38 protein-coding genes and 1 tRNA gene are annotated in these 42,942 nt (G+C 36.9%); 29 read left to right on the top strand and 10 right to left on the bottom strand.

The annotated features are described in order from the left end of the window. Positions 1–180, top strand: a 180-nt coding sequence (locus C8D70_RS19810) for a transposase (RefSeq protein ID WP_146212872.1), incomplete at its 5' end; no start/stop codon positions are given. Between the two features lie 162 nt (positions 181–342). Here the strand turns inward: C8D70_RS19810 and C8D70_RS19805 are convergent. The 3 genes from C8D70_RS19805 to C8D70_RS19795 all read right to left on the bottom strand — a co-directional run bounded on the left by C8D70_RS19805 (position 343) and on the right by C8D70_RS19795 (position 2,534). Further along, positions 343–416 (bottom strand) — tRNA-Asn (locus tag C8D70_RS19805). 80 nt (positions 417–496) lie between these two features. Continuing rightward, a complete protein-coding gene (gene rseP, locus C8D70_RS19800; RefSeq protein ID WP_110368425.1) occupies positions 497–1,987 on the bottom strand; it encodes an RIP metalloprotease RseP in 1,491 nt (496 codons plus the stop codon). A gap of 106 nt (positions 1,988–2,093) precedes the next feature. Continuing rightward, the gene (locus tag C8D70_RS19795; RefSeq protein WP_110368424.1) at positions 2,094–2,534 is read right to left on the bottom strand and encodes a DUF6646 family protein; all 441 of its coding nucleotides are present in this window, start codon (positions 2,532–2,534) and stop codon (positions 2,094–2,096) included. Between the two features lie 220 nt (positions 2,535–2,754). Here C8D70_RS19795 and C8D70_RS19790 point away from each other — a divergent pair, with 220 nt between their 5' ends. After that, entirely contained in the window at positions 2,755–3,507 is a 753-nt protein-coding gene (locus tag C8D70_RS19790; protein ID WP_110368423.1) for a nitrilase family protein, read from the top strand. A 133-nt stretch (positions 3,508–3,640) separates the two neighbouring features. Here the strand turns inward: C8D70_RS19790 and C8D70_RS19785 are convergent, their stop codons facing one another. From C8D70_RS19785 to C8D70_RS19775, 3 genes are read right to left on the bottom strand one after another with little or no spacing between them, the layout of a single operon-like run. Beyond that, complete coding sequence (locus tag C8D70_RS19785) at positions 3,641–3,940, bottom strand: thioredoxin family protein (RefSeq protein ID WP_076595323.1); 300 nt, start codon at positions 3,938–3,940, stop codon at positions 3,641–3,643. Between the two features lie 13 nt (positions 3,941–3,953). Next, positions 3,954–4,331: a rhodanese-like domain-containing protein gene (locus C8D70_RS19780; RefSeq protein WP_076595324.1), complete on the bottom strand. Its 378-nt coding sequence runs from the start codon at positions 4,329–4,331 to the stop codon at positions 3,954–3,956. A 4-nt stretch (positions 4,332–4,335) separates the two neighbouring features. Beyond that, entirely contained in the window at positions 4,336–5,745 is a 1,410-nt protein-coding gene (locus tag C8D70_RS19775) for an MBL fold metallo-hydrolase (RefSeq protein ID WP_076595325.1), read from the bottom strand. A gap of 346 nt (positions 5,746–6,091) precedes the next feature. Here C8D70_RS19775 and C8D70_RS19770 point away from each other — a divergent pair, with 346 nt between their 5' ends. The 12 genes from C8D70_RS19770 (at position 6,092) to C8D70_RS19715 (ending at position 20,561) form a co-directional block, all read left to right on the top strand. After that, positions 6,092–7,618, top strand: coding sequence for a helicase HerA-like domain-containing protein (locus C8D70_RS19770; protein WP_110368422.1), 1,527 nt, complete (start codon positions 6,092–6,094; stop codon positions 7,616–7,618). Between the two features lie 148 nt (positions 7,619–7,766). Next, a complete protein-coding gene (locus C8D70_RS19765) occupies positions 7,767–8,990 on the top strand; it encodes a PolC-type DNA polymerase III (RefSeq protein WP_076595327.1) in 1,224 nt (407 codons plus the stop codon). Between the two features lie 260 nt (positions 8,991–9,250). Continuing rightward, on the top strand, positions 9,251–10,453 hold the full coding sequence (gene lysA / locus C8D70_RS19760) for a diaminopimelate decarboxylase (protein WP_170872057.1): 1,203 nt from the start codon (positions 9,251–9,253) through the stop codon (positions 10,451–10,453). A gap of 251 nt (positions 10,454–10,704) precedes the next feature. Beyond that, entirely contained in the window at positions 10,705–12,438 is a 1,734-nt protein-coding gene (locus C8D70_RS19755) for a thiamine pyrophosphate-dependent enzyme (protein ID WP_110368421.1), read from the top strand. Between the two features lie 139 nt (positions 12,439–12,577). After that, positions 12,578–13,060 (top strand): energy transducer TonB, encoded by a 483-nt coding sequence (locus C8D70_RS19750; RefSeq protein WP_228408068.1) that lies wholly within the window; start codon positions 12,578–12,580, stop codon positions 13,058–13,060. 178 nt (positions 13,061–13,238) lie between these two features. Then, entirely contained in the window at positions 13,239–14,675 is a 1,437-nt protein-coding gene (gene miaB, locus C8D70_RS19745; protein WP_110368420.1) for a tRNA (N6-isopentenyl adenosine(37)-C2)-methylthiotransferase MiaB, read from the top strand. A gap of 10 nt (positions 14,676–14,685) precedes the next feature. Beyond that, the gene (locus tag C8D70_RS19740; protein ID WP_076595332.1) at positions 14,686–15,198 is read left to right on the top strand and encodes a hypothetical protein; all 513 of its coding nucleotides are present in this window, start codon (positions 14,686–14,688) and stop codon (positions 15,196–15,198) included. Then, the gene (locus tag C8D70_RS19735; protein ID WP_076595333.1) at positions 15,170–15,973 is read left to right on the top strand and encodes a tetratricopeptide repeat protein; all 804 of its coding nucleotides are present in this window, start codon (positions 15,170–15,172) and stop codon (positions 15,971–15,973) included. The genes C8D70_RS19740 and C8D70_RS19735 overlap by 29 nt, the downstream gene beginning before the upstream one ends. A gap of 25 nt (positions 15,974–15,998) precedes the next feature. Beyond that, positions 15,999–17,285 carry a sigma-54 interaction domain-containing protein gene (locus tag C8D70_RS19730; RefSeq protein ID WP_076595334.1) on the top strand — a complete coding sequence of 429 codons (1,287 nt, stop codon included), beginning with the start codon at positions 15,999–16,001 and terminating at the stop codon, positions 17,283–17,285. A 13-nt stretch (positions 17,286–17,298) separates the two neighbouring features. Continuing rightward, complete coding sequence (locus C8D70_RS19725) at positions 17,299–18,003, top strand: hypothetical protein (protein WP_110368419.1); 705 nt, start codon at positions 17,299–17,301, stop codon at positions 18,001–18,003. Further along, positions 17,993–18,544 (top strand): LptE family protein, encoded by a 552-nt coding sequence (locus tag C8D70_RS19720; RefSeq protein ID WP_076595518.1) that lies wholly within the window; start codon positions 17,993–17,995, stop codon positions 18,542–18,544. Before C8D70_RS19725 ends, C8D70_RS19720 begins: the two co-directional genes overlap by 11 nt. Before the next feature lies 1 nt (position 18,545). Beyond that, on the top strand, positions 18,546–20,561 hold the full coding sequence (locus C8D70_RS19715) for a hypothetical protein (RefSeq protein ID WP_110368418.1): 2,016 nt from the start codon (positions 18,546–18,548) through the stop codon (positions 20,559–20,561). Between the two features lie 37 nt (positions 20,562–20,598). Here the strand turns inward: C8D70_RS19715 and C8D70_RS19710 are convergent, their stop codons facing one another. From C8D70_RS19710 to C8D70_RS19695, 4 genes are all read right to left on the bottom strand, one after another. Next, on the bottom strand, positions 20,599–21,207 hold the full coding sequence (locus C8D70_RS19710; protein ID WP_110368417.1) for a DUF4126 domain-containing protein: 609 nt from the start codon (positions 21,205–21,207) through the stop codon (positions 20,599–20,601). Positions 21,208–21,455: 248 nt separating this feature from the next. Continuing rightward, a complete protein-coding gene (rnpA, locus tag C8D70_RS19705; protein ID WP_110368416.1) occupies positions 21,456–21,827 on the bottom strand; it encodes a ribonuclease P protein component in 372 nt (123 codons plus the stop codon). Beyond that, a complete protein-coding gene (locus C8D70_RS19700; RefSeq protein ID WP_076595343.1) occupies positions 21,827–22,558 on the bottom strand; it encodes a ThiF family adenylyltransferase in 732 nt (243 codons plus the stop codon). The genes rnpA and C8D70_RS19700 overlap by 1 nt, the downstream gene beginning before the upstream one ends. Then, positions 22,551–23,177, bottom strand: coding sequence for a TatD family hydrolase (locus tag C8D70_RS19695; protein ID WP_110368415.1), 627 nt, complete (start codon positions 23,175–23,177; stop codon positions 22,551–22,553). The genes C8D70_RS19700 and C8D70_RS19695 overlap by 8 nt, the downstream gene beginning before the upstream one ends. 97 nt (positions 23,178–23,274) lie before the next feature. Between C8D70_RS19695 and C8D70_RS19690 the strand changes: the two genes are divergently transcribed. The 15 genes from C8D70_RS19690 (at position 23,275) to C8D70_RS19620 (ending at position 42,543) form a co-directional block, all read left to right on the top strand. After that, positions 23,275–23,904: a TetR/AcrR family transcriptional regulator gene (locus C8D70_RS19690; RefSeq protein ID WP_110368414.1), complete on the top strand. Its 630-nt coding sequence runs from the start codon at positions 23,275–23,277 to the stop codon at positions 23,902–23,904. 103 nt (positions 23,905–24,007) lie between these two features. Then, on the top strand, positions 24,008–25,003 hold the full coding sequence (locus C8D70_RS19685) for an outer membrane protein assembly factor BamD (protein WP_076595346.1): 996 nt from the start codon (positions 24,008–24,010) through the stop codon (positions 25,001–25,003). 42 nt (positions 25,004–25,045) lie between these two features. Beyond that, the gene (locus C8D70_RS19680; RefSeq protein ID WP_002983982.1) at positions 25,046–25,369 is read left to right on the top strand and encodes a DNA-directed RNA polymerase subunit omega; all 324 of its coding nucleotides are present in this window, start codon (positions 25,046–25,048) and stop codon (positions 25,367–25,369) included. 124 nt (positions 25,370–25,493) lie between these two features. Continuing rightward, on the top strand, positions 25,494–26,699 hold the full coding sequence (gene coaBC / locus C8D70_RS19675; RefSeq protein ID WP_110368413.1) for a bifunctional phosphopantothenoylcysteine decarboxylase/phosphopantothenate--cysteine ligase CoaBC: 1,206 nt from the start codon (positions 25,494–25,496) through the stop codon (positions 26,697–26,699). Positions 26,700–26,735: 36 nt separating this feature from the next. Beyond that, complete coding sequence (locus C8D70_RS19670; protein ID WP_076595348.1) at positions 26,736–27,641, top strand: DUF4835 family protein; 906 nt, start codon at positions 26,736–26,738, stop codon at positions 27,639–27,641. A gap of 129 nt (positions 27,642–27,770) precedes the next feature. Then, positions 27,771–29,420: a DNA repair protein RecN gene (locus tag C8D70_RS19665; protein WP_110368412.1), complete on the top strand. Its 1,650-nt coding sequence runs from the start codon at positions 27,771–27,773 to the stop codon at positions 29,418–29,420. Positions 29,421–30,025: 605 nt separating this feature from the next. Then, positions 30,026–31,636 carry a T9SS type A sorting domain-containing protein gene (locus tag C8D70_RS19660; RefSeq protein ID WP_110368411.1) on the top strand — a complete coding sequence of 537 codons (1,611 nt, stop codon included), beginning with the start codon at positions 30,026–30,028 and terminating at the stop codon, positions 31,634–31,636. A 12-nt stretch (positions 31,637–31,648) separates the two neighbouring features. Then, a complete protein-coding gene (locus C8D70_RS19655) occupies positions 31,649–34,393 on the top strand; it encodes a hypothetical protein (RefSeq protein WP_110368410.1) in 2,745 nt (914 codons plus the stop codon). Between the two features lie 70 nt (positions 34,394–34,463). Continuing rightward, a complete protein-coding gene (locus C8D70_RS19650; RefSeq protein WP_110368409.1) occupies positions 34,464–38,105 on the top strand; it encodes a DUF6443 domain-containing protein in 3,642 nt (1,213 codons plus the stop codon). Positions 38,106–38,200: 95 nt separating this feature from the next. After that, on the top strand, positions 38,201–38,740 hold the full coding sequence (locus C8D70_RS19645) for a hypothetical protein (RefSeq protein ID WP_110368408.1): 540 nt from the start codon (positions 38,201–38,203) through the stop codon (positions 38,738–38,740). Between the two features lie 40 nt (positions 38,741–38,780). Next, positions 38,781–39,767 carry a hypothetical protein gene (locus tag C8D70_RS19640; RefSeq protein ID WP_110368407.1) on the top strand — a complete coding sequence of 329 codons (987 nt, stop codon included), beginning with the start codon at positions 38,781–38,783 and terminating at the stop codon, positions 39,765–39,767. A 10-nt stretch (positions 39,768–39,777) separates the two neighbouring features. Further along, positions 39,778–40,239, top strand: a complete 462-nt coding sequence (locus tag C8D70_RS19635) for a hypothetical protein (RefSeq protein ID WP_110368406.1) — start codon at positions 39,778–39,780, stop codon at positions 40,237–40,239. A gap of 74 nt (positions 40,240–40,313) precedes the next feature. Then, positions 40,314–41,420: an RHS repeat-associated core domain-containing protein gene (locus tag C8D70_RS21280; RefSeq protein WP_110368405.1), complete on the top strand. Its 1,107-nt coding sequence runs from the start codon at positions 40,314–40,316 to the stop codon at positions 41,418–41,420. Positions 41,421–41,431: 11 nt separating this feature from the next. Beyond that, entirely contained in the window at positions 41,432–41,968 is a 537-nt protein-coding gene (locus tag C8D70_RS19625) for a hypothetical protein (RefSeq protein ID WP_110368404.1), read from the top strand. 224 nt (positions 41,969–42,192) lie between these two features. Next, positions 42,193–42,543, top strand: coding sequence for a hypothetical protein (locus C8D70_RS19620; protein WP_110368403.1), 351 nt, complete (start codon positions 42,193–42,195; stop codon positions 42,541–42,543). Positions 42,544–42,942 lie beyond the last annotated feature (399 nt).

Below are 42,942 nucleotides of genomic sequence, written 5' to 3'. Positions count from 1 at the left end.
TCTACCTTAAGAAAAACAATAATGAATCATTACAGGGATATTTTAAACTATTTTCATCAAAGAAGCACCAATGCTGCTGCTGAATCCTTCAATGCGAAAATAAAAAACTTCAGAATGCAGCTCAGAGGTGTAAAAGACAAAGCATTCTTCTTATTCAGATTAGCTAAACTTTTTGCCTAGCCCCCAAATTTTGCGCTTGATCCTAAAAATAAAGTATTAGCTACTAATCCTTTGCGTTATATTTAAATTACAAGTGTGTTATTTCTCAGATTTGGAGTCCTTGCCATGAAATAGTTCATAGTAAGACACAAAAAAAGACTTACATTTTTGTAAGTCTTTTTGCTCCTCCTGCTGGGCTCGAACCAGCGACCCTCTGATTAACAGTCAGATGCTCTAACCAACTGAGCTAAGGAGGAATGTCCTTTGTTTTAAGTGGTGCAAATATAGGACGAATATTTATACCCTACAAATATTTTTAAGAAAATTTTCAAAAAAATTATAATTTCCCTGTAAATACCTTGAAGATGTCGCTTCCGAAGATCAGTAACATCAATCCTAACAGGAAGATAACTCCAATCATCTGTGCGTTTTCCAACACTTTCTGTGGAACTGGTTTTCCTACAATAATTTCATATAAAGTAAACAAAACGTGTCCACCATCAAGCCCAGGAATAGGGATCAGGTTCAGGAATGCCAGCCATACGGAAAACATTGCTGTAAAGCTCCAGAAAGCAACCCAGTTGATTTTAAAGCTTCCGTCAGCATCTTTATCTACAGGCATATTCTTTACAATGGCAATAGGACCTCCAACGTTCTTATACCCCTGAACTTTAGAGTTGAACATGATTTTGAACTGTTTAACCTGAGTGGTTAATGCTTCAATCGTTCTTGTAAATCCTCTAGGGATAGCTTCCCCGAAAGAATATTTTTTATTCGTTACAATATCTTTCGCAATGCTTTTTGTATCAATTGCGATCCCTAGTTTTCCGTTTTTATCAACAGAAACTGCCGGTAATGTCTGTAAAGTTCCGTTTCTTTCGACGTCAACAGAAACTGTTTTTCCTTTATTTTCGCTTAAAAGAGTACTTACTTCATCAAAGAATGCTGCTTTTTTACCATTGATTCCTACAATTTTATCTCCTTTCGCAAGACCTGAAGCCTGAGAAGAAGGAGTTGCTAATGAATCAATAACCATAGAAACTCTTGGAGTGATATATAGTTTTGCTTCTCTCTGCTTAAGAACATCCGCAACACCGTCTGCATTCACCGGGAAAGTAACTTCCTGTCCGTTTCTGTTTACGGTAACATGATCTCCTAAAAGAATATTGATAGAAGTGTTTTCAAGTCTTTCCGCTGGTTTTCCGTCTACACTGATGATTTTGTCACCATTCTGGAATCCCATTTTCTTTCCTGCAGAAGTAGCTTCAATACCGTTGTTGAATTTTGTGATATCCGTATATGTTTCTCCGTTGAAAAAAGATAAACAGCTGTAGATGAGCCACGCCAGGAAAAAGTTAACCGTAACTCCTCCCAACATAATGATAAGTCTCTGCCAGGCAGGTTTGGATCTAAATTCCCATGATTCTGCCGGTTTTTTCATTTGGGCAGTATCCATACTTTCATCTACCATTCCTGCAATCTTCACATATCCTCCGAAAGGAAGCCATCCGATACCATATTTGGTTTGTTCAGGATGCTTTCTCCAGTCGTTGTCCGGAAGTTTTGATATATCGATAGGAACTTCTTCCTTCTTTCCGTTCACCTCTATTACTTCAGAATCCGGCAGGTTCTTGGAAAGAAATTTATACTGCCATTTTCCGTTGATTTTCTTCATAGAGAATATGGAGAAGTAAGGATCAAAAAACAGGAAAAATTTCTCTGCTCTGGTCTTGAACCATATTGCCGGTAAAAAATGCCCAAGCTCATGAAGAAGCACAAGTATAGAGATGCTCAGAATGAACTGAAAAAGTTTGATTGCTATTTCCATTAATAAATTTTAGATTTTAATTTGCAAAGGTAACAATTATCAAAACTATGCCAAATAAAAAAGCTCCCCGAAACGAGAAGCTTTGTCATATTTAAAGACGATTTGATTATAAATTGAAAGAAACCCCAAGGCTGCCATTATTACCTACCTCTGCAAATACTCCTATTTTCTCCGTAAAGAAATAACGGGCTCCTATGTGAGCTCCTACTCCAAAGTCTTTCCCAAGCACTCCAAGGTCTACTCCTGGATAAATATCCCATTTAGCGGGCAGATTTAAAGCATCCTGTAAGTGAAAATTCAGTCTTCCGAAAACAAAAACACGATTATCCTTATCGTTATTTTTGTAATTATCAAAGTAACCGTTAATTCCGGCCCCTACTGAAATAAGTTGATTAAGTCCATAGTCATAAGTTCCCGTTATTCCGGTTCCGTATCCCCACGCACTCAGCCCCAGTTGTATTTTCTGATCCCCTTTTCCTGTCCAGGCCTGAGCATTAGCCATGACACCAAAAAAGAAGATCGTCACCATAAAAAACAATTTCTTCATAAATTTCTAATTTTAAGGATAATTATAAAAAATATCTCTATCAAAAATGAAACCGAAAGAATATCTGTATTATAAAAATGGGAGACTTTAATAAATTATTAAGAAATATGGCTCTTTTTTCGGGGGAGAAACTAGCCTTTGAGCTATTTAATTCTCCTTTTGTAAAGATAAAAGCTGTATTTTTATCATCACATTTGGAATAATTTAAAAAAGAAAAAAGATGAAAGTTGTAGGGCTAAATTTAGATATCATCTGGAAAAATAAAACTGAGAATTTTAAACTCATAGAAAACGAACTGCAAAATGTAGAGGCAGATCTGTTTCTTCTCCCTGAAATGTTTTCAACAGGTTTCTGTATGGATGCTTCCGAAGTATCGGACAGGAATAATGAATCACTGGAATTTTTGAAAAAGATCTCAAAAGAGAAAAATGCAGCATTCTGCGGGAGTGCGCCGGTAGAACAAAACGGTAAGTTCTACAACAGAATGTTCTTTATAAGGCCGGATGGTGAAACAGCTTTCTACGATAAAAGACACTTGTTTTCCTTTTCAGGAGAAGATAAAGTGTATACACCTGGGAAAGAAAGGGTGATAGTTGAATATCAAGGGATAAGATTCCTGCTTCAGATCTGCTATGATCTGCGTTTTCCTGTTTTTGCAAGAAATAATGATGACTATGATGCTGTTTTATATGTTGCCAACTGGCCTGAGAAAAGGGTGGGAGCATGGGAGCATCTGTTGAAAGCCAGAGCTATTGAAAATTTATCTTTTGTATTTGGCTTAAACAGAATCGGGACAGATGGAAATAATCTTTTTTATCAGGAAAGTTCTCACTGTTTCTTTGCTGACGGAAAAGAAATTTCTCAAAAGCAAGGTAATCTCGTAACCGCAGAATTGAATATGGAGGAACTGAAAGATTTCAGAAACCATTTCCAGTTTCTGAATGATAGAGATTCTTTTTCTATTAAATTTTAGGATTTTCCCACAGATTTCGCAGATCTTCACAGATTTTTAATTTCTATATAAAGAAAATAAGTATAAACATCTCTGAAAATCCGTGCGATTTGTGGGACTTTTAAAAACAAAAAAACTGTGAAAAATCACAGTTTTAAGCATATTGTTGTAAAAGTTGTGTAAGGGTATTCACATCATGAACACCACTTTCCTTCCATAGCATTTCTCCTTTTTTGAAAATTGCCAGTGTAGGTACTCCACGCACTCCATATTGAGCTGCCAGTGCGGGATATTGATCTACATCTACCTTTATAATCCTGGCTCCTTCGCCTATATTTTCCTTTACCGTATTTAATACCGAAGACTGTACTTTACAAGGCTGGCACCATGTTGCGAAAAAATCTATCAGAACAGGTCTTTCGGAATCAATGATTTCCTGAAATTTTTGTGACATAATTTGGGGTTTATTAGTTTGCTTTTTTGTTTGTTTCGTCCTGGATTGCCTTTACATTTTTCCAGGTTGTACCATCATAAGCTTCCACACCATTTTTCTTCAGAATTTCCATCACCTGATCTGCCTGAATTCCTTTATTGCAAAACACAACAACTTTTTTACCTTTTAGAGTTTCTATGTTGTTTTGAATCTCTGCCAATGGAATGTTAATGGCATTTTTCGCTGTTCCTGCTGCGTACTGCTCCGGAATCCTGACATCTACCAGTGTTACATCAGAACTGTTGACTAATTCTTTAATGCTGGTTGCAGGGATTGCTGTCGCAGGTGATGTCTTACAGCTGCTTAGCATAAAAGCTAATGCTAAAAGTAATCCGGAAAACTGAATTTTCATGATCTTACAGGGTCTTAGATTGGCATACAAAATCTGTAGTTGGGAGCTTTTCCGTTTTTTTGATTCCGTTAAAACCACCTTCTATTTCAGTGAAATTTCTGATTCCGTGTGAGTTAAGGATGCTTGCTGCAATCATGCTTCTGTATCCGCCGGCACAGTGAAGGAAGAAATGATCAGAATCATCAATGGTATGTGCCCAGTCACTGATAGTGTCCAGTGGCTTGTTATAAGCATTGTCAATATGCTCTGCAGAATATTCAGTCAGTTTTCTTACATCAATTATGGTAGCTTCTTCTGTAAATTGCTCCGCAAATTCAGCCGGAGTTATTCTTTTGATCTCATCCGTCTCCTTTCCAGCGTTTTTCCATGCCTCAAAACTTCCCTTCAGGTATCCAATCACATTGTCAAAGCCTACTCTGCTTAGCCGGGTGATAACTTCCTCTTCGGTGCCCTCATCAGTAACTAATAATAAAGGGTGCTTTACATCTACGATAAGAGTTCCTACCCATGGTGCGAAATCTCCTTTCAATCCTATATTGATAGAGTTGGGAACAAATCCTTTGTGGAAGTCCGCTGGTCCTCTTGTATCTAAAATTAATGCCCCTGATTCTTCTGCCAGTGCTTCAAAGTCTTCCGGTGCAATGGGCTGTAAGCCTTTGTTCATTACAACATCAAGGCTTTCATAGCCGCCTTTGTTTAACGCAACATTCATTCCGAAATATTTTGGTGGAGCTGTTAAACCATCAAGAACTTCTCTGATGAAAGATTCTTTATCCGGTTGATTAAGAGCGTAATTGGTCTTCTTCTGGTTTCCCAGAATATCAACGGTTTCCTTCTGCATGTTTTTTCCACACGCAGATCCAGCTCCGTGAGCCGGATAAACAGTAATGCTGTCATCCAATGGCATGATTTTACTCTGAAGACTGTCATACAGAATCCCCGCAAGATCTTCCTGGGTAAGGTTGGTTGCCTTCTGTGCAAGATCCGGTCTTCCCACATCTCCAAGAAACAGTGTGTCACCTGTAAAAATAGCAGTTTCAACACCATTTTCGTCTATTAAAAGGTAAGTGCTGCTTTCCATGGTGTGTCCCGGAGTGTGCATTACCTTTATCTTCACTTTCCCGATCTCAAAAATCTGATTGTCTTCAGCGATAATGGCATCAAATTCCGGAGCAGCAGTAGGTCCGTATACAATGGGAGCACCTGTCTTCTTGCTTAAGTCCAAATGTCCTGATACGAAATCCGCATGGAAGTGAGTTTCAAAAATATATTTTAAAGTGACATTGTCTTTTTCGATACGATCCAGGTAAGGTTTTACTTCTCTTAAAGGATCAATGATTATTGCTTCATTCTCTGATACAATATAATAGGCACCCTGAGCCAGACAGCCCGTATATATTTGTTCAATTTTCATTGGAGTCTTTTTTTAATGAGTTAAAGATACGAAGTATTAGATAGATTCTAAATGAAATGTTAAATCCCATTGATAGTTTCTTTCAATACTTTGTTAAACGCATGTTTAGTGTGTTTTGTTTTTTTTGAGCAAAAAGAATGCCTTACATACAGATAATGGCAAATGCTGTTTTATATCATGTTAAGTTCTTATGATCTTCCTGATATTAAAAAACAGTAATCGTGGTTTAAAATTTGATGATCTAAGGACAAATTTATTATCAAAAGGAATAGAAAGAAGTTCTTCAGAAAATATCTTTACATATTTTACAAAAAATTTTATATTTATAAGTTAAAAAAGCGATCAAATGGCAGACAAAACACAATTTGTTGAAGAACTCAACGCTAGATACACTCCGAAAGGAGAACATATAATATTAGGAAAAGGAATGTTGGATGGTGAAGTGGTCACAGAAGTAAATGTAACCATTCCACTGAAAACAATTAACCGCCACGGTCTTATCGCCGGAGCTACCGGAACCGGTAAGACAAAAACATTACAGGTCTTTGCAGAACAGCTTTCTCATGCAGGAATTCCATCGTTGGTTCTGGATATTAAAGGAGACTTCTCCGGAATTGCAGAAGCTGGGCAAATAAATCCTATCATTGAGGAAAGATATAGCAAGACCCAGCTTCCTTATAATCCTCAAGGCTTTCCTGTAGAATTAATGAGCATTTCCGGAGGAAAAGGAGTGAAATTAAGAGCTACCGTTACAGAATTCGGACCAGTTTTATTAAGCAAAATCCTTGAATTGAATGATACGCAGCAAAGCATAATGTCTATTGTCTTCAAATACTGTGATGATAAAGGACTTCCCTTGATCGATCTTAACGATCTGAAAAAAGTGCTGCAATATGTAACGGATAATGCACAGGGAAAAGCAGAACTGGCAGCCAATTACGGATCCATTGCATCAGCATCTCTCGGTGCTATTTTAAGATCTATTGTTGCTCTGGAGCAGCAGGGAGCGGCAGGGTTTTTCGGAGAATTAAGCTTTGATGTTCATGATTTATTAGAAACAAGGGATGGAAAAGGAGTAGTGAATATTCTTAGAGTAGCAGATATTCAGAATAAGCCACAGCTTTTTTCGACGTTTATGCTTTCACTTTTTGCTGAAATTTATATGACTTTTCCGGAAGAAGGAGACAGTGGGAAACCAAAACTAGTCCTGTTTATAGACGAGGCTCATCTGATTTTCAATGAAGCTTCCAAAGCCCTTCTTTCACAGATCGAAACAATGGTAAAATTAATCCGTTCCAAAGGAGTAGGAATTTATTTTATTACTCAGATTCCTGGGGATGTTCCTGAAAATGTACTTTCTCAGTTAGGACTGAAGATACAGCATGCGCTGAGAGGCTTTACGGCAAAAGATAAAAAAGAGATTACCAAAGCGGTTGAAAATTATCCTACCACAGAATATTACGATGCTTCCAGCCTGATCCAGAATCTGGGAATTGGAGAAGCATTTGTGACGGCTTTGGATGAGAAAGGCATACCAACACCATTAGTACATACTTACCTGATCTCTCCGGAATCGAGAATGGATGTTCTGAGCGAAACGGAAATCTCTGATCTGACTTCAAAATCAGCACTTGTAGCAAAATATGAGCAGGCATTAGATAGAGAATCTGCATACGAAATGCTTACCAGCAGAATGGAACAGGCTGCGCAAAACCCGGCACCTACACAAAAGACAAGGCCGGTGAAGGAAGAACCTGGTATGTTTGAGCAGGTATTACAGAGTAAAGCAGGCCGTACTTTTACCTCCACATTAATGAGAGAAGGAGCAAAAGCCATTCTCGGCATGTTCGGTCTGGGAGGCAGAAGAAGATAATTTTGAAAGCTAACTTGCTGTATTTTGACATATTTTTTGTTATTTTAGCAGGTTATCTTTACATAACAGTAAAAATAGAACCGGATTTTATTGGGGAATAAGATCGGTTTTACATATAAATGACAAAACAGCAGTTAACACACATTCAATGTATTCAATTATAGATATAGAAAGTAATGGTGCAGGTTATAGAAATGAATGCATTATAGATATCGCCATCTACAGATATGACGGTCAGAAAATCACAGACCAGTTTATATCTCTGGTAAACCCTGAAGGTGATATTACCCCTTTTGTACAAAAGCTGACCAGTATTACCCCAAAAATGGTCAAAACTGCTCCGAAATTTCATGAAATTGCCAAAAGAGTGATCGAAATTACTCAAAATACGACCTTGGTAGGCCATAATATTGATTTTGATTACAGGATGCTTCGCCAGTCATTCAAAAGGCTTGGTTATGATTTTAAAATCAATACTTTAGATACAATTCCATTAGCAAAAAAGCTGATTCCTGATGAGGTAAGTTATTCGTTGGGAAAACTGGTGAAATCATTGGGTATTCCTTTGACTAACCATCACAGGGCAGAGGGTGATGCGAGAGCTACATTAGAACTTTTCAAACTTCTGATTTCAAAAGATACCGAAAATGAGATCATTCAGAAACAGCACGATGAGTCTAATGCAAAAACGTATATCAATAAGATCAAAGAACTTACCCAGGACCTTCCTAATGATAAAGGATTTGTGTACTTTCAGGATGAAGCCGGGCGTATCATGTTCTCTGATTATGTTCAGGATATCAATAAGTTTTCCAAAAAGGTTTTCAATTCCAAATCAAAAAAATGGGAACAGATTCAGAAAGATGTTGAGCAGATTAATTTTGAACTTACCGGAACAGACATTATTGCCAAGCTGATTCTGAATTCCAAGAATATTAAAAAGAAAGAGGTTTTGCCTTTTGGGCTGTATTTCCGAAACAAAAAATATCTGGTTGAGAAAAATACACTCAATAAAACTGAGAAGCCGGTCTTGAAATTCAGATCATTTACTCAGGGAACAAAAGCTGTTCAGTTCATAGGTTCTCAGGAAGAATTTAAAGATTTTTCTGTATTGAAACAGAAAATTGAATTCAGAAAAAGAAATGAGCTTTGGCTGGGACCAGGAAGGAAATTAGGAGAAAAGTTATTTTTAATCATAGAAAACGGGAAAGTGATTTCCTTTGGTTTCTATGAACTGTTTACGCAGATTCAGACGCTGAGTAAACTGGCTAAGTTGAAAATTGATCTTTCGCTATCTTCCACAGATTTGAATAACGAATTGCAGCTGGCTCTGCTTCGTGGGGATTTTGAAACATTGCCACTACCGAAGTAATAGAGTGTCTACACTTTACAGATTGTATTCTGAATAGGATGCATTCAAATCAAGTTTCTTGAAATAGAAAATAAATAGTATTTTTGCAAAAAATAAATAGAAGCAATGCAAAATTTTAAACAAAATAAAACTGGAAAAAAGGGAGCTGTGAAGTTCTCTAAGGTTTGGAATATTTAAAAGAGTTGTCTTGCATAAAAAATAATCAATGTGGCAGGCTCTTTTTTATAAGAATCTGCCTTTTTTTATGTTAAAATGAAATTATGAATTCAAAAGAATTATTAAAGATTGCCAATGAGTTTGGTACACCAGTGTATGTTTATGATGCTGAATCCATCAAAATTCAATACGAAAAACTGACTTCTTCATTTTTAAAACATACTAAGTTCTTCTACGCAGCGAAGGCTTTAACGAATATCAATATTCTTAAGTATGTAAAGAATCTGGGTGCCTCTTTGGATTGTGTATCTATTAACGAAGTTAAGCTGGGCTTAAAGGCAGGTTTTTCGAAAGAAAAGATATTATTTACCCCCAACTGTGTTGACCTTGCCGAAATAGAAGAAGCAATGACTTTCGGAGTTCATATTAACATTGATAACATTTCTATTCTTGAGCAATTCGGGAATAAGTACGGAAACACTTATCCGATTTTAGTAAGAATCAACCCGCATATTTTTGCCGGCGGTAACTATAAGATTTCAACAGGACATATCGATAGTAAATTCGGGATTTCCATTCACCAGGTTCGTCACATTGAAAGAGTGATGAAAAGTACCAACCTTAATGTTGAAGGGCTTCACATGCATACTGGTAGCGAAATAAAAGATCCTGATGTATTCCTTCAGGCTTTGGAGATCATGCTGGAACTTTCTGAGCATTTCCCAAATCTGAAATATCTGGATATGGGAAGCGGATTCAAAATCCCTTACCAGGATAGTGAAGAAGAAACTGATGTGAAAACATTAGGAAAAAAAGTGGAAAAAGTAATTTCTGAATTTTCAAAATCTACAGGAAAAAAATTCGAATTATGGTTTGAGCCTGGAAAATTCCTAGTGGGAAAAAGCGGATATTTACTAGTGAAAGCCAATGTGATCAAGCAGACGACAGCAACTGTTTTTGTTGGAGTGAATTCCGGATTTAATCACCTGATCCGCCCTATGTTCTACGATTCTTACCATATGATTGAAAACCTGTCCAATCCAAAAGGAGCAGAAAGGATTTATACGGTAGTAGGAAACATCTGCGAAACAGATACATTTGCATGGGACAGAAAACTGAATGAAGTAAGAGAAGGAGATATTCTTGCCTTCCATAACGCAGGAGCTTACGGTTTCGAGATGAGTTCCAACTTCAATTCAAGATTAAAGCCTGCTGAAGTATTATTCTTAGACGGAAAAGCTCATTTGATCCGTAAAAGAGACGAGTTTGAAGACCTTTTGAGAAATCAGATTGAAATAGTGATGTAAAATCCGAAGCATATTATATAAACAGCTGCCTTTTTGGGCGGCTTTTTTTTTGTTTTACAGGAGAACGAAACCTCACGGGTTTTCAAAACCTTTGAGGTTTCAATAGAAAAAAAATAAAATTAATTTAAAAGTATTTAACATTGAATTAGGGATGGAGTCTCAACTTTATTAGCTAAATTTGATAGAAGTAGGGATTTACATTCATTACAATTCTCATTTTTCATAAAAAACAACACCAAAACAGACTAATTATGGCTAAAAACATAGCAGAGCAAATTGTTGAAATGCTCGAAAATGCCAATGTGAAAAGAATTTATGCAGTAACCGGCGACAGTCTTAATCATCTGAATATTGCCGTCAAAAAAAGCAGTATCCAATGGATTCATGTAAGACACGAAGAAGTAGGAGCTTATGCCGCCGCTGCAGAAGCTGAGCTTGATGGTTTGGCAGTTTGTGCGGGAAGCTGCGGCCCCGGACACGTTCATTTGATCAATGGGGTATATGAAGCTCATCGCTCTCATGTTCCTATGCTGGTGATTGCTTCTACAATCCCAAGTGATGAAATGGGAATGGATTACTTTCAGGAAACCAATACGATAAAGCTGTTTGATGACTGCAGCTATTATAATCAAATGATTACAAGACCTGAGCAGGTACAGAGAACCGTGCAAACCGCTATTCAGCATGCTATATCCAAAAAAGGAGTTGCGGTAATAGGTCTGCCGGGAGATGTTTCTGAGCTGGATGCTGAAGAAGGCTCTACTTCCACCCAAATCTTTAAAACGAATCCTGTTATAAGACCATCCGATGATGAACTGAAAAGCTTGTCGGAACTGGTGAATAAAAGCAAAAAAGTAACCCTATACTGCGGGATAGGCGCTGCTGAAGCCCGTGATGAGGTGGTCGCTTTGTCAAAGCTCTTAAAGGCACCTGTAGGATATTCATTCCGTGGGAAAATGGCTATTCAGCCCAATAATCCCAATGAGGTAGGACTTACAGGATTACTGGGATTTCCTTCTGCCTATCACGCCATGCATGAAGCCGATCTTGTCATTCTTTTAGGGACAGACTTTCCTTATCAGAAATTCATGCCTGTAAAGAATAAAATAGTACAGATTGATGAAAGTCCTGAAAGATTAGGAAGAAGAGCAAAGCTGGAGCTGGGGCTTTCCGGAGACATCAAAGAAACCATTAAAGCGCTGCTTCCTTTACTAGAAGAAAAAACGGATGCTCATTTTCTGAATGAACAGCTGGCGTTTTATGATAAAGTAAAAGAAAACCAGCTGGAATATGTAAAGGATTTTGGAAAAGAGAACGCTATTCAGCCTGAATATGTAGCCCACACTTTAGATAAACTTGCTGAAAATGACGCTATCTTTACCGTAGATACAGGAATGTGCTGTGTTTGGGGAGCTAGATTTATTACAGGAACAGGCGAAAGAAAAATGCTGGGATCATTTAACCACGGATCTATGGCGAATGCAATGCCAATGGCTATCGGAGCTGCTTTGGCTCATCCTGAAAAACAGGTGATTGCTCTATGTGGAGACGGAGGATTATCTATGCTGTTAGGAGATATGGCTACTATCTTTCAGTATAAACTTCCTGTGAAACTGATTGTATTCAACAACAGAACCCTTGGAATGGTAAAGCTGGAAATGGAAGTTGGCGGAATGCCAGACAATGAAACAGATATGATTAATCCTGATTTTGCCATGGTAGCACATGCAATGGGCTATCCCGGGAAAAATGTTCACCTTCCCGAAGAAGTGGAAAATGCTATCAAAGAATGTCTGGATCACGATGGACCTTATCTGCTGAATATTTTTACCAATCCCAATGCACTGGCTCTTCCTCCTAAGATTGAATTTGATCAGATCATGGGAATGTCCAAATCTATGGCTCAATTGATGCTTGGTGGTAAAATGGATGAGGTTTTTGAAACGGTAAAAAGCAATTATAAACATATTAAAGGTCTGCTGTAAGATGTAAAGAGCAATGATTTCAAAATTGGCCACTCATTCACAATATATAAACTTTAAAACTTCATACTTTGTCTGAAGTTTTTCTTTTTTATAAAGAAGCTAAATATTTACCTTTGCTTATTATATAGGAAACAAAATTATGAGAACGGTACTTTTATTTTTGGCTTTGTGTGTGGTGAATTTTTCCTTTGCACAGGATCAGGAAGAGCGTGATGATTCTTTTATCAGGGAGAGCAATAAAAATGTTCTGAAAATAGATATCAAAGAACCTTTTATGCAGGTGGCTGTAAAATGTAATGATTTTAAACCCGCAGCCTATGAAGGAGGTGTTGCAGCCTATAAAGGTATACTGAATAAATATATGTATGCCTATCTGAATTCTGATTTCTATGCTTTGACGGGAGATTTTGCATTTACCTTAGTGCTTGATGAAAAAGGAAAAGTAGTTGATGTGAAAGGAATGCCTAAGGTGACCAACAGCGAAGTGTTTTTTGATGATATGCAGTATGTCGTAAGAAGAATAAAGAAAAACTGGACTCCGGCGTCTTGTAACGGGAAGCCAGTAGCCTCACAGATTAAAGTTAAAATTAACTTCTCTTCAATGGCTGTGGATATCGATTAGGATTTATTAGTTTTCTTTTTCAAAATTAAAGTAAAGGGAGGTTCAATGAGAGAATTCCAACACTTTTTCAATTTATGATTTTGTTAAAATAATAGCGCTGACATTCTGTCACAATATTTTGTATCTTTGCAAACTTATTCGTTCGTAATTTAATATTGCGGACCTTAAATCGATTATCGTGCAGGAAAAATATATAGACGAAACAAAACAGGGCGAAGCTTTTGCTATTGCAGAAAGACCGGAGAACTCTAAAAAACTGTTTTTAGAAAGCTATGGCTGTCAGATGAACTTCTCTGACTCTGAAATTGTTGCATCCATTCTCAATGAACAGGGCTATAATACAACGATGAAAGTTGAAGAAGCTGACCTGATTCTTTTAAATACATGTTCCATCCGTGAAAAAGCCGAACAGACGGTAAGAATGCGTCTTTCTCAATTCAAAAATCTGAAAAAAGAAAAACCGAATATGACGGTAGGCGTTCTGGGATGTATGGCGGAAAGATTGAAAACCAAATTCTTAGAAGAAGAGCAATTGGTAGACCTTGTTGTAGGTCCGGATGCCTATAGAGACTTGCCAAATCTTTTAAAAGAAACTGATGACGGAAGAGATGCTATCAACGTAATTCTTTCCAAAGAAGAGACTTATGCAGATATCAATCCTGTTCGTTTAGGAGGAAACGGGGTTACCGCATTTGTTACCATTACCAGAGGTTGTGATAACATGTGTACATTCTGTGTGGTCCCTTTTACAAGAGGAAGAGAAAGAAGCCGTGATCCACACTCTATTATTGAAGAATGTAGAGATCTTGCCAATAACGGATATAAAGAAATTACCCTTTTAGGACAAAACGTAGACTCTTACCTTTGGTATGGAGGCGGTCCAAAGAAAGATTTTGCCAAAGCTTCTGAAATGCAGAAAGCAACAGCTGTAAACTTTGCTCAATTACTTGATATGGTGGCTAAAGCCGTTCCGGAACTGAGAATCAGATTCTCTACTTCTAACCCTCAGGATATGAGCCTGGATGTATTCAGAATGATGGCAAAACATGACAACATCTGTAAATATGTACACCTTCCTGTACAAAGCGGAAGCAATAATATGCTTGAAGCAATGAACAGGCAGCATACCCGCGAAGAATATCTTGATCTGATCAGAAAAGCGAAGGAAATTGTTCCGGAAGTAGCATTCTCTCAGGATATGATTGTAGGATTCTGTAATGAAACAGAAGAAGACCATCAGGATACCTTAAGCCTGATGAGAGAAGTAGAATATGACTACGGTTATATGTTTGCCTACTCGGAAAGACCGGGAACTCCGGCTCACAAGAAAATGGAAGACAATATTCCGGCTGATGTGAAGCAGAGACGTCTTGCTGAGGTTATTGCCCTTCAGGGAGAGCTTTCAAAACAAAGAATGAAATCTTACGTAGGAAGAGAGCACCAGATTCTGATTGAAGGAATTTCCAAGAAGAACAAAAACCAGTGGAAAGGAAGAAACTCTCAGAATGCCGTATGTGTCTTCGATCAACTGGAAGGACAGAAAATAGGTGACATTGTGAACGTTTTTGTATACGACAATACGCAAGGCACACTTTTAGGGAGAACAGTGAAGTAAAAAAAATCGGATGAAAAATCTTTTGTTTCTTTTATTTTTATTGCCTCTCCTGAGTAACTGCCAAACAGAAAAAGCGTCTGTTTCAAAGTATCCTGCTCAGGTGGGAGATATCCTTTTTGACAAAAGAACTGATGATCCGGATTTTAAAAGATGTATTCCTGAAAATAAATATGCTTATCAATATTATAATGATTCTAAAGGATTTCAGTATAAGGGTGAAAAGCTTGCGATTATTGAAAAACTTGCTAAAACTGATCTGACAGCAGATGGAAAATTCAATGGATATATAGTTGTAAGATTTTTAGTAAATTGTGAAGGAAAGACGGGTTTGTTTAGAGTAAAACAAATTGATTCTGAATATCATGAAGTAAATCAGGACAATCAGTTGAAAGATAAACTTCTTAGTTTTACAAAGTCTTTGGACGCATGGATTCCTAAAGAAATAGAAGGAAAAAAAATAGATTATTATCAATATATTAACTATAAAATAGTAGATGGAAAAGTTTCAGAAATACTACCTTAGTGTTTTATTGGTAATACTTTACAGCAGCCATCTTTCTGCTCAGGTCAATTGTACTGCTGTAGAAGGGGAAAACTGTAAAAAAGCCTGTGAAATATTTAATTATTGGGGAGAATTTCAGGGATTCAGAGAATCTCAGGAAAAATTAGACCAAGCAATTGAGCTTTGTCCTACCTTTTCAAATGCGTATATGGAAAAGGCTGTTCCGTATTTGAAAAGAGGAGATTTCGAAACCTGGAAACAACTTATCGACAAAGCTGTAGAACTAGAGCCCCAAAAACATTTAGGGTACAGAGGTTGGTGCAAATATCAGTTTCTTCGGGATTACAAAGGAGCTATTGCAGACATCGAAGCGTTGGAAAAAATCTATCCTACAGGATATTTAGGATATTCTGCTAACGGTGATTATGAACTTCACATTGCAAAAGCAATTTGCTATTCTGCCTTGGGGCAGAAGGAAAAAGCCATAAGAATTATTGAGCAGCAAATTTCTGCAAAAGACCACAACATTGGATTTTTTGATTATTATCAGCTTGGAGTTACTTATTTTGAGCTAGGAAAATACGACAAAGCACTAGAGAATTTCGAAAAGCAAAGCAGGCAAAACGATTTTGCTGAAAATATATATTATAAAAGTAAAGTTTCAAAAATCAGGAATAAGGATTATTTAGATTTAAAAAAGTTAGCTTTAAAAAGCTATGACGAGGGTAAAACCATGAAAGATGGCTATACTCATCATTTCAATAAAGTTTACAGAGCTCAGATTGAAGAGCTGTAAAAAGTTAAATTTAAAAATCTAAAAAATGAACGAGCTACAAAACATAAAAAACCGTTTCGGAATTATCGGAAACTTTCCTGCACTCAACCGTGCCCTGGAAAAATCTATCCAGGTTGCACCCACAGATATCTCTGTACTTGTAATTGGAGAAAGTGGGGTGGGAAAAGAATTTATTCCTAAAATCATTCATTCAGAATCCAGAAGAAAACATCAGCCTTATATCGTAGTAAACTGCGGAGCAATTCCGGAAGGAACCATAGACTCTGAATTATTCGGGCACGAAAAAGGAGCCTTTACCGGAGCTACCGCTACAAGAAAAGGGTATTTTGAAGTGGCAGACGGCGGAACCATCTTTTTGGATGAGGTAGGAGAACTTCCTCTGCAGACTCAGGTACGTCTTTTAAGAGTGCTGGAAAGCGGTGAATTTATGAAAGTAGGTTCTTCACAGGTGCAGAAAACCAATGTGAGAATTGTGGCAGCTACCAACGTTAATATGATGAAAGCCATCCATGACGGAAGATTCCGTGAGGATTTATTTTACCGTTTGAATACTGTTCAGATTGATATGCCGCCTTTGAGAGAAAGAAAAGGAGATATCCATTTGTTATTCAGGAAGTTTGCTATAGATTTCGCTGAAAAGTACAGAATGCCGGAACTGGAACTGGAGCAGAGTGCTGTTCATTACATAGAAAGTTATTCTTTCCCCGGAAACGTCCGCCAGCTAAGAAATTTAGTAGAGCAGATGACCGTTGTGGAAAGAAACAGAAATATCACCGCTGAGAAACTTGCCGAGTATATTCCGATGGAAACCCATCTTCCAATGGTAGTAAATACGCAAAGCACACCTAAACAGAGTGATTTCGGAAGCGAAAGGGAAATCATGTATAAAATTCTGTTTGATATGAGGAATGATATTAATGATTTAAAATCCTTAACTTCGGAACTTATCAAGAACAGAGGAACAGCAGATCTGAGCAACCATGAGAAAAATCTGATCAACAGAATTTATACTTCTGATAGTCAGCCGCAGGTGAATTCCGGATCAGTGTTATATTTTGAAAATAATAATGATACGCCTGCCGTTCAGACTCCTACAATTATTTCGAACCCTGATGACAGTTATGAAGATATTGAAGATATCGAAATCGAAGAAAACAGACCGGAATCCCTTTCTCTTCAGAATAATGAAAAGGATTTAATTATCAAAGCTTTGGAAAAGCATAAGGGGCGTAGAAACAGAGCAGCAGACGAGCTGGGAATCTCACAAAGAACTTTATACAGAAAAATAAAACAATATAACCTGGAAGATTAACACAACATAAATAATGAAAGTCAATTTAAAACCTAAACCGGTCAATTTTAAGCTCGGAGAATATATTAACAAAGGGGTCGAACTTTTAAAGAAAGATTTCGGGAATATTTTTGTTGCATTTTTAGCGTGCTTTATCATGTCTATTATTCCGTTCTGCGGCTTATTGGCGATGGGCAATTTATACAAATATCTTCAAAGGCTGAACAGAAACCAGCCGGCTAGTCCCGGAGATATCTTTGATTTTAAAGACTTCATGCCTTATTTCATGTTGCAGTTAATTGTTTTCGGTGGTGTTTTACTGCTTTACATTCCTTTATTTGCTGTGCTGGGGATATCGGGTGCAATTTCCGGTAGTGATGAACCCAATCCAATGGTAATGCTTTTTGTATTTCCTTATATGTTTTTATTAATTGCGGCTATATATTACTTTGTATTGAAGGGCTTTTATATCATACCACTCATCAGTCTCAAAGGAATAAGAGAAGTAAAAGAAGCCTGGACTATTTCAAAAATAATGAGCAAAGGAAATCTATTGTCAATTTTTCTTTTCTCATTGGTAGTGGGTATTTTGTCCCAGATTGGTATTATTGCTTGCGGGATAGGAATTTTTCTTACCTTACCATTCTTATACACAGCAAATTATTGTGCTTATGAAGATGCTATTCAACAAATTGAATATGATGAAATTATTGAAATCGGATCTAAAAATGAATTTTAAAATTAACAGTATCAGCCTGAAACAGTCATTTTTAACAGTGATGCTTTTTGCATTGCTGGGAGTTTTAAACTCATGTTACAGCTTTACAGGATCGTCTCTTACAGACGAGAAAACAGTTCAGATCAATGAATTTCCCAATAATGCACCGCTTGTAAACCCTGCATTATCACAACAGTTTTCTACAGCAATACAAAACAGATTCCTTCAGAGAACCACTTTGAAAGGAACCAAAGAAAATCCTGATATTCTCATAGAGGGAGAAATTACTGACTATTCCATTACGCCTACCACAATTAGCTCCAATACCCAGACAAATCCTTCGGGTGGGGTGATTCAGCAGGCACAGAATAAACTTACGATTACAGTAAAGGTGCATTATGAAAATAAAATTCATCCGGATGCAAGTTTTGACAGAACATATTCTGATGAAGCGGCTTTCAACAGTGATGTATCCCTAAGTCAGATCGAAGACCAGCAGGTAAAACTGGTAACAGATAGAATTATTAATAAGATATTTAACGACATTGTAGCGAACTGGTAAGATGAATCCAAGAGTTTTAGAATTAATAAAAAATCCGAAAAATATTCAGTTAGAAGACCTCGGTCTTTTGAAAGAAGAGATTCACACTTTTCCTTATATTCAGAATATCAGGGCACTTCACCTTTATGGGGTACATCTGTACGAAAAAGAAAACTATCAGAAAGAGCTTTCTATCACGGCAGCATATACTACTGATAAAAAGATTTTGTATCAACTGATCAATGGAAAGATCAGACAGGAGGTTAAATCTGAGATTGCTGAAGAGAAAAGACTTTCTAAAACAATTGAAAAACCTGCTCAAGTGATACCAAAGACCCAATCCTTCCCTATCAGGAGAGAAGAGGAAATATCTTTGGAAAAACCATCAGAGGAGGAGACAAATATTTGTGTGTTACCTACAGCACAAGAAGTTAAGCAAATCTACGTAAATGGTGAACGAAACAGAATTTTATTTGAAGGAGAAGAAAACTTTCTGGATGGTGAAAATGCTGAAATAATAGATCTTGAATCTACTCTGGAATCGGGAACACTGGTAACGCAAAAGGCTGAATCTGTAATGGAAGAGCCGGTTCAGCAGGAAACCGTATCAATACAGATTGAAACTGAGGAGAATGCCGGAGAAGGCTTTACACCGGAAACCATCATCCACGAAGAGCAGATTTCTTCAGAAAAAGAGGAAGAGAAGATTGAAGAAGAAGAAAATACCAGCTTTCATGAGGTTGACCTATTACAACCTGCGGAAAGCATTGAAACAGAAATAGTAGAAGAACCTATACATACAGAAGCAACTGATCATGAAACTATGCCTGTTTCAGAAGAAGAGCATGCTGTTGAAGAAGTATCTGATGCGGAAGTAAGTTTCCATGGAACAGAATCATTTATGCCGGACGTTAAAATCCAGGCCAACAACGAAGAAATAGCGGAGACCGCTGAAATTTCCCAACCGAATGTAAATAAGCATGAGGAGGAAATGAGACGTCTGATTGAGGAAGTTGAAAAGAAAATGAAGGAAGCCAAGCCTGTTGTTCAGGAAGAAAAGACAGAGCCTGAAGCTTCTGAAGATCATGAGATTAGCTTCGCAGATACCCAAAGCTTCCATTTCTGGTCAACAAGTGAGGATAAGCCTGAAGAAATAAAAGAAGAGTCTGTAAAGGAAGATGTTGTTGAAGATCAACCGCCTGTAACTGAGGAAACTGAACCCGAGACTGCAGAAGAAAAAATACAGAAAATACCGGAAGTGCAGACTGCATGGAAGCCAATGAGCGTGGAATCCAATTTGCCAGATTCACTCATCATTAAAGCAGAAAAAGCATCTACCCCCGAAATTAAAACTCAGGAAATAGAAGAAGCGGCTGTTGCAGAACCGGAAGTGGCCATTGAAGAACCAAAATCAGGGGAAACAAATGAAATTGTTGCAGAAGCTGCCCAGGAAGAAATTAAGCCGGTAGAGAAAGAAATTTCTGAAGCTGAAGAAGATCATTCTGCCCCGGTTGAATCAGCTCAGGAAGAAAAAACGGAAACAGAAAAGCCAAAAGAAGATGTTCCCGTGATGAATGTTTCTTTCTTTGGAACCGATATTTCTACCCTTAAGGTTGAAGAAAAGAAACAGGAACCTGTAGAAAAAGTACAGGAGGTTACTATGAAAAATACTACTCAATCATCAATAGACAGTAATGTTCCGGGCTTTATCAATACATGGCAGAGTTGGCTTAAGATTGGCAGAACAGAAGAAATCGTAAAGGAAAAAACCGAAATCAAAGAAAAGGCTATTGAAACCTTTATTGAGAACAATCCCAGAATCAGTCAGTTAAAAGAAGAAAGTACCTATGTTGTAAAAGAAAAGAATGACGATATCTCGCATCTGATGACAGAGACATTGGCCAATCTTTATTTTGAACAGAAACTCTATACAAAGGCAATAAAAGCATTTGAAATATTGATCAGAAAGAGTCCTGAAAAGAAAGAATATTTTGAATCCAAAATACAGGATATCAAGGATTTCAGAAGTAAAAATTAAAGAAAAAGGTACTGGTGAAAACAGTACCTTTTTTATTTTATAATCTCTGAGAATTATCTTTACTACTTCTTAATTTTTTCCAGGCCTTTCGTCCAAATATAATTACAACAATTAACGTGATGATGGCAAATATTGCGGCCATTACCGGTGCAGCCATTGCAAGAATAGACATGATACCTGCACCTGCTGTCTCGGTTGTTCCTACTATGGAATTTCCTAAACCTCCGGTAGTCGCAGTAGAAGCAGCTCTTATTCCTGCAAATCCGGAGCTGATAGTGGCTGCTGTACCTCCACCGGCAATTAATGCCAGTGCCCATTGTGGAAACGTGCCAAGTTCAGCAAACTGACTGGCAAATAATATTGAGCCAGCCACTGTTGCCATAGGAATAGAAACGGTATCCAGCAAATGATCAACAAAAGGGATATAGTAAGCCAGGATCTCAATAATAGTGGCTATTCCTGTTGTAATAAGTGTAGGAAGGCCTGCAAGCCAATCAAAATGCTCATTCATAGGAATCCAATCAAAATAAGAAGCAAGGCTTACAACAAACATGGGAAGAAATACCCGGAAGCCTGTAGCTGCCGCCAATCCAATACCTATAAATGCACTGATTATATAAGAAAAATAGGGAACATTGTCTAACATATTAATTTTCAGATTTACTGTTTTCCCTAAAAATACAAAAACTATATGATATTTGAAGTAATGTTAATGTCTGAGTTTGGGATGAGTGATATGTGATAAGAGTCTCGAGCTTTACAGTTCGTGATTTAGGGTAGAGTTAAAAATATTTTATTCATACTTATCTGTGACAATCTGTGCGATCTGTGGGAAATAAAAAGATCTGTAAGAAAATGCCTCACAGTTCTATATTATTTCATCGGAATAGATGATTACTTTTTCTGTGCTTCACAAAGCTTGATAAACTGAGCCTCCACATCCTGAAATTTCGGAGGCATTTCAGAAGAAACCCAAAACAGCATCGCCATAGTTTTTTCTCCAAAGGCTTGCCTGAAAAGATCTTTATTCAGACGATAACACTCTCTCAGTAACCTTTTGATACGATTCCTGTGCACAGCTCTTTTAAAGTATCTTTTAGAAACAGAAACTCCGAATCTTGCAGCTTCTACCGGAAGATTAGGTTTATCTTTCAGAACAATGATCCTCAGATTTCCGTTCGTTCTCCATTTGCCTTTTTCAAAAAGCAAACTGATCTCCGTATTTTTTTTGAGCTTTTCCACTCCTGGATATTTGAAGTTCTGCATTAATCTTTCGTCTTTTTTACTAAATGATTAATCACTTCAGCGGCTGCATACAATCCGAAAATTGCAGGAATAAAGCTGATGGTACCGTAGAATGATCTCTTATAATTGCTTCCGTCCGTCATTTTCAGGCTTTCTTCCTTTTGAATTTCATTAGAGAAAACACATCGTATGCCTTTGTTGATCTTTTCTTTTTTTAATCTTTTTCTCACCTGTCTGGCAAGGAAACAGTTGTGGGTTTTACTGATATCCCTTACCATCACCATGCTTGGGTCTACTTTTCCTCCTGCTCCCATAGAACTTACAATCTTGATTTTTCTTCTTCTGGCAGCTTTCATCAAACAGATTTTCGGGGTCACACTGTCTATACAGTCAAGGATGTAATTAAACTTTTCAGAATCAAGTACTTCGTCCATTCTTTCAGGGTTCAGAAACTCATTGATCCTGGTTAAATTAAGTTGTGGATTGATATCAAGAAGCCTTTCAGCAACAACGTCTACCTTGTGCTTTCCAACAGTAGAATGCAAAGCAGGAAGCTGTCTGTTGATATTCGTAATATCTACCGTGTCACCATCCACAATGGTCATATTTCCTACGCCGGCTCTGGCAAGAAATTCTGCGGCAAAAGAACCTACTCCGCCTAAGCCTACCACAAGCACATTGGCTCTGATCAGTTTTTCCAATCCATCCTCTTTTATCAAAAGTTCAGTTCTTTCCAGCCAGTATTTATCCATTTTTTATTCCGTGTAAATTTTCTAAAATTTGTTCATTAAGTTGTTCCAGAGAAACTTTTTTTATTTCCGAAACTTTACCATACAATTCTTCGATATTAAAGTCTTCATTGTCAGTTTCTAAAAATATTTTGTCTAAAGGAGTGTTTTTCAAAATGTCCTGCAAAGATAAATTATACAAAACAGCTTTTCCAAAACTCAGATAAAAATTATTGGTAAGAAGATCTTCAGCAATTTTCTGTTTCTTGTTAAAACCATGAATGATCATGGGCTGTTCCGCTTTCTTTTTAAATGAAATAACCTCATAAAATTTTCTTACACAATGAATAATCATAGGTTTTTTGACTTCATTGGCTATGTTGATCTGCCTTAAAAAAACTTCTTCCTGAATTTTCTGATCAATAGAAACCAAAGAATCCATACCACATTCACCAATGGCAAAACAGTTTTCAAACACCATGTTTCTCATCCATGAGAACTGCTGTTCGAGATTGTTAACATCAATATCCTGGGGATGAATTCCAATAGAATAAGGAGAATCAGGCGGAATTTGCTCAATGTTCAGATTGTAAATTCCGTTTCTGATATATTTTTTATGATGGTGAAAATCAAAAAATTCCATATTCAAAAGTAAGTATTTTTAAGATTTAATCTAAAATCATTAAACAATCGTTTATAAATGTGTTAAAAATTTCTTAACTTTACTCAAAGTGCACTTCATGAAAAAAAAATTTACAGAAAAACAGATTCACATACTGGACATTGCGGAAGAACTTATCGCAAAAAAAGGATACGAAGGAACCTCTGTGAGAGATATTTGCTCTAAAGCAAATATCAACGTTGCCATGATCTCTTATTACTTCGGTTCCAAGGAGAAGATGATGTCTTACCTCTATCAGTACAGGGTGCTGAAGACCAGAGAGAACTTTTCAGAATTTGCAGATACCATCAAAGAAGGCAAGCCGGAAATGCAATTGCGGGAAATGATTAAATATATCGTTTCTCAGCTTTTCAAGTATAATTATTTCCATGGTTTTGTGACCCAGGAGCTCCGTCATACAGAGAACCTGAAAGATGAACTGCTGGATTTTTATCAGTTATTTGTAAAAAAACTTGATGAAGTCATTAAGAAAGGGGTCGCATCAGGTGTTTTTACTTTTACACCCAAACCCGAAGACATTCTTACCATGATTATCGGATCCACTTTATTTGTGATCAGGAATAAAAACTTTTATGAGCTGTATGTTCCGAGTAAAAATGAGGAAACCTACACCAAAGAGGCGGAGAAAAAGGTGAGAATGAATCTTTTATTAAGTGTTTTTGCGATTTTGGGATACGCTGCAGACTAAAATTACGTTAAATATTCATAAAAAAAAATCTATTGGCAAAAAAGTTATATTTTTGCAAATTAGTAAATCGGCTGTATAATCCGAAAACTGTTGAATTTTATATATGAAAAAATATATTTTAGGTCTTTTTGCTGTAGCGGTGGTTACATCTTGCGTAAGCCAGCAGGAAAGAGCAATGAGAAGTGCTGATAAAGAATTTATCTTAAAGGCTGCTAATGAAAATTTTGCTAAGAAAAAGTGGAAAAATGCATTGGCACTTTACGACAGACTTGCCAATCTTGTGGCAGGAACAGATGATTTTCCTAATGTAGGTTTCAACACAGCTTATGCCAACTATTATGACAAAAGTTATAAACTGGCAGGCCACCAATTTAAAAATTTCGCAGTAAGTTTTCCAAAAGACCCCAGAGCAGAAGAAGCAGCATATATGTCTGCCCTATGCTACTATGAAGGTTCTATGGATTATAACCTGGATCAGTCAAGTACAGAATTAGCGATCAATGAGCTTCAGGAATTCCTGAACAATTATCCTAATTCCGAAAGATCTAAAAATATCAGCCAGTTAATTGATGAATTGTCTTATAAGCTTGAATTTAAAGCTTATGAAAACGGAAGACAATACTACAAAATGGGTGAGTATAAAGCAGCAAATGTAGCTTTTGATAATGTTTTGGAAGATTTTCCAAGTACAAAACTTCGTTCAAAAATTTATGACTATATCATGAAATCACGTTATGAACTGGCGATGAAATCTGTATATAATCTAAAAGATGAACGTATTGAGAGTGCACTTACTTACACAAAGCTGGTAGAGAAAGAGCTTCCTAACACAGAATATTCTAAAACTGCAGCAGATCTTAGAGAAAAGCTGGAAAAAGAAAAACAAAACTTCGCAGTTGTTAAAAAACAAACTGAAGCAAGAATGGCAGCTTTAACTGCAAGACAGAAAAAAGAAGCTGAAAAACTGGCAGATAAGAATAAAGCTGACCAGCAGATCAAAGATCAGATCAGCAATGAAAAGAAAGCAATGCAGTTACAGAGGGACAGTGCAGCACTTAAGACCCCTCCTCCTGCAGCGACTTTCAAAATTCAAAGATAATTCGTAAATTTGCCATCTTAAAATAAAAATAATTTTCTCAAAATGAGTGTAAAAGATACAAAAGCAGAAGTAAATACAATTACTTACGATAAAGATAAGATTGAAGATAAAGTAGGTTCAATCTATGAAGCTATTGTTATCATGGGAAAGAGAGCAGAGCAGATCAATGCGGAGATCCGTACGGAACTTCACAACAAATTGGATGAGTTTGCTGTTCACAATTCTACATTAGAAGAAGTTTTCGAAAACAGAGAACAAATTGAGATCTCTAAACATTACGAAAAGCTTCCTAAGCCAACTTCAATTGCTATTGAAGAATGGTTAAATGATGATGTCTATTTCAGAAAAACAGAAGAAAGAAAGTAATCTTCTGTATTTTAATAAATTAAGGTCATAAAGGAATTCACTTCTTTTATGACCTTTTGTTGTTTTAAAACCTGATTGTGTGGGAAAAAATAAGTACTTTAGTGTTTCAAAAAATTAGAACTCAATGAGTGTTTCCGGTAAAAAAATACTTATCGCTGTCTCCGGAGGAATTGCGGCTTATAAAATCCACTTTCTCATCAGGGATTTTGTGAAGAAAGGTTCCGAAGTACAGGTTATTATGACTCCTGATGCAGAAAATTTTGTAACAAAGCTAAGCCTGTCTACATTATCCAGAAAACCGGTGTATTCAGACTTTTACAGTGATAACGGAACATGGAACAGCCATGTGGAAATGGCTCTGTGGGCGGATGTTATGATTGTAGCTCCATGCACAGCCAATACACTGTCTAAAATGGTTCACGGGATGTGTGATAATCTCGTTATTGCAACGTATATGTCCGCGAAATGTCCGGTATTCATTGCACCAGCAATGGACCTTGATATGTACGCACATCCGTCTACAAAAAATAATCTGGAGCTGGCAGAAAGCTTTGGGCATAGTATTATTCCTGCGGAAAGCGGAGAGCTGGCCAGCGGTCTTATCGGGCAGGGAAGAATGGCAGAGCCGGCAACAATTTTTAATGCTGTTGAGCATTATTTTAATTCTGATATCCAATCCCGAAGCCTTGAAGGAAAAACAGTTTTAATCACTGCAGGACCAACCTATGAGGCGATAGATCCTGTACGATTTATTGGAAACCATTCGTCCGGTAAAATGGGGTTTTCTCTGGCAGAAGAAGCTTCAAAACGTGGAGCAAAAGTAATCCTGATTTCAGGACCGAGTGTTCAAACCCTCAACAACCCGGATGTTGAACTTCATAAAGTGACTTCAGCCAAAGAAATGCTGGCCAAAGTATTTGAATTTTACGATACAATAGACATCGGAATTGCCAGTGCGGCAGTAGCGGATTATGCACCTAAAGAAGTGGCTCAGGAAAAGATTAAGAAAAATGATGAAAATCTGACGATAGAACTGGTAAAAAATCCGGATATTCTTAAAACAATGGGAGAAAGGAAGACCCATCAGTTTTTGGTAGGATTTGCTCTGGAAACCCAAAACGAAGAGGAAAATGCCAAAGGAAAACTGGAAAAGAAAAATCTGGATATGATCGTTCTCAATTCCTTGCGTGATGAAGGAGCCGGTTTTAAGAATGACACCAATAAAATTAAAATATTTACCAAAACAGAGAAGAAGGAATTTAATTTGAAATCCAAGGATGATGTAGCGAAAGATATTCTCAATTTTGTTGAGACTCAACTTTTAAAATAATTTTAATAAATTTCCGTTCTCAATTTTTAATAGACAATGAAAAAAATTATAAGTTTATTTTTTCTGTTATTTCTATACACCCAAAGTTTTTCTCAGGAGCTGCTGTCCACGGTACAGGTGAACTCCAATCAGTTGGGAGGAAGTAATCAGCAGGCCTATAAAGCGTTGGAAAAAAGCCTCCGGGACTTTATCAATAATACAAGCTGGACAGGCAAAAAGCTTCAGAATTTTGAAAAAATAAAATGTGCTTTTTCTATTGTTATTTCTGAAAGAGACGTGAATAAATTCAAAGGAACTATTGTTATTCAGGCAGTAAGACCTGTTTATAATACCACCTACGAGTCTCCCTTGATTAATCTTCAGGATCAGAGATTTGCTTTTGAATATATTGAAAATGAGAGTCTTATTTTTAATGAAAGACAATTCTCCGGCAAAAATCTTACGGACGTGATCAGTTTCTATATTTATGTTATTCTGGGTATGGATGCTGATAGTTTTCAGTCTATGGGAGGATCACAATGGTATGCGAAAGCGCAGCAGATTGCACAGAATTCCCAAAACAGGAACTATGAGGGCTGGAATACCATCAATGAACCGAGAAGCCGTTCTATTTTGATCAACGAAATTATGAACCCTAACTGGAATCAGTTACGTTCCACTATTTATACGTACCACAGAGCAGGGCTGGATAACCTTTTCAATCAGGATCAGACTGCCGGGAAAAAAGTCATTTTTGATGCACTGATGCAATTAAAAATGTATGAGAATAACTTCCAGCAGGCGTTCTTCTTTAATCTGTTCATGGATACCAAGAGCGATGAAATTTTCAATATTTTCAATTCCGGGAATAATGGAGGACTGATTCTTAATGATCTTAAACAAACAATGATCATCCTTTCACCGAAGAATATAGATAATAAGTGGAATAAATGGAAAGTCTAGGATTTCTGAGCAAGTTTAAAAACAGTTAGCATTATGGATGAGTGAACAGTCAAAAAACGATTTCTTAACTCATTAAAAAAACTTATTTTTACAGTTCAAATTCAAATTGGATCATAACCCGGATTATCAATGCTTTCGAGAATTTACATTAAAAACTTTGCCCTGATTGATACCCTTGAAGTATCATTGAAAAATGGTTTACAGGTCATTACCGGAGAAACGGGGGCAGGTAAATCTATTATTCTAGGTGCTCTCCGGCTTATTTTAGGTGAAAGGGCAGATGTAAAATCCATTGCCAAAACTGAAGAAAAAAGTGTGGTGGAAACCGAGTTTTCTCTTAACAATCAGTTTAAAAAATTCTTTATCGAAAATGATCTGGACTACGAACTTCAGACGATTATCCGAAGAGAAATACTTCCTTCAGGGAAATCCCGGGCATTTATCAACGATGTACCGGTAACGCTGGATATTCTTAGAGAGCTTTCATCACAACTGATCGATATCCATTCACAATTTGAAACATCCAATCTTTTTACCTCAGAATATCAGTTTAAAATTATCGACGGACTTTCTGAAAATAAAAAGATTATTGAAGAGTATCAGCAGGAATTTTCTGAGTTTCAAACGCTGAAATTGTTGTTGAAAAAATTAAAAATCCAGCTTTCGGAATCCAATAAAGAAAGCGATTATAAAGAATTTTTACTCAACGAACTGGAAGAACTGAAGCTTGATGATGTTGATTTTGAAGATGTTCAGAACCAGCTTTCCATTCAGGAAAATGCGGGAATGATCTCCGAAAATGTGGGTCAGATTCTATCAAGGTTTCATCAGGAGGAAATAGGAATTCTATCATTCTTTAACGAAGCGACCAGCAAACTTTCTAAAATTTCCGAAGTTTCTACGAGCTTTGCTGAACTTGATGAAAGGCTGGAAACCTCTTTTGTAGAACTTAAAGACATCATTTCCGAACTGGAACATGAAGCGGAAAGAGTGGAAATCAATCCTCAAAACCTGATCTACCTTACCGATCTTAATAATAAAATCAACGCTTTATTCCTTAAACATAATGTTTCAGATCTTAGTGAACTCATTGAGATCAGAAACCAGCTTGCCGGAGACCAGAAAGGGGCTTCAGAATTAGAAGAGCAGATTGAAGAAACTGAGAAAAATATTTCTCAAAAGAAAAAAACACTTCAGAGTCTTGCTTCAAAACTTTCAAAAAACAGGCATAAGAATGTTCCTGTTTTCATTAAAAAAGCAGAAGGACTTCTTAAAAAGCTAGGTCTCGAAAAGGCAAAAGTGGATATAGAATTACAGGACGCAGATGATTTCAATCCGTTTGGAAAAGAAAATATCCAGCTTTTGTTCCAGGCCAATTCCGGTTTCCCTTTAAAACCGATTCAAACGGCCATTTCCGGAGGAGAAAGATCAAGAGTAATGCTTGCAGTGAAGAAGATTATTGCAGAAAGTGATGAACTGCCAACCTTGATTCTTGACGAAATAGACACTGGAGTTTCAGGAAAAGTAGCTGAAGAAATCGGAAATCTGATGAGAGAAATGTCTGAAGACATGCAGCTGATTGTTATTTCCCATCTTGCACAGGTCGCAGCCAAAGGAAATGATAATTACAAAGTGGTGAAGCAGGATATTTCCGGCAGAACACAATCTACTATTATTCCTTTAAGCAGCGAAGAAAAACTGAACGAAATTGCCCAGCTGCTTTCCGGAAGCAAAATTACGGAAGCCGCGTTAGCACAGGCCAAAGAGCTTATTGGATAATTAGTTAATTAAAATCTCAATTTCTTACATCCAGAAACATTTAGTATTAGCGATGTCATCCTGAGCATGTCGAAGGATTTACTATTTTTCCAATTCTTCAATTCTCTTTCTCAGAGCTTCTATGGCTGCATCTTTTTGCTGGATTTCCTTTTTCAGCATCTCAATGTAACGCATAATTAGCAGGTCGCTACTTCCAAACTATAATTTTAAAACAAATACGTCCTGTTAACTGTTAGCTTCCAGTGGAGATTAATCTGGTCTCATCGAGATCTGCTGTTAATAAAAAAATGATGTCCCCGTCACCCATAAAGCTCCGGAGGAGCGACCTGTTAATTCATCCCAAAAACAATGATATTTTCAATGTATTGATACTTTTTTGCGGTGGTGAAAATGCATTTAAAATACGACACGTTCTGTCACTATGCTGAGCTAGCTTTGCTTTAGAATAAACAGATTAACAAAATGTAGTACAAATTGAATAGTACGAAAACACATTATCTATCGGGGTAAAGAGAATTACCGTAAAGACACAGATGAAAATATGGGGTTTTCCCCCTATCAGGAATTAAAAAATAATTTTAAATTCACACGTTAAAAAACCGAATATGAAAAAAATCTATCTCAGTGCATTTACAATATGCACGTTCCTGGGTGTATCTGCTCAGGAAACTCTCTGGCAAAAAGATTTCAGGTCCGGCACGCAGGACTTTTTAAGTCAGGTTACTACAACCATTGATCAGCAGTATTTGATCACAGGTAGTTCTATACAGTCAGGAAGCGGGAAGCTGGAGGCTGGAAGTAAGCAGAACACGGGTTACGATTTCCATTTGATTAAGCTTGACCAAGAGGGAAACCAAATCTGGGAAAAATACTTTTCAGGAAACAATCACGACTATTTATCATCAACCGTTACCACACAGGATGGCGGATTTCTTTTAGCAGGAACTTCTTATTCAGGAAAAGGATTGGATAAAAAAGACGATTCTAAAGGATCATCAGACATTTGGTTGATCCGTATTAATGAATTTGGAGACCAAATCTGGCAAAAAACCATTGGCTCGCCGGCCGATGAAGAAGCAAGAGCGGTGATTCAAACTACCGATTTAGGATTTTTTGTTGCAGGAAATGTCCAAAACTCATCAAAAGGTTACGGTTCCAAAGATGTTTTAATTACCAGATTAGACAAAGACGGAAAAGAACTTTCCCAATTCATTTTAGGCGGAAAAGGATTAGACGAAGTGGAAAAGATGATTCCAACAAAAGACGGAGGAGCCTTACTGGGGATTTATTCAAGAAGTTCAGCTGTACAAAGTAAAATGTATAATGTACAAAGTCCTCAAAATACATCCGACACCCGACATCTGACAACGGTACAAAAACAAAGCGACAACTTTGGTGAAGGCGACTATTGGATTGTAAAGCTCTCAAAAGACGGAAAAATCGACTGGGAAAAGAATTTTGGAGGCAAAGGGGATGATCACTTGAGAACATTGGCTTTAACTTCTGCCGGATACATCATTGGAGGAGAATCCAGATCAGAAAGATCAGGAAACAAAACGGTAGGAATAGAAGAAGGAACAGACCTTTGGCTTGTCTTTTTAAAGGAAAATGGAGATGAGGAATTTCAAAAGTCTTACAGTTTCGGAAACCGTGATGTGCTGATGGGAATGAACGTTATTCATTCAGCAGACGATCAATCTTCAAAAGGAATTCTTTTAGGGGGCTACACTCAGGCCGAGGGAAGAATAGAAACCAATGATGAAACTTTCTGGATGCTGTATTTAGATCAGAATGGAAATGAGCAGTGGAGAAAACACGTAAAAGGAGAATCCAGACAAAAAGAGGAAAGGCTTTCCGATTTAAAGCTCAACAGAGACGGTTCAATCATTCTGGCCGGAACCAGTGCAGAAGAACTGGGTAAAGAAAACTGGAAAATTGTAAAGCTGGGAGACAAACAAGTAGATCAGCTCATTGAAAAATATGATATCAAAATCTATCCAAACCCTGTCTCCGATTATTCTTATGTAGAAATTGGCTTTGATTTCAAAGATGCGGATATTCTTTTGTATGACATGAGTGGAAGACAGCTTCAGAATCTGAAAACCAAGAACAGAGTAACCAAGATCAATACCCAGGCTTTGGTTCAGGGAGCGTATCTGGTGACGATAAAAACGGATGCCAATAAAACGGCGAATGCGAAACTGATTAAGAAATAAAAACACAGAATCATGAAAAAAACATTGCTATTACTGGTATGTACTTTATATTTTACTTTATATACCGGACAAAGTGCAAATATTGAAATTACACGTCCAACACCCTCTGCTGCAGGGCTGTCTACTTACACTACAATGCCTGTTTCGATACAGACCGGAATACCGGATATTTCTTATCCGTTATTTAGCCTTGGAACGGGTAATAAGCCGGTTAGCATCAACTTAGGAATTAGTTATCATGCAGGGAATACCCTGAATGATGAATGGGTGAGTGAGGTAGGAAGAGGATGGTCGTTTTTAGGAGGCGGTGTTGTTTCCCGGGAGATCGTGGGAGACTTTGACGAATCATTTGATGATAGCAGTTATAGTCATTATATCAAAAATGAATTTAATGATATTTATAATTTCAGTACTCCTGAAGAATCGGGAAAATTTAAGATCGTCAGGGATATTGCCAATAATACGTTTAGTGTTGTAAAGCTTACCCCCTATACTTCTAAAGTAGAATATCAACGCACTGCCAATCAGGCAACTCTTATTTTAAACTCCTTTACGATAACAAGTGAAACGGGAACTCAGTATGTTTTCAGGGATTATGATATTAACCAGATGACGGTATGGAAATTCGAGCGTCCTTTCGGGGCTCAATATGCTGATCAGAAATACAGAAGTGCTTTTTATCTTTCCTCTGTTCTTGACGAAAATGGTCAGGAACTGGTAAAGTATACTTATTTACGGGATCTGAAATATGCTCCCGGTTCAGGAAATCAGATTATTGATACAGAATCCAATAAACTAAGCCGTATAGAAGTAAAAGGGCGGGGAATTATAGAAATTAATTATGACAGAAATGAAGAATACGCTGAATACAATGATATATTTGCCATTACCAATATTGTATTAAAGACTGCAAATAATATTTTTGTAAAGAAATATACGTTCGATTATTCTTATAAGCCTGCAAGTGGGTCTCCGGCACTCCGCCGGTATTTGAATTCCTTCAGCCAGGTAGATCAGAACGGAGCTGCCATTGAAAAATATGCATTTACTTATGAGAATATATTCTATACTGATCAAAATAACCAGCCGGTGAATAGTGGTATTTCTGAACTGAAAAGAATTCAGTTACCAACACGCGGAATGATTGAATATAATTTTGGTTTTCCGACGATGGATACTGAAAGAACAGAAACGCTTCCCATTCCTAAAGTACTTCTCACAGATATTTCATTTACAAGAGCCAATGGGCAAAGAAAATATGCGTTTACCTTAACAGACACCAAAACTCTTGATATAGATGCTTCAGGGATTGGGAAGGTAGCGGCTTTTCCATGGGCTATACAATTCTGGAAAAAACAGGGAAGCTCCTATGTGATTTCGCATGGTTTAGGGGAACCGATAGAACCTGTCCCTGGTTTTGAATATGTGCAAAGCAGAACATTTGAACCTGGGGAGTATTATCTTGATTTATATTGTAATGATATGTCATGCCCTACTACTACATTAAGTGATCCCGCTGTTGTTCAGATATGGCGTGAGGGGGACGGTCCGGCTGTTCAGGTCATTATTAAAGAACGTTATATAGTAGGACCTGCAAGGATTAAAAACATCAAATATTATAATGCTTCTGCTATAGATGCTGCCAATCCTCCTGCACCTGCGAAAATAGAAGAATACGAATATAATAAGTTTGATGATCCCGGGGTTTCCAGTGGATTTCCGGTGGGAGATACCAGAATTTATAAAAATGTAAAAGTTTCCAGGGGCAATAATATGGGGTATACCAAATATTATTTTAAAGCACCGGATGCTTATCCTCAGCAGGGGGATTTCTGGCCTCATTACAATCTTACCCGCGAAGGTCTCCTTGATAAAAAAGAAGTTTATAATGCCTCGAATCAAAAAATATCTGAGGATGCATATGATTATACAATAGAAGAATTTGACGGGCCGCTCTATAATTTACTTTCATTACAGGTAAAAACATCATGGATCAAGAACAATAAAGTGACCTCTAAAAGTTATTTTGATTCTGGAACAATAGAGATGAAGAATGAGATCTTCAGAAATACCCATAACAATAAACCTAATCTTGAGCGCACTACTTCTTTTGATGGCAGTATCCAGGAGACCGCCTATCAATATGCGCTGGAGAAAAATAATCAGAAGCTGCTAAGCTCCAATATGGTTGGCCAGCCTTTAGAAACAACTTCCGTACTGAAGAAAAACGCTGCTGATCCCGGAAAAGTAATGGCAAGAACAGAAACCATGTATGAAAATCCGGGAAATAAATACCCCTCTTCAGTCAGATCGTATGATTCTCAGAATCTTTTATCTTCAGAAGTTACTTTCAACAGATATGATATCAGGGGGAATCTGGAGCAGTATACCACTAAGGACGGAATTCCTGTTTCAATGATCTGGGGCTATAATAAAACACAGCCTATTGCTAAAGTAGAGGGAGCTGCTTATGATCAGGTCCTTCCGTATTTGGGAGATATTATAGCAAAATCTGATGCGGCTGTTATCTCAGAACAGGATCTTCAAAATGCTTTGGATGCTTTCAGAAACAATGCCAATCTTAAAAATTATCAGATCACCACTTATGTATATGATTCCCTGGCAAGGATGAAAATGACGACTCCTCCTGCGGGAATCCGTCTGATCTATCAATATGATACGGCGGGAAGGCTTGAAAAAATAGAAGATGAAACCGGGAAGCTGCTGAAGAAATACCAGTACAATACCGGACATTGATCATGAAGGATGAAAACTTTACTATAAGAATTTGTACATCCAATTTTTAACATCTAATATCTTAATTAAGATGAAAAAGCTAACACTTATATTCGGTTTCTTGTCCTTAGGCTTCTCAAACGCCCAGACAACGACAACAGAAAACTTTATATCGGCTACAGACTGTATGAATGAAGACTGTAGCAAAAACACACAAACAGTACAGTATTTTGACCTTCTGGGAAGACCCAGACAGATCGTGAATGTGAAAGCAACCCCTTTAGGAAGGGATATCGTAACTCCCATTGTCTACGATGACCAGGGAAGGAAGACCAGAAGTTACCTCCCTGTTCCCCAAAGCTCTACATCTAACGGAGGGATGTACTCCCAGACTCAGGGGATGACCCCTTATCCGGTGGCTGATGTAACGAATATCTATTCCGGAGAAAAGATCTATACTGAGACTGTTCTTGAAAACTCTCAGTTACAGAGGGTTTTACAGCAGAAAATGACGGGGAACGACTGGAACGGAAAGGCTGTACTCTTGGGTTATGATCTCAATACAGCTGCTGATCATGTAAAAAATTACCAGGTAACAGCAGGTTGGGATACTGCGGGAAAACTCTACAGAAATGAATTACAGTATACCGTCGCAGAATATGCTGCCGGTCAGCTCGTAAAAAATACCGTTACCGATGAAGATGGTCATAAAGTGGTTGAATTTAAAGACGGCTCCGGGCAGACCGTGCTTTCAAGGAAAATAGTGGACGCTGGCCAAAATGCAGATACCTATTATGTATACAATGATTACAGGCAGCTTGCCTATATTATCCCGCCATTGGCATCAGCCGCAGCTTTGAATTCCGCAGCAGTAGATAATATATGTTATCAGTATAAGTATGACAGCAGAAACAGGCTGGCAGAGAAAAAGCTTCCCGGAAAAGGCTGGGAATACATGGTCTATGATAACCAGAACAGGCTGGTAGCTTCGCAGGATGCCAATCTTAAGGAAAAAGGCCAGTGGATGTATGTAAAATATGATCAGTTTGGAAGAGTGGCCTTTACCGGAATAGCTACCGGGGGAGAAAGAAATACGGAGCAGGGGCTGGCTGATGGAATTGCCAACAATAATGTGAAAATAAGCAGTTCGGTGGTCTTCAACAGGCAGGGAATGGATGTTTTTTATGATCCTGCCGCTACTTATCCTCATGCTTCCAAATGGGTCGTATTATTATCCGTGAATTATTATGACACCTATCCTGCTTACAGCTTTAATCCTGCTTTTCCCCAGACGATCCAGGGGGCTGCCGTTTTAAAAGATACTCCTGTTAATGGTAAAAGCAGCAAAGGGCTTCCCGTGATGGGTTTTGTGAAAAATATTGAAGATGATAACTGGACAAAAAACTATATTTACTATGACCAGAAAGGAAGAACAGCAGGCTCTTACAGCATCAACCACCTTGGGGGGTATACCAAAACAGAATCTGAGCTTGATTTTGCAGGAATTGTCCAGCGCACCAAAGTATATCATAAAAGACTGAATACGGATGCAGAAAAAGTAATTACTCAAACCTATTCCTATGATCATCAGAACAGATTATTGGTGCATAAACATAAAGTAGATAATAACCCTGAAGAAATCCTGTCTCAGAATACCTATAACGAGCTTTCTCAGATTATCACCAAAAAAATAGGAGGTACAAATGGAAGTACTCCTCTTCAAAGTATAGATTATATGTACAATATCAGGGGATGGCTTACCAAAATCAATGATCCTGCCAATCTGAACGGAAAGCTTTTTGGGTATGAGATCAGGTATAATACCCCGGCAAATCCGGTCCAGGCTCCGGCAAAATACAATGGGGCGATTTCGGAAATAGACTGGAAAACATCCAATGATCAGGTACTGAGAAGGTATGATTATCAATATGACGCACTCAACCGGATGAAAAAAGGAATTTATTCGGAGCCCGGTTCATCTGTGCCACAGAACAATTTCTTTAATGAAGCTTTGAACTATGACCAGAACGGGAATATCACAGCATTGCAGAGAAATGGGAAAAGCACGGCAGGAATGGCGGAAATGATAGATAATCTTAGCTATTCCTATACCGGCAACCGGCTTATTTCCGTTGCGGATGCCTCCTATAACTATAAAGGCTATCCCGATACTTCAGGAAAAACCATTACCTATGATAATAACGGGAATATGACAGCCTATCAGGATAAAGGTATTTTGCAGATTAATTACAATTTCCTGAACCTTCCGAATTATATGATGTTTGATAAGATGTACTATACCCGGGGGATTTGGCAGAATGAAAATACCTATTATTTTTATAAAGCAGACGGCACAAAGTATAGAAAGGAGCATAGATACAGTGAAAATTCTGTCTACAGAAAAAAAACGACGGATTATCTGGATGGGTTCCAGTATGAAGAAGTGCAGAATGTAACGCCGTATACACTGAAATTTGTGCCTACCGCAGAAGGCTATTACAGTTTTCAGGATAATAAGTATATTTACAATGACAAAGACCATTTAGGAAATGTACGTTTAAGCTACTTCAACAATGGGAATGGAGCAGAAGTTCTTGAAGAAAACAATTATTATCCCTTTGGGATGAAGCATGAAGGGTATAATGTATTGGCGGGAAATCCTGCCTACAATTATAAGTATAACGGAAAAGAATTACAAAAAGAAACCGGCTGGCTGGATTACGGCTGGCGACAGTATATGTCGGAAACAGGCAAATGGAACGGGATAGACCAACTCGCTGAAGCCTATACTTCTACAAGCACATATGCGTATGTAGCCAATAACCCGGTTTCACAGTTTGATGTAGACGGCAGATGGATGGATGATAATGGGCATATTGATACTTCCGGAAACTCTAATCCTTTCAGAGATATGGCTCAGTCTCAGATGAGGATGACTCAATTCATGGGACAAAATCCAGGAGAAGGTGCAGGTGGTGGTTACACTTTTACTGGAACAGATGCCGGTTCCATATTCAATTATTTTGTAAATAGAGGAAACTTCTCCGAACTTAGCATTGGAGATGGTAATTTAACTTGGTGGAAGGGAACACCTACTTTAACCTCTTATAGTGGAACAGATATACATGGAGATATAGATCTCGGCATAGGGTATAACGCTAAATTTAAGGACATTCCATTAGATGCCTATAAAAACTGGGCAGATTGGGGAGCAAGTACTGCTGGAGGAGGATTTAAATATCTTGCTGATCGAAGAACAGCTCTGTATAATAGTGGATATTGGATAGATAATCTTGGACAAATGAGAAGTACAGCCTATGCAGGAAGAGCCAGAGGATCGTTGATAGGACTTAGAAGTGATTATGTGCGAACCACTACAATGCTTGGGAAATATTCCAAAAGAGCAGGTTATGTAGGATATGGAATCAGTGCTGCACAAATAGGATACGGGATGTATAAAGATGGTGGAAATTTTGGTATTAGAGCTCAGGTAGCAACAGCTAACGTAGCAGGAGGAATGGCAGGAGCTGCAGCAGGAGCATGGGTTGGAGCAAAATTATTAACTCCAATTGGAGGAGCTATTGGGTCTGCTTTTGCAGGAGTAGGGGCTGCTCCGGGAGCTGCTATTGGTGGGATAATTGGAAGTGTTGTAGGAGGTATTGTAGGAGGTGTATATGGAGGTGATTATGCAGAACAATGGGCAAGTAGTATATTAAATAAACCTAGTTATTAAGCCAAATAAAATTTGCAAAAGAAATTGAATATTATTACTATTTAGTTTCGTATTATATAGAACTGTAGTACAAATATTATTAAAATAGAAAACCTATGGAAAAAGTTTGGAATTATGTACACTATACAATTTTTAATTTTTACAAGATTATATATAGATTATTATCTTATATAGATCCTTTTAGATTCCTTTATAAAATTCCTGCAATAAAAAATTTTTATTCTAAAAGAGGAATTGAAGATATGAACCAATTTACTGACGATGTTGTTTTTAATGATAAAGTATCAGGATTGCATAGCATTTGGGCTGGTATTCAAATGGGAGGTTTAATAATTCTTATAGAATATGGATTATTTAATATTTTTCAGGCAATATTAGGGAAATCGTTAATACAAATCTTTTGGGAGCCAGGAAGTCCCTATAAATGGATATTTGTAATAGGGCTGTTAGTTATGCCTTGGATTATTAACGAGAGATTACTGTTTAAGAATAATAAGTATTTAAAATACTTTGATGAATTTGATAGAGAGCCTAAAAAAATAAGATATAAACATGTTTGGATTAGTTTAGGAATTATTGTAGGAATTATCACGTTCTTTGTCTTAAGTTTTATTCCATTGTCAAAAGTATATTAATTAGATAATGTTCCAAACAAGTTGGTAATAAATTAGGGTATTGGTTTCCAATACTCTAATTTTAAAATATAATGATGAAGAGTTTAAGGAAACAGGCAAATGGAACGGTATGGATCAGTTGTCTGAAATATATGCTTCCACCAGTCCTTTTGCCTATGTAGCCAACAACCCAGTTTCAATGCGTGATCCTGATGGCAGATGGATGGATGCCAATGGGCATATCGACACTTCCGGAAACTCTAATCCTTTCAGAGATATGGCTCAGTCTCAGATGAGGATGACTCAGTTTATGGGGCGAAATCCTGGAGAAGGCGGCGCTGGTGGTTATCTTAACGATAGTTATAATTTTACAGGGACACAAGCGTTTTCTATGTTCAATTATTTCAAAAATGGAGGATCTATGTCTGGACTTAGCTTCGGTGATACTGAGGTAACATGGTATACGGGTACCGCTACCCAGGATGCCTATAGAATGGGTGATGATATCTTCTCAGATATAAAACTTGGGATAATTCATAAAGCAAGAATTGCTAAGAATAGCTGGGCTGAAATCAGAACACCTTCTTATTATTTACCTCCTCCAAAAAGCTTTGATTGGGGACATGTAGGAAATACAATGACAGCAGGAGCGGTTACATATTTCGCCTTAGAAAAAAGTATCTACAGTAAGTACCATTGGGTAGATGCAAAAGGTATTATTAAGTCTACTCAACTTTTAGAAAAAGGAGCCAATGGTAAATATGTAAGAGGAGTACAAGGTTTTAGAAACGGATATATGGCTGCAGGAAAAGCTACTTCGGCTTATTCAATAGCAGGAAAAGTTGTCGGAGCTGTAGGAATGGGAGCAACTGTATTTCAGTATTTTGACGGTCAAATAACCGGAACTGAAGCCAGTGTTGACTTAGCAATGGGAGCTATTGGTTTTACAGGATGGGGAGCTCCTATTAGCCTCGCATATTTTAGTGGAAAATTTTTATATGAATATTCAACTGGCAGATCACTATTTACAAAACCAGGAGAAAATTAAAATTTAGATAATGAAAGCATACTATTATTTTTTATTCAGAATTTATAGATATTATAAAGATAAACAGAATGAAAATGAATTACAAGCAATTTTTAGTGTTATTACTGTTAGTACATTAATCGCTAGTTTAACTATCTTCTTCTTTCATGGATTATTAAATTATCTAGGTATATTACCAATGTATTCAAATAAATTTTATATGATTTTATTTATGATAATCGTTGGTTTTATTAATTATTTTTTTTTTATTAGAGATAAAAATTTCTTAAATTATGATTTTCAAAAAGATAAAAAAGGAGGGTTTTATATTATTGTATATATAATTTTATTGGGTATTTTACTTTTTGTTTTATCTAATATTAATCGTGAAAAAATATTTGAGGAAAGAAAAAAAAATCCCCAAACAGAACAAACCCAAAAAACTGCTTCCTTACAAAGTGAAATAGAAAATTGGTTTAAAGAAAAATTTTAATTGTATTTGATAATGTTCAAAACGTGTTGGTAATAAATTAGAGTGTTGATTTTCAATACTCTAATTTTAAAAACATCACAGGCGCTCTTGAAAGTACAGATACCAATAACTATTATCCCTTTAGGCTGAACCATATTTCAAATTCGTTCAGTACTTCTAACTTTGGGAGCTTTTACAGCTACAAATACAACGGCAAAGAGCTTCAGGAAACCGGAATGTTCGATTACGGCTGGCGACAGTATATGCCGGATTTGGGAAGATGGAACGGGATAGACCAACTCGCTGAAGCCTATACTTCTACAAGTACATATGCGTATGTAGCCAATAACCCGGTTTCACAGTTTGATGTAGACGGAAGATGGATGGATGATAATGGACATATCGACACTTCAGGAAATGCAAATCCTTTCAGAGATATGGCTCAGTCTCACATGAGGATGACTCAGTTTATGGGGCGAAATCCTGGAGAAGGCGGAGCTGGTGGACAAGCGCAAGGACATAAACCTACTATTTTTAAGCGTATAGGTAATTTCCTTGAAAGGCTGTTTGGTAAAAGTAAAAAGGCAGCTGTTGGTGTCCTTTCTGTGGGAGTTGCTACATTTGAAGGTCTCGCTCCGCCAGTAGAATTTGGCTCAACTGTAGCTGAAATAGCTGGCTATGCAAGATTGGGTTTATGGAGTTTACCTTTAATGCTTAATGGAGACAGTGGTTTTTCTGCAAATTCTAAACCGATTACGGGTGCTATTGATATTCCTGTTACAACAACGGCTGATGAATCAGAGCCAGAATTTGAATATTTTTATAGAGCAATGTCTACTAAAGAATATCTAAGTACTGGAGGTTTTTTACAACAGAAAAGCGACCAAAGTGGAAATTATAGAGGAGAAGGTCCATTTGTTACAGATCGCTTGGAGTATGCAGAAAGAGCATTAAACGGTTTTAGCAAAAAAGATAAATATGATTTGATAGTCCAATACACCATGCAACCGGGTACAACCAATCTTCTTAACTCTATCTCTTTACCACACGGTCCAGGGGTAACTGGAGCCTATTCCGAAAAGTTAGGTTTACCTATAAAGAAAGTTGAACTTGGAGGAACAAATTATGGATTTTATGGATCTAATGTTAATATTTTCAATATTAGATTAATGGGACCTCCTATACCAATAAGATACAAATAATAAAAATAAATATGTTAAAAGAATTATTAAAAAAGACTGATGATGATTTGGTTAGTATCAGTGAGCAATATAGAAAATATTACAATTCCAATCTTGAAATTTTTAAAATTGAATATGAAAATTATGCTAATACAACAAAAAAGGAATTACCATTATTAGTTTTAGATTATATCAAGATTTATCAGTTGTTTGGATATAATCAGGATGAATTATCATTTTTTATACGCAGAAAAATAGTTTCTTTTTATTTGCATAATATATCTGATTTTATAAGAAAAGAGGATGGGTTTGTAATATATTCATTTATTGACATTTTTTATTGTGATCCTTTGTTTTTTGAAAATAAAGAAACTTTAACGACTTTTTTTGAAGCTACTTATCCAATATTATCATTGAAAACTGAAGATATGTCTTCATTTATTGCTATAGCCTGCATGAGATATATTGCTATATTAGGTTCTGAAAAAGAAGGAAAAATATTTTTAGAAAAATACTTGCAAGAGAACAAAAATGGTATTTATATAGAAGATGTAAAAGAAGAGTTATAAAGTATAGAGAATTATTCCCTAAACTGGCGCGAGCGTATCGCTCGTGTTCCATAAATATATTAAAACCACTGTTTTTTGCAGTGGTTTTATAATCTGAAAATTATAAAGCATCAGAAACTTGGATTATGGATTTATTTATCTTTAATGCTTATACTAGCAAATATGAACGGGAAATATTGATTCCTGGAATAGTAATAGGAGGAACACCAATACTCGTAAAATAAATGGAAACAGACAATTTTCAAAGAATACTAAACTTATTTAAAAAGCAAAGTGATAATTATTTATGTGCAACCATATATAATTATTTAAAATCCATAGATAAACTTGAATATATTCTTATTGATAAAAATAAGGCAAATTCTATATATACAGTAAGAAACGAAATCAATAATACGGTAAATGAAAGTCTAAAAATTCAAGGTTATGATGAGTTATTAAATAATCTTAATCAATTTAATAGTAAAAAAGTAATTATTAGCAACTTTGATTATAACAAAAAGGATTTTACCATATTTATCAATGACAAAGAGACTGAAATATTAGGAATATTATGGCGCGATATCAATAAATAAAAAGGTACTGTTCCAAACATGTTGGTAATAAATTAGAGTATTGAAAATCAATACTCTAATTTTAAAAATAAGAATTAAAATCTCAATTTAAATGATATTGCGGATAGCCAGAACAGAATAAAAGAGAAAATAGGCTATTTAAAATATTGAAGATCATACAAGGTGTTTCAGATATGTTGGTAAAAAGACCACCTTGGGAATGCCAGGGTAAGTTTTGCTAAAAACAGCGAAGGCGCTCCTGAAATTATCGATACCAATAACTATTATCCTTTTGGGCAGAACCATATTTCAAATTCGTTCAGTACTTCTAACTTTGGGAGCTTTTACAGCTACAAATACAACGGCAAAGAGCTTCAGGAAACCGGAATGTTCGATTACGGCTGGCGACAGTATATGCCT

Source organism: Chryseobacterium sp. CBTAP 102 (assembly GCF_003201365.1).
GTDB classification, from domain to species: Bacteria; Bacteroidota; Bacteroidia; order Flavobacteriales; family Weeksellaceae; genus Chryseobacterium; species Chryseobacterium candidae.
This window is presented reverse-complemented; position numbering and strand designations above follow the sequence as displayed.

Bases quoted from the DNA above. Each gene is read 5' to 3' on its own strand.
- rseP (WP_110368425.1), bottom strand. From the start codon at position 1,987: ATGGAAATAGCAATCAAACTTTTTCAGTTCATTCTGAGCATCTCTATA.
- C8D70_RS19795 (WP_110368424.1), bottom strand. From the start codon at position 2,534: ATGAAGAAATTGTTTTTTATGGTGACGATCTTCTTTTTTGGTGTCATG.
- C8D70_RS19790 (WP_110368423.1), top strand. From the start codon at position 2,755: ATGAAAGTTGTAGGGCTAAATTTAGATATCATCTGGAAAAATAAAACT.
- C8D70_RS19785 (WP_076595323.1), bottom strand. From the start codon at position 3,940: ATGTCACAAAAATTTCAGGAAATCATTGATTCCGAAAGACCTGTTCTG.
- C8D70_RS19780 (WP_076595324.1), bottom strand. From the start codon at position 4,331: ATGAAAATTCAGTTTTCCGGATTACTTTTAGCATTAGCTTTTATGCTA.
- C8D70_RS19775 (WP_076595325.1), bottom strand. From the start codon at position 5,745: ATGAAAATTGAACAAATATATACGGGCTGTCTGGCTCAGGGTGCCTAT.
- C8D70_RS19770 (WP_110368422.1), top strand. From the start codon at position 6,092: ATGGCAGACAAAACACAATTTGTTGAAGAACTCAACGCTAGATACACT.
- C8D70_RS19765 (WP_076595327.1), top strand. From the start codon at position 7,767: ATGTATTCAATTATAGATATAGAAAGTAATGGTGCAGGTTATAGAAAT.
- lysA (WP_170872057.1), top strand. From the start codon at position 9,251: ATGAATTCAAAAGAATTATTAAAGATTGCCAATGAGTTTGGTACACCA.
- C8D70_RS19755 (WP_110368421.1), top strand. From the start codon at position 10,705: ATGGCTAAAAACATAGCAGAGCAAATTGTTGAAATGCTCGAAAATGCC.
- C8D70_RS19750 (WP_228408068.1), top strand. From the start codon at position 12,578: ATGAGAACGGTACTTTTATTTTTGGCTTTGTGTGTGGTGAATTTTTCC.
- C8D70_RS19740 (WP_076595332.1), top strand. From the start codon at position 14,686: ATGAAAAATCTTTTGTTTCTTTTATTTTTATTGCCTCTCCTGAGTAAC.
- C8D70_RS19735 (WP_076595333.1), top strand. From the start codon at position 15,170: ATGGAAAAGTTTCAGAAATACTACCTTAGTGTTTTATTGGTAATACTT.
- C8D70_RS19730 (WP_076595334.1), top strand. From the start codon at position 15,999: ATGAACGAGCTACAAAACATAAAAAACCGTTTCGGAATTATCGGAAAC.
- C8D70_RS19725 (WP_110368419.1), top strand. From the start codon at position 17,299: ATGAAAGTCAATTTAAAACCTAAACCGGTCAATTTTAAGCTCGGAGAA.
- C8D70_RS19720 (WP_076595518.1), top strand. From the start codon at position 17,993: ATGAATTTTAAAATTAACAGTATCAGCCTGAAACAGTCATTTTTAACA.
- C8D70_RS19715 (WP_110368418.1), top strand. From the start codon at position 18,546: ATGAATCCAAGAGTTTTAGAATTAATAAAAAATCCGAAAAATATTCAG.
- C8D70_RS19710 (WP_110368417.1), bottom strand. From the start codon at position 21,207: ATGTTAGACAATGTTCCCTATTTTTCTTATATAATCAGTGCATTTATA.
- rnpA (WP_110368416.1), bottom strand. From the start codon at position 21,827: ATGCAGAACTTCAAATATCCAGGAGTGGAAAAGCTCAAAAAAAATACG.
- C8D70_RS19700 (WP_076595343.1), bottom strand. From the start codon at position 22,558: ATGGATAAATACTGGCTGGAAAGAACTGAACTTTTGATAAAAGAGGAT.
- C8D70_RS19695 (WP_110368415.1), bottom strand. From the start codon at position 23,177: ATGGAATTTTTTGATTTTCACCATCATAAAAAATATATCAGAAACGGA.
- C8D70_RS19690 (WP_110368414.1), top strand. From the start codon at position 23,275: ATGAAAAAAAAATTTACAGAAAAACAGATTCACATACTGGACATTGCG.
- C8D70_RS19685 (WP_076595346.1), top strand. From the start codon at position 24,008: ATGAAAAAATATATTTTAGGTCTTTTTGCTGTAGCGGTGGTTACATCT.
- C8D70_RS19680 (WP_002983982.1), top strand. From the start codon at position 25,046: ATGAGTGTAAAAGATACAAAAGCAGAAGTAAATACAATTACTTACGAT.
- coaBC (WP_110368413.1), top strand. From the start codon at position 25,494: ATGAGTGTTTCCGGTAAAAAAATACTTATCGCTGTCTCCGGAGGAATT.
- C8D70_RS19670 (WP_076595348.1), top strand. From the start codon at position 26,736: ATGAAAAAAATTATAAGTTTATTTTTTCTGTTATTTCTATACACCCAA.
- C8D70_RS19665 (WP_110368412.1), top strand. From the start codon at position 27,771: ATGCTTTCGAGAATTTACATTAAAAACTTTGCCCTGATTGATACCCTT.
- C8D70_RS19660 (WP_110368411.1), top strand. From the start codon at position 30,026: ATGAAAAAAATCTATCTCAGTGCATTTACAATATGCACGTTCCTGGGT.
- C8D70_RS19655 (WP_110368410.1), top strand. From the start codon at position 31,649: ATGAAAAAAACATTGCTATTACTGGTATGTACTTTATATTTTACTTTA.
- C8D70_RS19650 (WP_110368409.1), top strand. From the start codon at position 34,464: ATGAAAAAGCTAACACTTATATTCGGTTTCTTGTCCTTAGGCTTCTCA.
- C8D70_RS19645 (WP_110368408.1), top strand. From the start codon at position 38,201: ATGGAAAAAGTTTGGAATTATGTACACTATACAATTTTTAATTTTTAC.
- C8D70_RS19635 (WP_110368406.1), top strand. From the start codon at position 39,778: ATGAAAGCATACTATTATTTTTTATTCAGAATTTATAGATATTATAAA.
- C8D70_RS19625 (WP_110368404.1), top strand. From the start codon at position 41,432: ATGTTAAAAGAATTATTAAAAAAGACTGATGATGATTTGGTTAGTATC.
- C8D70_RS19620 (WP_110368403.1), top strand. From the start codon at position 42,193: ATGGAAACAGACAATTTTCAAAGAATACTAAACTTATTTAAAAAGCAA.